At 47.8% G+C, this 57,671-nt stretch carries 44 protein-coding genes and 7 pseudogenes (1 of these 51 running past the window's edge); 12 read left to right on the top strand and 39 right to left on the bottom strand.

What is annotated here, in order from left to right:
• Positions 1-33 carry the 3' end of an aldo/keto reductase gene (locus DWZ60_RS19330; protein ID WP_330422121.1) on the top strand. The gene continues 186 nt to the left of window position 1, outside the view, so the window shows 33 of its 219 coding nt (coding positions 187-219); its start codon lies off the left edge, out of view; the stop codon is at positions 31-33.
• Positions 34-128: 95 nt separating this feature from the next.
• Here the strand turns inward: DWZ60_RS19330 and DWZ60_RS05320 are convergent, their stop codons facing one another.
• Positions 129-1,826, bottom strand: coding sequence for a carbon starvation CstA family protein (locus DWZ60_RS05320; RefSeq protein WP_119221358.1), 1,698 nt, complete (start codon positions 1,824-1,826; stop codon positions 129-131).
• Between the two features lie 599 nt (positions 1,827-2,425).
• Here DWZ60_RS05320 and DWZ60_RS05315 point away from each other — a divergent pair.
• The 4 genes from DWZ60_RS05315 to DWZ60_RS05295 all read left to right on the top strand — a co-directional run bounded on the left by DWZ60_RS05315 (position 2,426) and on the right by DWZ60_RS05295 (position 7,019).
• Positions 2,426-4,159 (top strand): glycoside hydrolase family 5 protein, encoded by a 1,734-nt coding sequence (locus DWZ60_RS05315; protein ID WP_158576319.1) that lies wholly within the window; start codon positions 2,426-2,428, stop codon positions 4,157-4,159.
• A 194-nt stretch (positions 4,160-4,353) separates the two neighbouring features.
• A complete protein-coding gene (locus DWZ60_RS05310) occupies positions 4,354-4,572 on the top strand; it encodes a cation transporter (protein ID WP_055266075.1) in 219 nt (72 codons plus the stop codon).
• A 186-nt stretch (positions 4,573-4,758) separates the two neighbouring features.
• Complete coding sequence (locus DWZ60_RS05300; RefSeq protein WP_119221356.1) at positions 4,759-6,627, top strand: heavy metal translocating P-type ATPase; 1,869 nt, start codon at positions 4,759-4,761, stop codon at positions 6,625-6,627.
• A 17-nt stretch (positions 6,628-6,644) separates the two neighbouring features.
• Complete coding sequence (locus DWZ60_RS05295; protein ID WP_055217845.1) at positions 6,645-7,019, top strand: ArsR/SmtB family transcription factor; 375 nt, start codon at positions 6,645-6,647, stop codon at positions 7,017-7,019.
• 193 nt (positions 7,020-7,212) lie between these two features.
• Here the strand turns inward: DWZ60_RS05295 and DWZ60_RS05290 are convergent, their stop codons facing one another.
• A complete protein-coding gene (locus tag DWZ60_RS05290) occupies positions 7,213-7,587 on the bottom strand; it encodes a LysM peptidoglycan-binding domain-containing protein (RefSeq protein ID WP_119221355.1) in 375 nt (124 codons plus the stop codon).
• Positions 7,588-7,840: 253 nt separating this feature from the next.
• Between DWZ60_RS05290 and lexA the strand changes: the two genes are divergently transcribed.
• Together lexA and DWZ60_RS05280 are read left to right on the top strand one after the other, a co-directional pair.
• Positions 7,841-8,509: a transcriptional repressor LexA gene (lexA, locus tag DWZ60_RS05285; protein WP_119221354.1), complete on the top strand. Its 669-nt coding sequence runs from the start codon at positions 7,841-7,843 to the stop codon at positions 8,507-8,509.
• A gap of 205 nt (positions 8,510-8,714) precedes the next feature.
• Positions 8,715-9,790: pseudogene (locus tag DWZ60_RS05280) on the top strand (tyrosine-type recombinase/integrase).
• A 98-nt stretch (positions 9,791-9,888) separates the two neighbouring features.
• Here the strand turns inward: DWZ60_RS05280 and rsmH are convergent.
• From rsmH to DWZ60_RS05115, 33 genes and pseudogenes are all read right to left on the bottom strand, one after another.
• Positions 9,889-10,938 (bottom strand): 16S rRNA (cytosine(1402)-N(4))-methyltransferase RsmH, encoded by a 1,050-nt coding sequence (gene rsmH / locus DWZ60_RS05275; RefSeq protein WP_055266069.1) that lies wholly within the window; start codon positions 10,936-10,938, stop codon positions 9,889-9,891.
• A gap of 29 nt (positions 10,939-10,967) precedes the next feature.
• Positions 10,968-11,915 carry an RluA family pseudouridine synthase gene (locus DWZ60_RS05270; protein WP_055217841.1) on the bottom strand — a complete coding sequence of 316 codons (948 nt, stop codon included), beginning with the start codon at positions 11,913-11,915 and terminating at the stop codon, positions 10,968-10,970.
• 108 nt (positions 11,916-12,023) lie between these two features.
• Entirely contained in the window at positions 12,024-12,464 is a 441-nt protein-coding gene (gene dtd / locus DWZ60_RS05265; RefSeq protein WP_022462865.1) for a D-aminoacyl-tRNA deacylase, read from the bottom strand.
• A gap of 75 nt (positions 12,465-12,539) precedes the next feature.
• Complete coding sequence (locus DWZ60_RS05260) at positions 12,540-13,178, bottom strand: cytidylate kinase-like family protein (RefSeq protein WP_117508930.1); 639 nt, start codon at positions 13,176-13,178, stop codon at positions 12,540-12,542.
• A gap of 173 nt (positions 13,179-13,351) precedes the next feature.
• The gene (locus tag DWZ60_RS05255; protein ID WP_117801150.1) at positions 13,352-14,281 is read right to left on the bottom strand and encodes an RluA family pseudouridine synthase; all 930 of its coding nucleotides are present in this window, start codon (positions 14,279-14,281) and stop codon (positions 13,352-13,354) included.
• Positions 14,274-14,810 (bottom strand): signal peptidase II, encoded by a 537-nt coding sequence (gene lspA, locus DWZ60_RS05250; RefSeq protein ID WP_022462862.1) that lies wholly within the window; start codon positions 14,808-14,810, stop codon positions 14,274-14,276. The genes DWZ60_RS05255 and lspA overlap by 8 nt, the downstream gene beginning before the upstream one ends.
• Complete coding sequence (aroB, locus tag DWZ60_RS05245; protein WP_055217839.1) at positions 14,800-15,912, bottom strand: 3-dehydroquinate synthase; 1,113 nt, start codon at positions 15,910-15,912, stop codon at positions 14,800-14,802. The genes lspA and aroB overlap by 11 nt, the downstream gene beginning before the upstream one ends.
• Positions 15,913-16,045: 133 nt before the next feature.
• A complete protein-coding gene (locus DWZ60_RS05240; protein ID WP_055217838.1) occupies positions 16,046-16,657 on the bottom strand; it encodes a cell division protein SepF in 612 nt (203 codons plus the stop codon).
• 89 nt (positions 16,658-16,746) lie between these two features.
• Positions 16,747-17,441, bottom strand: a pseudogene (locus tag DWZ60_RS05235) (YggS family pyridoxal phosphate-dependent enzyme).
• A gap of 20 nt (positions 17,442-17,461) precedes the next feature.
• The gene (locus tag DWZ60_RS05230) at positions 17,462-18,745 is read right to left on the bottom strand and encodes an HlyD family efflux transporter periplasmic adaptor subunit (RefSeq protein ID WP_147397723.1); all 1,284 of its coding nucleotides are present in this window, start codon (positions 18,743-18,745) and stop codon (positions 17,462-17,464) included.
• Between the two features lie 205 nt (positions 18,746-18,950).
• A pseudogene (locus tag DWZ60_RS05225) lies at positions 18,951-19,369 on the bottom strand (twitching motility protein PilT).
• A 221-nt stretch (positions 19,370-19,590) separates the two neighbouring features.
• Positions 19,591-20,676 (bottom strand): D-alanyl-D-alanine carboxypeptidase family protein, encoded by a 1,086-nt coding sequence (locus DWZ60_RS05220; protein ID WP_242998322.1) that lies wholly within the window; start codon positions 20,674-20,676, stop codon positions 19,591-19,593.
• Complete coding sequence (gene mgsA / locus DWZ60_RS05215) at positions 20,651-21,055, bottom strand: methylglyoxal synthase (RefSeq protein WP_022462855.1); 405 nt, start codon at positions 21,053-21,055, stop codon at positions 20,651-20,653. Before mgsA ends, DWZ60_RS05220 begins: the two co-directional genes overlap by 26 nt.
• On the bottom strand, positions 21,030-22,226 hold the full coding sequence (locus DWZ60_RS05210) for an FtsW/RodA/SpoVE family cell cycle protein (protein ID WP_022462854.1): 1,197 nt from the start codon (positions 22,224-22,226) through the stop codon (positions 21,030-21,032). The genes mgsA and DWZ60_RS05210 overlap by 26 nt, the downstream gene beginning before the upstream one ends.
• Positions 22,210-22,470 carry a cell division topological specificity factor MinE gene (locus tag DWZ60_RS05205; RefSeq protein WP_022462853.1) on the bottom strand — a complete coding sequence of 87 codons (261 nt, stop codon included), beginning with the start codon at positions 22,468-22,470 and terminating at the stop codon, positions 22,210-22,212. Before DWZ60_RS05205 ends, DWZ60_RS05210 begins: the two co-directional genes overlap by 17 nt.
• 12 nt (positions 22,471-22,482) lie before the next feature.
• Positions 22,483-23,261, bottom strand: a pseudogene (gene minD, locus DWZ60_RS05200) (septum site-determining protein MinD).
• Between the two features lie 129 nt (positions 23,262-23,390).
• Positions 23,391-26,375, bottom strand: a complete 2,985-nt coding sequence (locus DWZ60_RS05195) for a penicillin-binding transpeptidase domain-containing protein (RefSeq protein ID WP_117801154.1) — start codon at positions 26,373-26,375, stop codon at positions 23,391-23,393.
• Positions 26,360-26,887, bottom strand: a complete 528-nt coding sequence (gene mreD / locus DWZ60_RS05190) for a rod shape-determining protein MreD (protein WP_022462850.1) — start codon at positions 26,885-26,887, stop codon at positions 26,360-26,362. The genes DWZ60_RS05195 and mreD overlap by 16 nt, the downstream gene beginning before the upstream one ends.
• Positions 26,888-27,739 carry a rod shape-determining protein MreC gene (gene mreC / locus DWZ60_RS05185; RefSeq protein ID WP_117801156.1) on the bottom strand — a complete coding sequence of 284 codons (852 nt, stop codon included), beginning with the start codon at positions 27,737-27,739 and terminating at the stop codon, positions 26,888-26,890.
• A 21-nt stretch (positions 27,740-27,760) separates the two neighbouring features.
• Positions 27,761-28,774, bottom strand: a complete 1,014-nt coding sequence (locus tag DWZ60_RS05180) for a rod shape-determining protein (protein ID WP_055217830.1) — start codon at positions 28,772-28,774, stop codon at positions 27,761-27,763.
• Between the two features lie 56 nt (positions 28,775-28,830).
• On the bottom strand, positions 28,831-29,520 hold the full coding sequence (gene radC / locus DWZ60_RS05175) for a RadC family protein (RefSeq protein WP_022462847.1): 690 nt from the start codon (positions 29,518-29,520) through the stop codon (positions 28,831-28,833).
• A 94-nt stretch (positions 29,521-29,614) separates the two neighbouring features.
• Positions 29,615-31,228 carry an NAD(P)/FAD-dependent oxidoreductase gene (locus tag DWZ60_RS05170; RefSeq protein ID WP_055228138.1) on the bottom strand — a complete coding sequence of 538 codons (1,614 nt, stop codon included), beginning with the start codon at positions 31,226-31,228 and terminating at the stop codon, positions 29,615-29,617.
• Positions 31,225-32,412: an NAD(P)/FAD-dependent oxidoreductase gene (locus tag DWZ60_RS05165; protein ID WP_199607166.1), complete on the bottom strand. Its 1,188-nt coding sequence runs from the start codon at positions 32,410-32,412 to the stop codon at positions 31,225-31,227. Before DWZ60_RS05165 ends, DWZ60_RS05170 begins: the two co-directional genes overlap by 4 nt.
• On the bottom strand, positions 32,412-33,698 hold the full coding sequence (locus DWZ60_RS05160; RefSeq protein WP_055228136.1) for a methionine gamma-lyase family protein: 1,287 nt from the start codon (positions 33,696-33,698) through the stop codon (positions 32,412-32,414). Before DWZ60_RS05160 ends, DWZ60_RS05165 begins: the two co-directional genes overlap by 1 nt.
• Positions 33,692-34,668, bottom strand: a pseudogene (gene miaA, locus DWZ60_RS05155) (tRNA (adenosine(37)-N6)-dimethylallyltransferase MiaA). Before miaA ends, DWZ60_RS05160 begins: the two are co-directional and overlap by 7 nt.
• 5 nt (positions 34,669-34,673) lie before the next feature.
• Positions 34,674-36,707 (bottom strand): DNA mismatch repair endonuclease MutL, encoded by a 2,034-nt coding sequence (mutL, locus tag DWZ60_RS05150; RefSeq protein ID WP_119221352.1) that lies wholly within the window; start codon positions 36,705-36,707, stop codon positions 34,674-34,676.
• A 55-nt stretch (positions 36,708-36,762) separates the two neighbouring features.
• Positions 36,763-39,398: pseudogene (gene mutS, locus DWZ60_RS05145) on the bottom strand (DNA mismatch repair protein MutS).
• 280 nt (positions 39,399-39,678) lie between these two features.
• Positions 39,679-40,446 carry a hypothetical protein gene (locus DWZ60_RS05140; protein WP_117761510.1) on the bottom strand — a complete coding sequence of 256 codons (768 nt, stop codon included), beginning with the start codon at positions 40,444-40,446 and terminating at the stop codon, positions 39,679-39,681.
• An 18-nt stretch (positions 40,447-40,464) separates the two neighbouring features.
• Positions 40,465-41,130 carry a hypothetical protein gene (locus tag DWZ60_RS05135; protein ID WP_055228134.1) on the bottom strand — a complete coding sequence of 222 codons (666 nt, stop codon included), beginning with the start codon at positions 41,128-41,130 and terminating at the stop codon, positions 40,465-40,467.
• Positions 41,131-41,152: 22 nt separating this feature from the next.
• Positions 41,153-42,250, bottom strand: coding sequence for a hypothetical protein (locus tag DWZ60_RS05130; RefSeq protein WP_119221351.1), 1,098 nt, complete (start codon positions 42,248-42,250; stop codon positions 41,153-41,155).
• A gap of 188 nt (positions 42,251-42,438) precedes the next feature.
• The gene (locus tag DWZ60_RS05125) at positions 42,439-44,073 is read right to left on the bottom strand and encodes an ABC transporter ATP-binding protein (RefSeq protein ID WP_119221350.1); all 1,635 of its coding nucleotides are present in this window, start codon (positions 44,071-44,073) and stop codon (positions 42,439-42,441) included.
• Positions 44,073-45,803, bottom strand: a complete 1,731-nt coding sequence (locus tag DWZ60_RS05120) for an ABC transporter ATP-binding protein (protein ID WP_119221349.1) — start codon at positions 45,801-45,803, stop codon at positions 44,073-44,075. Before DWZ60_RS05120 ends, DWZ60_RS05125 begins: the two co-directional genes overlap by 1 nt.
• Complete coding sequence (locus DWZ60_RS05115) at positions 45,793-46,305, bottom strand: MarR family winged helix-turn-helix transcriptional regulator (RefSeq protein WP_022461532.1); 513 nt, start codon at positions 46,303-46,305, stop codon at positions 45,793-45,795. The genes DWZ60_RS05120 and DWZ60_RS05115 overlap by 11 nt, the downstream gene beginning before the upstream one ends.
• 190 nt (positions 46,306-46,495) lie before the next feature.
• Here DWZ60_RS05115 and DWZ60_RS05110 point away from each other — a divergent pair.
• Positions 46,496-47,895, top strand: a pseudogene (locus DWZ60_RS05110) (sodium-dependent transporter).
• Positions 47,896-48,098: 203 nt separating this feature from the next.
• Here DWZ60_RS05110 and DWZ60_RS05105 read toward each other — a convergent pair.
• Positions 48,099-49,853, bottom strand: a complete 1,755-nt coding sequence (locus DWZ60_RS05105) for a glycoside hydrolase family 13 protein (protein WP_119221348.1) — start codon at positions 49,851-49,853, stop codon at positions 48,099-48,101.
• Positions 49,854-50,267: 414 nt separating this feature from the next.
• On the opposite strand from DWZ60_RS05105, the gene DWZ60_RS05100 reads away from it, so the two are divergent.
• The gene (locus tag DWZ60_RS05100) at positions 50,268-51,269 is read left to right on the top strand and encodes a LacI family DNA-binding transcriptional regulator (protein ID WP_119221347.1); all 1,002 of its coding nucleotides are present in this window, start codon (positions 50,268-50,270) and stop codon (positions 51,267-51,269) included.
• Here the strand turns inward: DWZ60_RS05100 and DWZ60_RS05095 are convergent.
• Positions 51,264-52,031, bottom strand: a complete 768-nt coding sequence (locus DWZ60_RS05095; RefSeq protein ID WP_119221346.1) for a GNAT family N-acetyltransferase — start codon at positions 52,029-52,031, stop codon at positions 51,264-51,266. The two genes, DWZ60_RS05100 and DWZ60_RS05095, sit on opposite strands and share 6 nt — an antisense overlap.
• Before the next feature lie 96 nt (positions 52,032-52,127).
• Entirely contained in the window at positions 52,128-53,576 is a 1,449-nt protein-coding gene (gene pdxR, locus DWZ60_RS05090; RefSeq protein WP_119221345.1) for a MocR-like pyridoxine biosynthesis transcription factor PdxR, read from the bottom strand.
• Positions 53,577-53,720: 144 nt separating this feature from the next.
• Here pdxR and pdxS point away from each other — a divergent pair, with 144 nt between their 5' ends.
• Both pdxS and pdxT read left to right on the top strand, forming a co-directional pair.
• On the top strand, positions 53,721-54,602 hold the full coding sequence (pdxS, locus tag DWZ60_RS05085; RefSeq protein WP_117761520.1) for a pyridoxal 5'-phosphate synthase lyase subunit PdxS: 882 nt from the start codon (positions 53,721-53,723) through the stop codon (positions 54,600-54,602).
• On the top strand, positions 54,602-55,183 hold the full coding sequence (gene pdxT / locus DWZ60_RS05080) for a pyridoxal 5'-phosphate synthase glutaminase subunit PdxT (RefSeq protein WP_117761521.1): 582 nt from the start codon (positions 54,602-54,604) through the stop codon (positions 55,181-55,183). The genes pdxS and pdxT overlap by 1 nt, the downstream gene beginning before the upstream one ends.
• 344 nt (positions 55,184-55,527) lie before the next feature.
• On the opposite strand, the gene DWZ60_RS05070 is transcribed toward pdxT, so the two are convergent.
• Positions 55,528-56,652 (bottom strand): DUF362 domain-containing protein, encoded by a 1,125-nt coding sequence (locus DWZ60_RS05070; protein ID WP_117761523.1) that lies wholly within the window; start codon positions 56,650-56,652, stop codon positions 55,528-55,530.
• A gap of 180 nt (positions 56,653-56,832) precedes the next feature.
• On the opposite strand from DWZ60_RS05070, the gene DWZ60_RS05065 reads away from it, so the two are divergent.
• Positions 56,833-57,513: an HAD family hydrolase gene (locus DWZ60_RS05065; protein WP_117761524.1), complete on the top strand. Its 681-nt coding sequence runs from the start codon at positions 56,833-56,835 to the stop codon at positions 57,511-57,513.
• The last annotated feature ends 158 nt before the right edge of the window (positions 57,514-57,671 follow it).

Here is a 57,671-nt window from a genome sequence, read left to right as displayed (position 1 = left end):
GATGGGGTTATGCTGCTGGATGAAAAGAAATAATTGTTTCGTAAAAAACTATGGCATGTAAAACGCCGTCAGACTTGTTGTAGTCTGACGCGTTTTGCGTTAGGAAGCTCTTCGAAGAAACATCTATATTATTTCGTTTCCTGTCCCGCTTTCTTCCGGAACAGTTCTTTTCCACAGCTGATGACAATGATGACACCAAGAACCATCAGCAGAATGGCGATGATGAGCTGCAATCCCTCAACGAGGAAGACAGCGGTTCCTGCTCCATACGCTTTTACAAGTGCGATGACACGCTCTACCAGTGCGGTAAAGGTGACGCAGAGCATGATGATAAGCGGCGGGAACAGGGTTCTGTTTTCACGGCCGGTGACTTTCAGGAAGACACAGAGCGTGATCAGAACGAGTGCACTCAGCATCTGGTTTGCACTTCCGAACAGCGGCCAGATATTGGCATATCCGATCTGGGTCAGGATGTAGCCGCAGAGCAGAGTAACAATGGTAGAGAAATATTTATTGCAGAGCAGCTTTCTCAATCCGGCAGCATGTTCCATATCATCGACAGTGAACAGTTCCTGGAAGGACATACGGCCGATTCGTGCAACGGAGTCAAGACTGGTAAGTGCCAGCGCCGATACACACATAGTCATGAAGCACTGTGCTCCGTATACCGGGATGCCGAACATTTCCAGAAATCCGGCAACACCGGAAGAAAAGATCGCAAATGGCGTTCCGACAGCAGCCGTACCGTCTGCAGAAGCAGCAGCACCGGCAACGCAGAGGGCGAGGACGGCAAGCAGGCTCTCCAGAACCATAGCTCCGTATCCGACTTTCTGCATATCTTTTTCATTCGCAATGGTTTTCGAAGAGGTTCCAGACGATACCAGGCTGTGGAATCCGGAAACAGCACCACAGGCAACGGTGACAAACAGGATCGGGAACAGATCTCCGGATGCCGCATTGTGGAAACCGGTGTACATTGGAAGATTCATTTTCGGGTGTGCAACAACAAGTCCGACAACAGCGCCAAGGATCATGCCGGCAAACATAAAGGTTGTCATAAAGTCACGCGGCTGCATCAGAAGCCACATCGGAAGGACAGCGGCAAGAAAGATGTAGGCAAATACCAGATAAGTCCAGGTTGCTTTGCTTGTTACAAGCGGTACATTCATGCCGATTGCAAAGGCTGCAACAGTGCAGGCAAGGCCGAGTACCATTTCTTTCCAGCCTTTCCACTGCAGTTTTTTCTGGAGCAGTCCGAAGACAACAGCAAAAGCGATAAATAGCAGGGAGATGCTTCCGGCAGCGCCGTTTACAGTTGCCTGGGCAGAAAGCTTTGTGACGCCGTCAACCGTTTCGTAAGCATTAAATGTTCCGGCAACCATATCTGCAAAGGCGGCGATAACGATCAGTGTAAAGAGCCAGCAGAAGAGAAGAAACAGTTTTTTTCCTGTTTTGCCGATGTATTTCTCAATGAGAAGTCCCATGGATTTTCCTTCGTTTTTGACACTCGCATACAGCGCACCGAAATCGGTAACAGCACCAAAGAAGATACCGCCGATCAGGATCCATAAAAGGACGGGAACCCATCCAAAGACAGCGGCCTGAATGGCACCGGTGACAGGGCCTGCACCTGCGATTGAAGAAAACTGATGGGCGAATACGGTCCATCCATCGGTAGGGACGTAATCCTGACCGTCATTTTTTGCAACGGCAGGTGTTTTTGCTTTAGGATCGATGCCCCATTTCTTTGCCAGCCAGCTTCCGTAGAAGGTATAACCTGCTATCAGACATACGGCGGCGATCAGTACAATAACCAACGTGTTCATAATAAAATTCCTCCTCGTTCAAAAATGATATTTCCAGTTTACATGGATTCCAAATGGAAAAAGAAAAGGGAAAAGGCAATTGTGTTGGTATGCTTGGAAACAAAAAAAGCTTCGTCTCCCTGACTTATGCAAGAAGACGAAGCTTTCAAAAACGCTCCGCGTTACCACTTCTAATTATCGGCTGTTTCTTTTGGTCGATCACTCAGACAAGATCCCCGATGATACACTTTCCGGTGAATCTCTTCTCTGCTAACGGTGAGAGGCCGGTCCGGACTACTTTCCATTTCTGGTTTCGTCTGTACAGCTCACAGGGGATTGTTCTTTAGGATACCTGCCATCTCGCACCAGCCGATGGTTCTCTGCAAAGGTTCACCCGAAAAATGTTGTCCTGCTCATTGCTTTTTTCTGATCCCTTTTTTCTTTTGAACACTTTGCATTATAGACTCATTTTTCGGTTTGTCAAGCAATTTTTTAAAAAATATCATGTTTTTTCCCTGAAAAAAGTAAAAATCTATTTCTTGACACAAAAAACCAGAATTTTTATAATAGAAGAAAATGCGCAGAACCAGAAGGATTCTGCGGAAAGGTGGTATTTTTGTATGGGGTATTATGACAAAGAACGTGTAAGGGGATTTTTGCACAATCAGGACGGTATTATTGTGAATGATTTCGGAGAAGAGGTGATTCTCCGCGGCTGGGGCATGGGAAACTGGGATAATCCGGAAGGATTTATGCTCGGTACCCAGAGCGGCTTTGGACTGTTCGAGCCTGGAAAATATGCGCCGATGGGACGCATGGACCGTGGAAGAAGTATGGACCAGATTCTACGGGAGACCTGCGGAACGAAATATGCGGAGGAGTTCTGGAAACGCTGGAGACGGCTGTATCTGACGGAGGAGGATATTGCACTTCTCTCCAGACGCGGTTACAATTCCGTGCGTCTGCCGATCCGCGCAGGAAGCTTTCTGTATGAAGAGCCGGGGATTACGTATAATGAAGATTCCTTTGCCATGCTGAATGATGTTCTCGACTGGTGTGAGACGTATCAGGTTTATGCTGTCGTAGATTTCCATGCGGCAACGGCAGGCCAGTCCGGAATTCCGTGTGATGACGGCGTGGACAATGGACAGCATCTGTATGACGATGAAGAATCGATGGAGCGGATGTTTCTTCTGATGGAAGAGTTTATGAGAAGATACAAAGACCGCTGGATCATCGGCGCATATGACTGTATCAACGAGCCGATCTCCATGACGCCGCGCCGCGAGGAGCTGACACCGAAGCTGATCTATTTTTACGAGGAAATGATCCGTCGCTGCAGAAAGATCGACCAGAAACACTTATTTTTGCTGAATGGTACACAGTTTTCCTCTCTTACATATTTCTTTAATCATGAGTTTGACCCGGAATACCACAACTGGGGCATCAGTCTTCATGCGTATGAGATGGTTGTTCCGGAGGTAGCTTCTCTTGCCAGCGTTCTCCGTACCTGCCGGGAACAGAAGATCTGCCTGTGGATGGGCGAGACAGGAGGAAGAAATGAGCACGCATGGCAGACAACGATGTATGAGATTCTTGCCGAGTACCACGCCGGTTATAATCTGTGGTGCTGGAAAACGGTAGAGGGAGCAGGATGTGCTTCGATTCTGAACTTTAATGTTCCGGATGAATGGCATCTGATTACCGATTATGCAATTAATGGAGCTGCAAAACCGTCCTACGAGCATGCGCAGGCCATCTGGGACAGCTACCTGGAATGCCTGGCGGTCGATAAATGCAAAGAAAATACGCAGTATCATCCTTATCTGCTTCGAGAGGGCGATTTTGAGATCCCGGCGATCGGCTACAACGCGCTGCCGATGGATTCACACCGTGGTCTTAGTGATCTTCCGAATGCTGCCGGATATCGTCTGTATGACCGGTTTGAATTGGTTTATGAAAAAGGATATCATCCTGAACCGGCCGGGTTTGCCGCACCGGGTCCGATCAAACATCTGAGAGATCATGTACAGCTTCAGCTGGGAGCAGGAGAGTATGCTTCCTATACAATCCGTGAAAAAGAAACCTATACCGTTTCTGTAACTTACTGTGCAGACAAAGAGGTGAAGGTACAGGCAGCTATTCAGGGAGAGACTCTTTTTGAAGGGGTAATGCCTCCTGCCGGTGAGAAAGTAACTTCGGATGTTCATCCATATTTTGCATATGAAACAGCACCGAACACACTCGAACGGTTCACACTCGGTACCGTTACAGGAGAAGGCATTCTGAAAATAGAGGTTCTGGACGGATGTGCACGGTTCGGACAGATTGTGATTCGGAAAAGTGAAAAATAGCAGAACATAACGTTTCTTTATGAGAAATAAATAACAGATCTATCTGCCCGCAGGAATCAAAAAAATCCGACGGGCAGATTTTTTGATTTTTTTCAGTTTTCCATTGACAATTGCATCACTGGTGCTATAATAAAAACAAGCATATGAATAAATGTTCATATGAACAGTGAAAATGAAAAAGGAGATCAAAAGCGATGAAGAAAACGTATAAGATCGATGTTGACTGCGCAAACTGTGCAAACAAAATGGAAGAGGCTGCAAAAAACACAGCAGGTGTAAAGGATGCTACCGTAAACTTTATGATGCTCAAAATGATCGTTGAGTTCGAAGACGGACAGGATCCAAAGAGCGTTATGCAGGATGTTCTGAAAAACTGCAAAAAAGTTGAGGATGACTGCGAGATCTTCCTCTAAAATAAAAAACTTTCATCGGCGGATGGAAGAAAAAGCTGGAGCAGAATAGATTCTAAAACCTGTCTGCGGTTCAGCTCGAGAAAAATCCAGTATTTTCTCTCTGGAGCAGCGGATTTGGATCTGTAAATCTCTGGGATGAAATGCTGGATTTTTTCATCCGGCGGTAAGAACAAAGGAGGCATATGTATGAATAAGAAACAGAAAAAGGTTCTCATCCGCGTCATTGTTGCATCGGTTCTTCTGATTCTCTGCGCGGTACTGCCGACAACCGGCTATGTGCGATTTGCAACCTTTATGGTTCCTTATCTGGTCATCGGATACGATATCCTGAAAAAGGCCTGGAAGGGAATCCTGAACAAACAGGTATTTGATGAAAACTTTCTGATGGCTGTTGCAACGGTCGGTGCCATTCTGCTTGGCGAGTATCCGGAGGGCGTAGCCGTTATGCTGTTTTACCAGATCGGCGAACTGTTCCAGAGCTATGCTGTCGGAAAGAGCCGCCGGAACATCAGCGAACTGATGGATATCCGCCCGGATTATGCAAATATCGAGGTAGACGGAAAACTCGAGCAGGTTGATCCGGATGAAGTTGAGGTTGGCACAATCATCGTTGTACAGCCTGGTGAAAAGATTCCGATCGATGGTGTGATCGAAGAAGGAAACACCACACTGAATACCAGTGCCCTGACCGGAGAGAGTGTTCCGCGTGACGCCCGGGAGGGAGACGAAGTCATCAGCGGATGTATCAATATGTCCGGTCTGATTAAAGTAAAAACAACGAAAGAGTTTGGAGAGTCCACCGTATCCAAAATTCTGGACCTTGTGGAAAACTCCAGCTCCAAGAAATCAAGATCCGAGAACTTTATTTCCAAATTTGCGAAATACTATACACCGGCCGTCTGCTACGGTGCGCTGGCGCTGGCAATCCTGCCGCCGCTGGCACGGATGCTGTTTTTAAGTGCCGCTCCTGAGTGGAGCGTATGGATTTACCGTGCGCTGACCTTCCTAGTTATCAGCTGCCCTTGTGCACTGGTCATCAGTATTCCGCTCAGCTTCTTCGCCGGTATCGGCGGCGCAAGCCATGAAGGTGTCCTGGTGAAAGGTTCCAACTATCTGGAAACACTTTCCCAGACCAAATACGTTGTATTCGATAAAACCGGTACCATGACACAGGGTGTCTTTGAAGTAGCCGGTATTCACCACAATACGATCAGTCAGGAAGATGTTCTGGAATACGCAGCACTTGCTGAGTGTGCTTCGAGCCATCCGATCAGCAAGAGTCTGCAGAGAGCATATGGAAAACTGATCGACCGAAGCCGTGTCACGGACATCGAAGAGATCAGCGGAAACGGTGTAACAGCAAAGGTAGACGGTAAAAATGTCGCTGCCGGAAATGCAAAACTGATGGAGCGCCTTGGCGTTGATTATATCGACTGCCACAGCGTCGGCACCATCGTCCATGTTGCTGTAGACGGCAAGTATGCCGGACATATCCTGATCTGTGATATGATCAAACCGCATGCGAAAGAGGCGATTCAGGCGCTGCGGAAATCCGGTATTAAAAAGACGATTATGCTGACCGGAGACTCCAAGCGGATAGCCGATCAGGTAGCTGCAGATCTTGGAATTGATGAAGTTTACAGCGAACTGCTTCCTGGTGACAAAGTAAGTAAAGTGGAAGAGCTGCTTGCCGCAAAGACAGAAAAAGAAAAACTTGCCTTCGTAGGTGACGGCATCAACGATGCACCGGTACTGTCCCGTGCCGATATCGGTATTGCGATGGGAGCACTTGGTTCCGACGCAGCAATTGAAGCAGCTGATATCGTTCTGATGGACGACGATCCGCTCAAGATTTCCAAAGCAATTCACATTTCCAGAAAATGTATTCACATTGTTTATGAGAATATTTATTTTGCAATTGGTATCAAAGTATTGTTCCTGCTTCTGGGAGCCATCGGTATCGCTAACATGTGGATGGCAATTTTCGCAGATGTCGGAGTTATGATTCTGGCGGTTCTGAATGCAATTCGTGCTCTGTTTGTGAAAAATCTATAGAAAGACGAGGACACAAAATGGCAAAAATCAATCCGGAAGAAGCTGATCTGTGCTGTGACTCCTGTGAGGTTCATGAAAATCTGGTAAAGATTGTCAATGAGACCATGCCAGATGAAACAGAGCTTTACGATCTGGCAGAGCTTTTCAAGGTATTTGGTGATTCCACGCGGATCCAGATCCTGTTTGTCCTGTTTGAGGCAGAGGTATGCGTCTGCGACCTGGCAGAAGCACTGCACATGACACAGTCCGCAATTTCCCACCAGCTTCGCATTCTGAAGCAGAATAAGCTGGTAAAGAGCAGACGAGAAGGAAAATCGGTGTTCTACTCTCTTGCAGATGGTCATGTACGGACAATCATCGCACAGGGACAGGAGCATATTGAAGAGGATTAAAAAAAGCATAAGATAGCAGAAACGTCCCGCAGATGAGAAATTTCATTTGCGGGACGTTTCTGCTTTTCACATTCATTCTTTATTTGATAAACCATGCTTCCCGAACATGTTGTTTTAGAAGGTTCCGTGCATTTTGGAAGCTGTTTTTTTACTTTGTTTACATAACCGAATTATGTAAAGCATTTCTTGAATTTCATGATTTATACTCATCGGAGTAATACGGAATGCAGAGATACATACCGTCCGTGATCTGGTTGGAACTCAGGTGATTAATCTCACGGACCTCAGCAATGTAACTGGAAATATCGGAGTATTCTTCTGTACGGTATTCTTTGGCGATGTCCCACAGTGTATCGCTGGAAGAAACGCGGATACTGGTGTAGTATTTGTAGGTTGGAGCTTTCGGCTCACTGTCTGCCTGCGTATTCTGCGGCGTGAAGTGGAAGATTAAAAGAAATGTGACGGCAACCAGAGACAGGAGAGCGGCGGCTGCGCGGATCTGCAGTTTTCTTCTCTGGATTTTTCGTCTTTCTCTCAGTGATTTTCTTTTCTTTGCATTGGTACTCATGTAAAATTCCCCCTTGATTTGTGATAGAAGAGTAGTTGTGCTATGTGAACATTTGTTCTTTCGAATATATGTTCATTATAATAAAAGAACGTATGTTTGTCAATGCGAAATACGAACAAATTTTCGAAACTTTTGTTTGCGTTCCGGTGGGATTTATGGTAAAATTTATTTGGTATATTTTAAGCAAATATCGTATAGAAAGAGGGGACTACCCTAATTCATATAAAAAACGAAACGACAGGAGGAACATACGATGGCTGGAGACAAAAATAAACTGACAGAGAAACAGAGACAGATTCTCGAATATTTAAAACAGGAAATTTTGCAGAGAGGATTCCCGCCGTCTGTGCGTGAGATCTGCGAAGCGGTTTCCCTTCGTTCTACATCCTCGGTACATGCACATCTGGAAACACTGGAGCGGAAAGGCTATATCAAACGAGATGCAACAAAACCGAGAGCCATTGAAATCTGCGATGAAGGATTCCATACCAGCCGCCTTGGTGCAATCCAGGGAATTGCATCGGAAGACACCGCATCCCAGAGTGAGGTTGCACAGATTCCGCTGATCGGCAAAGTAGCTGCCGGAGAACCGATTCTTGCGGTAGAGAATATTGAAGGATATTTCCCAATGCCGGTAGACCGTCTGCCAAACGCAGAAACGTTCCTTTTAAAGGTACAGGGCGAAAGCATGGTAAATGCAGGTATTTTAGACGGTGACCTTGTTCTTGTGGAACAACAGGCAACTGCGGAAAATGGAGAAAAAATTGTCGCTCTGGTCAATGATTCCGCTACAGTAAAAACATTCTACAAGGAAGACGGTTATTTCCGCCTGCAGCCGGAAAACGATGAGATGGATCCGATCCTTGTGAATGATCTGCAGATCGTAGGAAAGGTAATCGGAGTATTAAGATTTTTATCCTGAAAAATAAAAGAAGAAAATAAAAAATGTTGTGAAAAAACGAACAAGAAATCGGCCTGTAAAATTCGGCGGTTTCAGAGGAAAAACCGGTGATTTCTGAAAGTAACTCTTCAACTATTCGAAAAACCTGCGTTTCCCGAATAGTTATATAGAAGAAATACTTCTTTCATTTTCCCGGTTTTCTGTTTAGAAAGGCTCATTTGCAGTTATGAAATCAAAAATTACGTATCACGAACAAACCGATATGGAAAATACACTGAAGCTCCGCGAGGTTCTGAAGACGCTTCCCTCTTTTACTTCCGAATTTTTCCGCGGCATCAGCACAACGACATCGACCAGCACACGGATCAAATATGCATATGACCTTCGGATCTTTTTTCAGTATCTGCAGAAAGAAAATCCGGAACTTGCCAAAATTCCCATGGATCAGATGTCCGTTGATGTGCTTGACCAGGTCACTGCACTTGATCTTGAGGAATACACAGAATATTTAAAGGCTTATATCGGTTCCCAGGAATCTTATACACCAACGGGGAAAAAGGCCTGAAACGAAAATTGTCGGCACTTCGGACGTTCTATTCCTATTATTTCAAAAAGGAACTGATTGAGACAAATCCTACGCTGCTTATCGATATGCCGAAGCTCCATGAAAAAGAAATTATCCGTCTGGAGCCAAATGAGGTTGCGGAGCTTCTCGATTTTATTGAATCCTGCGGCGACGGGCTGAGCAATCATCAGCGGGCCTACTATGAAAAAACAAAGGAACGTGATTTTGCAATCATTACTCTTCTGCTTGGCACGGGAATCCGTGTGTCGGAATGTGTCGGGTTAGATATTGAGGATGTCGATTTTAAAAACAATGGCATCAAAGTGCTTCGAAAAGGTGGAAATGAAATGTTTGTCTACTTTGGAGATGAAGTTGCCGAGGCACTGAAAAAGTATATCGAAGTCCGCGCAGGTATTACGCCTGTGGCAGGACACGAACACGCACTCTTCTATTCAGCGCAGAGAAAACGGATCAACGTCAAGACGGTGGAAAATCTGGTGAAGAAATATGCGTCCCAGGTGACGACAACGAAGAAAATTACGCCGCATAAACTGCGTAGTACGTACGGTACGACGCTGTATCAGGAAACAGGCGATATTTATCTTGTTGCGGATGTCCTCGGCCATAAGGATGTCAATACGACGAAGAAACATTATGCTGCCATGGACGATGCAAGGCGCCGTCAGGCTGCCACAGCGGTACGGCTGCGGGAGTCCATGCCGGAGCATGAGGAATAAAAATATATCAGAAACCCAAAGAGGAATCAACAGGGATTATATCCCATTCGTTGATTCCTCTTTTTTATGGAGACGACTTCTCTCCTGCTTTTTTTAAGTTACTCCGCCTTAATTGCCCAGCGCATTTTCGTTGAACTTGCACGGCTGTTGCGGATGCATTCTTCTTTGGAAGGACGAATGACTTCTTTTGAATATTCGGAATAAATACCGATCTGATACAGTCCCTTCATGGACTTTTTCACAAGCCGGTCTTCGCCGGAATGGAACGTCAGAATTGCCGCTCTGCCGCCCGGAGCAAGAGCATCCGGAAGTTTTTCCATGAATGCTTCCAGAACCTCATATTCGTTGTTTACATCGATCCGCAGTGCCTGGAAGGTGCGGGCGCAGGATTTTTTGATGGCTTCTTTTTTCTCGTCTTTCGGAAGAAAATCCAGTGCTTCAGCGATCAGATCACGCAGTGCAAACGTAGTGTCAATTTTCTTTCCTTTCCGAAGTGCCCGCGTAACAGCCTGGGAAATTTCTTTTGCATACGGTTCATCGGCGTTTTCAATGAGCATGCCTTCCAGTTCATCGCGTGCAACCGTGCGCAGACGCTCGGCCGCGGAAATTCCTGCCTCCGGATTCAGGCGAAGATCCAGCGGTCCATCATATTTGTAGGAAAAGCCGCGCTCCGGATTATCAATCTGCATGGAGGAAACACCAAGATCCGCCAGAATGAAGTCAAAGGGGCCGTATTCGGCAGCAACCTGATCAATATTGGCAAAATTCTGATGAAGAATCGTTAAAATCTCAGGGCCGTACCCCTGCGCGGCCAGTCGTTCTTTTGTTTTTGCCATCTCGATCGGATCGACATCCAGCGCACAGAGATGCCCTTTTCCCTGCAGGCATGCAAGCATACGGGAACTGTGGCCGCCGTATCCGAGTGTTGCATCAAGTCCGTTCTGTCCCGGCTCGATCTTGAGAAAATCGAGGATTTCATCTACGAGAATCGGGATATGCATGCCGGCCGGTGTGCTTCCCTTTTGGATCACATGCTCAATGGTCCCCTGATATTTCTCCGGATTCAGTTCTTTGTATTTCTCATTGTAATTCCGCGGATGTGTGCCTTTGTAGCGGACGCGGCGTTTGTGTTCTTTCTGTTCTTCCATAAAATGTTCTCCTTATACTTCAAATATATTTAATCGAACATGTGCGTTCGAATATTTTCCAGATCAATTGGTTCTCCTGTCATCGGCTGCAGAAAGTGCAGTTTCCAGGCATGGAGCGCGGCACGGGTACCGCCGTCGCGGACTCCGTAGAGCGGATCTCCGAAAAGTGGATGTCCAATAGATGCCATGTGAAGGCGGATCTGATGCGTGCGGCCGGTTTCCAGACGGCAGCACACGACGGCCCAGAAAGGATCCTGAAGGACAGCCTCGTAGTGTGTAGTAGCCCACAGGCCGTTCCCTTCTTTACAGATACGCATTTTAGTGATACGTTTCCCAGACGGATCGAAAGAATCAGGGTCATCTCCTGGAATTTGCTCCATGGAAAGACGAATGGTTTCTTTTTGCGTTTCTTCGGAAAAGGGATGGTGTACCAGAGCCAGGTATTCTTTTTTCAGCGCGCCGCTCTCCCGCTGCCGGGACAGTCTGGCAGCAGCCAGCTGATTCTTTGCAAATAGTACCAGACCCGATGTATCTTTGTCAAGACGGCCGATGCAGCGGAGTTCAGAAGGCGCTGTCGGTGTTTTTAACAGGGATGCGGCAGCATGTGTCAGGGAATCGGAATAATGGCCGTGGGAAGCGTGGCAGACCATACCGGATGGCTTGTCTGCGACACAGAGATCACTGTCCTCATAGAGAATCCGTACGCCGGCAGAATCACCTGATACCGGCAGAACCTGATCTTCGGAAAGGTGGGGACACTTCTGCTCATATCGAAAAGTGATCGTATCTCCAGTCTGGACGACTGCATTTGTGCGGCAGGAAACACCGTTTTTCTGAATTCCATCCGGAATATATTTGGCATGGCGGATTTCACGTGGTGTCAGGTGCAGAAAACGTTTTAGAATTGTTTCCACCGACAGTCCCCCCTGTTCCGGAAGGACAAAGTGACACAGCTGCTGATAGTCAAATTGCGGCATAAAAGATTTTCTCCTCTTCACAAGTTCACATAATCATTTTATGTAAACTGTATAAATACAAACAATTCAGCACGATGATGGTACACTATCTCTAGACAAAAACAGGTTTCACAGATCCTCTAAGATCACCGTAAACGGCCCATCATTCACCAGTGATACTTCCATCTCAGCCCCGAACACTCCCGTTTCGACAACAGGAACCTGTTCCCGTGCTTTCGCGACCATATATTCATACAGTTCTTCTGCTCTGTGCGGCTCGCCTGCTTCCGTGAAGCTTGGACGGTTTCCCTTTTTACAGTTGGCATACAGGGTAAACTGTGAAACCATCAGAAGCTGTCCATCCACATCTGCCAGGGACTTGTTCGTCTTTCCATTTTCATCTTCAAAAATACGCAGTCCCAGCAGTTTTTTCATATACTTGTCTGCTGTTGCTTCATCGTCCCCCTGGCCGACACCGATCAGAACCAGAAAACCTTTCTGAATCGATCCGACAACCTTCTCTTCCACCGAAACACTTGCTCTTTTTACACGTTGTATAACAATTCTCATCTTTAAAATCCTTTCATAAAATGACCCTCCTCTTATTTTTAAGAGGAGGGTCGTTTCTCCTATGTTCTGTTTTGATCAGGTGCTGAAAATCTTGCGGATTCCCGCTTCTTTAACTTCAATTGCCTGTTTGATCATATCTACGGTTCCATCGATACCGAATACACTGCTGTTCAGGCACAGGTCGTAGCTGTCTACCTCGCCCCAGCGTTTGCTGGTGTAGTAATTGTAGTAGCTTGCACGCTGTTTGTCGATCTTTGTGATCTTGTCTTTTGCTTTTGCATCGGAAAGATCATACAGCTTTGCGATACGGCGGATGCGATCCTGCATATCTGCTTTAATAAAGATGCTCAGCACGTTCGGATTTTCCTCCAGTGCATAATCTGCACAGCGGCCTACGATGACACACGGACCGTCCTGCGAAATCTTCTTGATGGCATCAAACTGTGCCAGAAATACCTTCTGGTTCAGCGGCATATCCATCATGGTAGATCCATAGCCGAAGGAGTAACTGTCCATAACCAGAGAGTATAAAAAGCTGTTGGTTGGTTTTTCATCGTGGTTTTCGAACAATTCCTGGCATAATCCGCTGTCCTTTGCTGCTCTCTCCAGCAGCTCTTTGTCATAGTACTTAATTCCCAGGTCATCCGCTAAAATCTTACCAATGGAATGTCCGGCGCTTCCGTACTGACGTCCAATCGTTATGATAGTTTTCATATAATCCGCTCCTTTCCATTCCGTCACAATAATCTGCTTTCACAGATGTAGTAACTCGCGTTTTTTCGTTACATCCAGTATACTACAGAATTCACAGAAAGTACAGAACATTTTGATAAAACTTATACAAATTAACTATATACTTTTTAAAATATCATTCTTTTTAAGCGGTTTCAGACATTTTTTCGAAACTGCAGCAACAGATTGGAAAAATATTCCGGAATCGGCGCCTCAAACTCCATATAGGCACCGGTCCGTGGATGGATAAATCCAAGTACCATCGCATGCAGCGTCTGTCCCTGCAGGTTTTTCACCGGGCATTTCTTCGGGCCATAAACCGCATCGCCAAGCAGCGGATGCCCGATACTTGCCATATGGACACGGATCTGATGCGTCCGGCCGGTTTCCAGCTGGCATTCAATATACGTATAATTTCCAAAGCGTTCCAGCACACGGTAATGTGTGACCGCCGGTTTTCCGTTCCGTTCATTAATCGCCATCTTTTTCCGGTCTGTCGGATGGCGGCCGATTGCACCGCGCACGGTTCCCTCGTCCTCTTTCAGATTCCCATGGACAATTGCCCGGTACTTTCGGGTAATGGAATGTACAGAGAGCTGTTCTGCGAGGCTCTGGTGGGCGAAATCGCTCTTACAGATAACCAGGGCACCCGTTGTGTCCATATCGATTCTGTGGACGATTCCGGGGCGCAGAACGCCGTTGATGCCGGAGAGATTTCCGCGGCAGTGATACAGAACCGCATTGACCAGTGTTCCGCTGCTGTGGCCTGCCGCCGGATGTACGACCATCCCCTTGGGCTTATTGACGACCAGAAGATCATCATCCTCGTACAGAATATCAAGCGGAATGTTTTCTGGCTCCACGTTCAGTTCTTCCGGTTCCGGCAGAAGCACCAGAACGGCATCACCGGCGGCAACCTTACTGCTTGCTTTCTGCGTTTTTCCGTTGATCGAAACCTTTCCGTCTTTTAAAAGCTTCTGCAGAAAAGAACGGGAACAGTCCGAAAAAGATGCGGCCAGGCACTGATCAATCCGTTTTCCGTCAAAATCCGGTGTAACTTCCAAAATCCGTTCTTCTTCAGCCATCGGACTCCTCCTTTTTGGCGTTTTTATGCAGAAATGCGAAGTCTTCGTCCTTGTAGTACAACAGATACAGCAGTAAAAAGACAGCGACCGATACGGTGACATAAATATCAGCTACGTTAAAAACCGGAAAGTTGATCAGCGAAACGTAGATGAAATCAACGACATAGTGATTCAGAAAACGATCGTAAAAATTTCCGACCGCACCAGCCGTCAGAACAGTCAGCACGGCAAAAAGCGGTAAAAAGCGGCGTGTCTTTGGAAGCTTGTAAAAGACGATCACCATGACGATCAGAAACAATACCGTCATCATAGCAAACAGCCAGTACTGATCCTGCAGAAGTCCGAATGCCATACCGCGGTTTTCCAGATAAAACAGCTCCAAAACCCCTGGAATGAGCTCGATCGACGGCTGGTCCTTCAGATACTGCACTGCCAGTGATTTTGTATACTGATCTGCTGCAAGCAGAAGGACAATCGCTGCCGCGCAAACCAGATAAACGGCCAGCGGAGAAAGTTTTTTACTCTTCATCGATCAGATCTCCATTAATAGAATTGATAGCTTCCAGCATTTCTTCATCTGTAACCGTGCGGTCCACCACAGCATGGCCGACAGACTCCAGAAGGATGAATTTGATCGTACCCTGTTCCATTTTCTTGTCCGATTTTGTTGCAGCCAGAATATCTTCCGATTTCAGGCCGTCCACGGTGATTGGCAGATAGAAACCGACGTTCATATCACGAATCTCGTAAAACTCTTCATCGGAGAGATAACTTCTCTTGTAGGAAATATAGGCAGCAGCAACGGTTCCAAGTGCAACGCACTGGCCATGGAGCAGTTCGAAGTTTTTGAGCTTTTCAATGGCATGACCGATCGTATGGCCAAGATTTAAAACGGCACGCTCTCCCTGTTCTGTTGGGTCATTTTCTACAACCTGGCGTTTGATATCGCAGCATTTCTGGATCATTTTCGTTAATACCGGCTCAATCCGCTCTTCGATCTCAGACATGTGATTGATGGTCCAGATGTAGAATTTTTCATCGCGGATCAGACCTGTTTTCAGGACTTCTCCCATACCGCAGGCAAACTGTTCTCCGTTCAGGGATTTTAAGGTTGCCATATTCATATAGACAAGACGTGGATGATGGAATGCACCGACCATATTTTTGTACTGGTCGAAATCGACGCCCGTTTTTCCTCCAACGCTGGAATCTACCTGTGCAAGCAGTGTCGTCGGAAGCTGGATGAAATCAATGCCGCGCAGATACGTTGCCGCCGCATAGCCGGTCAGATCCCCAACGACACCGCCGCCGAGTGCGAATAAAATGTCTTTTCTCTCAAAGTGGTTTTCAATCAGATGCGTGTACAGATCTTTGACGGTATCCAGATTTTTGCTTGCTTCACCAGCCGGGAAAACAAATGCGGTTACGGTCTCAAACAGCGGGGACAGTACATTTTTTACCTCTTCCAGATACAGTTCTGAAACCGTGCTGTCTGTGACAATGCAGGCCTTTTTTGCAGGGAGTTTTAAGTTCTCCACACAGCCGGCGAGGCGTTCGTAGCTGCCGTCCCAGACAATTTCATAAGAAAATTCAGTAGATGTGCCTTCTCTTTTAACGGTAAGTGTTTTCATAAATTATGCCTCCTGTATGTTCTTTCATGAAAAAAGCATCAGAATCCTGCATCTGATGCTTTTCCTTTGTTACTAAGCAAATCAATAATTGATCCAGTGGATCCATTTTAATTTACTGCAAAGATAATTTTCTTTAATAATCGGTACGGATATTTGGAAGATCAAAAGCTCCGCTTAAGATATCCTGGATGTCACCGGAAATTTCTACGCTGGACGGTGTCAGGATGAAAATATAGCTGGAAACTTTCTGCAGACTTCCGCTCATGCAGTAGCATGCACCACAGCAGAAATCAATGATTCTCTGGGCAATATCCACATCAATGCCTTCTAAGTTAAGGACAACGGTACATCCGGCCAGAAGCGTATCCGCGATTTCACGGGTATCCTCCATGGAAGCCGGTTTGATGACGCATACTTCCATATTTAATGCACCTGCTTTCTTTCTCATTGGAGTAACTTTCGAGGAAACCGGAGCAGCTGGCTTTGGAGCTCGTGCAGCAGCAGCCTGGCTTGAAGCGGTGGTCTTTGGCGCCGGCTGTTTACGCGGTGCAGTGTGAACCGGTTTCGCCTGCGGCTCTTCCTCTTCGTCCTCATCCTCGTTCTCCAGTTTACGGAAGAAACGTTTCTTTGGTTTTTCTTCTATATCATCGTCTTCTTCATCGAAGAAGCTATCCGAATCAGCATCCTCTTCCTCGTAATCGTCGTTCAGCCGGATGGCATCCAGAAATTTGTCTAAAACACTCATTCTTATACTCTCCTATTTTTAGTCCTGTGGCATTTGGCCAGACAGCCGTGCAGAATGCGCGGGGTCACTCTTCTTGGAAAGGCTTCCTGTTATCTTTTACTGTAATCCCGTTCGCCAAAGACTCCGGTTCCAACCCGTACTAAAGTGGCGCCTTCTTCTACTGCTACTTCGTAATCGCCGGTCATGCCCATGCTCAAAATGGCCATACGTACATTATTAATGTTTTGGCGGCAATGTCAACACTTAATTCCTTTAATTTGCGAAAAACCGGACGATTTTCTTCTGGATCTTCCACATACGGTGCAATGGTCATAAGTCCCTCCACATGAATTGCCGGAAGTTTTGCGATTTCTTCAATCAATGGAAGGGTTTCCTCTACGGAGACACCAAACTTGCTTTCCTCGCCGGCAACGTTTACCTCGATCAGGATCGGGATTTCGCAGTTGTGCTTTACCGCTTCCTCACTGATCGTTTTTGCCAGACGAAGAGAATCGACAGAATGAATCAGGGCAACTTTTCCTGCAATGTATTTTACTTTATTCCGCTGCAGATGACCGATCATGTGCCAGTGGATATCCTTTGGCAGCACTTCCTCTTTTTCTGTCAGCTCCTGCACTTTGTTTTCACCGAAATTGCGTTCGCCAAGATCATAGATTTCGGAAAGCATTTCGACCGGTTTTGTCTTGCTGACCGCAATCAGGGTAACTTCCTCCCGGTTCCGTCCGGCTCTTTTGCAGGCTTCTGTAATTTTCTTCTGGACTTCTTCATAGTTCTCTTTCAGCATATCTTTCTAACCTCCAGTATTTAATGCACAATATCTTCTTCACTGACGGTGGATGCATTTTCCACAATATAATCATACTGCGAAATGCCGTATTGCGTTTGTTTTTTTATGATAGAATACTCCGCATTCTGATCGACGATCTGAATTTTGCGGAATACAGCATATCCTTTGTTGATGCAGTAAACACCCTGCAGCGGAACCGTTTCTCCAATCTGATACGTTGTGGCGGAATCCTGTGCACGAAGTATATCTCCATCATTAAAAGCGGCCATGTCGACGTAATATTCGACCGGATTATCATTTTCATCATTGACCTGCTCATAGATCGTGGCGTTTACAAATTCTGTCACCGGCTGTCCGTTATCATCCAGCATGACATTTCCTTTTTTATCGGTCTTTTCCCGCAGGAAACCGGAAGAATTGCTGTCTCCGCCCTGTACGAGCATCTGCGCCGGGATTTTATAGAAATCTTTTTCCGTGATGGCAGTATTTGGAATTTTCAGTCCGCTTCCAGTGTTTGTGACCAGCTCTATTGAAAGAAAACGGTCTTCCGCATAACGGATCATCCCGCTTGTAAACGAAATGACAGCATAGTTCTGATCGTTAATGGACTTTAGATTCAGCGTTCCCGTCTGTGTTTTTCCGTCTTTCAGAAATTTAACTTTTATCGTACTGAAATTGGAAAGTGTAACGACCTGCTTATTCGTCACCGGAACGGCAATTTCCCACTGCTCATCTGTCACCAGACGGTATACTGCATTTCCAGGCTCCGTCTGCGCGCCGGAATCAAAGGAAACCACAGAGGCTTTCGTAGAGAAAAGCTCCGGCGTAAGGCTGTCCTCCGTATAGCTTTCATATCCATCACTGCCGTAGACGACAACACCGTCCTGATCTGCATAAAATATCGTCTGTGATGAGGAATCTCCGTTTTCAGCGGCAGCGGCAAGCAGCTTTGCGGAAAGTTCTGTTTTCAGCTGATAAATGCCGGAAAAGGAACTGGAATCATAATCAGAAGAAAAACGTGCGAGCGAGGAACGAAGCGACGTTCTCGTTGCCGCATCTGCCGCAATACCAGAGGTATCGGCATTTTCTGTTGCGGAAATCCCATAAACAGCGCTTCCGCGGCTGATTTTCGATGCATTTGGGGTATAGAACTGAACATATCCGCTGCCGGAGGAAAGCTGCACACTCTCTGTCCGCATGGCGAATGCGGTATAGGTATCATTCCGGGATAAAGTTCCCTGCACAACCTGAAAAGATTTGATATGATCGGCGGTCAGGTAAAAGAAAAGTGAAACTGCCATATAGAAAAAAAGGGCTCCAAAGATGATATTTCCAATATTCAACGCTGGAAAAGGGAAACGGATTCTCGAATGCCGGCGGCTGTTCTTTTTCTGCTTAGACAAAATGTATGCTCCTTTTATTGTTTAATCCATGCGCTAAAAGGACGGTGCCGTAAGCGCCGTCCTTTGGTTTTGTCGCTATGCAATTATTATAATACAGTTTTGGTTACAGTGCAACGATAATCTTATCCTGCATGCCTTCCGGAAGCTCTTCTTTATCCATGGAGACACTTAATACGAGGTAATGTTATACTGCTTGCCAATGCCTTCCAGCTGTTCAACACAATCTGTGATGTCCTCTCCTTCCAGTTTTGCTACTTTCAGGAAGCTGTCGAGATAAACGCTTGCGAGATCGTGGTCCTGAGAAACGATACCGCAGATAAATCCGATAAATTCATCACTGTTTTTCAGAGGATAGTCGGTTGCGGAAATCAGACGTACTTTGTTGTTTAATTCAAACATGTGCTTTGTGCTCTTGTCAATATACACGATATTTCCGTTTGCGGTTTTTACCTCTGCATTTACTTTGTCTAACAGCTGTTTTGTTTTGCCTTTTCCCTTCTTGCCTACAATTAATTGAACCATAGCAGTTTCCTCCTTAGATTAGAATAAGATATTTTCACCAAAAACCTTTAAGTTCATGGTTTAATTATAGTACAATTCACTAACGTTTTCAATGGTAAAATGAAAAAATTCTGAAAAATCTTCTAATTCGCAGGGAAAGGAGCTCTGTTTTTCTGAACGGATACGACAATCTCCCGGATAGGCAGAAAAAACGCCGTCCGGGGGATTGCAAAAAGATTACGTCAGGAGTTGATATTGGAAAGAAGAGTGTTCATGTCCTCGTACAGTTCCACTTTTGTTGATGCATGAAGAATGACAGAGATAAACGGTTCTCCGTATGCATTCTGGGATACCAGTGCCAGGCAGGAACCGGCCTCATCGGTCGTTCCGGTTTTTCCGCCGAGCACCGTCACATTTTCCGGTGCGTTTTTCTCTCCGGTCAGATATTTGTCCGTGGAGCTTAAATAGATCGTTCCCGCCGTACCGTCCGCATGCGTCATGTTCAGCGTGTAGGAAGACATTGACATCGTATTCTGGAATTCCGTATGCTGATAGGCAGCATACAGCATCAGATAAACATCATATGCAGTAGTGTAATGATTCTCATTGTGAAGACCGTGCGGGTTTGCAAAATGCGTACCGGTCATGGCAAGGGAAGCTGCCTTATCGTTCATCATCTGAACGAAATTCTCTACACTTCCGCCTACCTGGCGGGCAATCGCCATAGCAGCATCGTTGGCAGAATAAATCAACAATGCATGGAAAAGCTGATCCATCGTTACCGTATCGCCCACGGCCAGTCCACTCATCTGGGATCCATCTTCCAGCGCAAGATCCTCTTCTGTGATCGTTACCTGCGTATCCGGCTGGTTGTATTCCATGGCAAGGAGAGCCGTCATGATCTTCGTGATGCTGGCTGGGTAGACCTGATCATACATATTCTGCGCGAACAATACTTTTTTGTGATCCAGATCAAACAGTCCGGCCTTTACCTGTGAAGAAAACGAGATATCATTCAGCGGTACGCTCGTCTCACCGACACAGAGATCGGCAGAGAGCGTTTCAGCCTGAAACCGTTTTTCTGCCGAAAGCGGATCGGAGGCGAGCACCATACTTCGCGCAAACGGCTCTGTAATGTCCATCTGGCGGTCCTGACGGTACAGTTTCACACCGATCAGAACCGCAATAACAGCAACACAGACACCCGCGCCGATGATCAGGCGGTTTAAAATATGTTCGGTTTTTTCCGGAGCAGTCCCGTTTTTCTCCGTTACAGGCAGTTTCTGTTCTTTTTCTGTAGTATTAGTCGTTTCTCCGGTAGATTTCACGCCAGTCCATTTCTCCTCTGTCTAATGATTTGATCAGCATTTCTGCCGTTGCAAGATTGGTGGCAAGCGGAATGCTGTGTACGTCGCAGAGACGGATAATCCGATGGACATCCGGCTCATGCTGTTTCGGCTGTTCCGGATCCCGCAGGAAAATCACAAGATCCAGATCATTCTGTTCAATCTGAGAACCCATCTGCTGAACGCCTCCAACGTGTCCAGCCAGATATTTGCGGACGTTAAGTCCGGTTGCCTCTTCTACCAGACGGCCGGAAGTTCCGGTTGCGTAAAGAGTATGCTTGGCAAGTACCGAGCGGTAGGCGATACACAAGTTCTGAAGCAGCGTTTTTTTTGCATCATGCGCGATCAATCCGATGTTCATTGATGGTTTTCCTCCTTAGTAATTCATAGTTTCTGGTTACAAAATCCCGGTTCTGCAGTCCGACATTCAGGACAAGCCCCATTCCGATGTAAAGTGTTACAAGGGAGGTCAGTCCATAGCTGACGAACGGAAGCGGTGTACCGGTGTTCGGCAGGATTCCGGTTGCAACACTGATATTCAGAAAGCTCTGAAAGGCAATTAGTCCTGCCATACCGCAGCAGATCAACGTTCCTGACAGATCTTTTGCTTTCCGGGAAGTCCGGATGCATTCGACGAGAATCAGGAACAGGAGCAGGATGATTCCGCAGCATCCAAAGAAACCAAGTTCCTCTCCTGCCACTGCAAAAATAAAGTCATTATGGTTCTGGGAAACGAAATTTCCCTTATTTGCGGAAGAAACTTTATTGTTGTTGAGTCCTTTTCCGGTCAGCTTTCCGGAACCGATGGCTGTAATGGAATTCTGCTGCTGGAGACGGCCGTCGGCGTTGTCGGCATCATCGCTTAACCAGTCCTGAATCCGCCCAAGCTGATAGCCAATCGTCTTGTCAAGAGCCGCCGGAAGCTGGAAATTCACCTGCGTAATGACAAGCAGGAGCGCAAGTACCAGTGCTGAACCGGAAACCAGAACAACGGCGATAACTTTGTAGCTTAAGCCCGCCACATACATCATAAAGCAGAACAGAACCATGACCGTAATCGTATTTTTTAAATCCGGCTGACGGTAAATCATAACGAGCGGCGGAATCAGAAGCCCGATCGCGGTAAAAATGGTTTTCGCCGTATTCAGATCTTCTTCATGCTTCATCAGAAACATCGCAAAAAACATGATCAGAAAGATTTTTGACAGCTCGGTCGGCTGAAACTGAAAGCTTCCGATCTGAATCCAACGGGTCGCACCAAACGTGTTTTTTGCGGTAGAACCTCCGAGATAAAGAACGCCAAGCATCATCAGATTTCCGATGTAAAGAACCCAGTAAAAATTCAGAAGCCAGCTATAGTCAAGCAAAGAGACAATAATCATGATGACTACGCCTAATACGACTCCGATGGCCTGTTTTTTCTGATCTGCACTGTCTGCACTTCCGATCAGAAGCACACCAATGATGCTGATGGCAATCAGAAGAATGACCAGTCGGAAATTATAATTTTTCAGCTTATATCGTCTTAACATGATACTCCTCGTTTCTTTTCAATGGTATTTTCGCTGTCAGTATAACAGGGGTTGTTTGTGTAATGGTGACGGAAATTTCATCCGCCTCAACGGTAAGGTATTTTCCTGCAGCAGCAGAAAGATCATTTTTCAGCATCTGAAGCGATGCCGGAGAACAGTTCAGACGTTCTGCCATTAAAAGATTGGACAGACGTTCTTTTGCAACGAGGCCGGAGTGCGGCTTTCTGCCTGAAAATAAACCCATACCAGTTCCCTCCTATCGCCCGAATACGCGGCGGAAAAATCCCTTTTTGCTGTCAAGATCCAGGTAGGGAACACTCTCCCCGAGGATCCTGTGGCTGATATTCGTAAAGGCCTCTCCTGCCTTGGAACCGCTTCCAGCGATCGCTTCGCCCTGGTTGGTGGCGATTACTACCTGCTCATCATCGGGCAGAATGCCGAGCAGCGGGACAGCAAGAATTTCCTGTACATCATCCACCGACATCATTTCACCGCGTTTTACCATATCCGGCCGGATACGGTTGATGACAAGAGAGATATCCCTCAGATCCTGCGCCTCCAGAAGGCCGATGATTCGATCCGCGTCCCGGATGGCCGAAACCTCCGGCGTAGTCACAACAATTGCCTTATTGGCACCGGCAACTGCATTTGCAAATCCCTGCTCAATGCCTGCCGGACAGTCAAGAAGAACAAAATCAAAGCTCTGTTTTATTCATCGCAGAGTTTTTTCATCTGCTCGGGCGTTACGCTTGTCTTGTCCCTCGTCTGGGCAGACGGGAGAAGGTAGAGCTGCTCGTACCGTTTGTCGCGGATTAGCGCCTGCTTCATCCGGCAGTTGCCCTCCACAACATCCACAAGATTGTAGACAATCCGGTTTTCAAGGCCGAGCACGACATCCAGGTTTCGAAGACCGATGTCGGTATCTACCATCACAACTTTCTTTCCAAGCTGTGCCAGCCCGATTCCGATATTTGCTGCGGTTGTCGTCTTTCCGACGCCGCCTTTTCCTGATGTAATTACAATGACTTCACTCATCTGGAACCTCCTTGTTGAAAACTGTTCTGCATTTTCATGCCGCAGGATGCGTCCAAACCTTTGTTTAAAAACGCATCCTTTCTCTTTTGCAGCTTTCTTCCCAGGCTTCGTTTCTGCCGGAAAAATTCCTTAGTCTGCTCTCACGCTTGCAACACCGTTGGAGTTTGCCTGACCGGACAGAATATCGTCTGAGAGGCCATAGTAATAATCTAAGATATCCTTAGCTACCAACTCTGCGTTCATAGAAGAATATCCAAACGGAATGCGGACGGCAAGAGCAATATCGTCTCTGCTCTCATAGTGAGAGAAGCCGATAAACAGTCCATGGTTTGCACGTGTACGGTCTTCCTGCGCGGTACCGGTTTTTCCGGAAAGCTCTACCGGCCAGGATTCCGGGAAAATGGCCGCATTGGATACGCTGATTACTTTTCGCATGCCTTCGTGTACCAGATCCCAGATGTTGGAATCAACATCCATTTCTGAATTTACCGTCGGGCCGAAATCTGCACCCATATCGATGTCATTGCCATCCGAATCCGTTGCTTTCTGCAGAAGGGAAAGATTATAAACCGTACCGGAATTTGCAATCGTTGTGACATAGCGTGCAAGCTGTGTCGTCGTATAGTTGTTGGTACCCTGACCAATCGAGGAAGGGATCGGGAGGGAATCGGTTACATTCGGATCGGTTTCCGAAATTTCGATTCCAGTCTTTTCATCCAGCTTAAACATATCGGCATATTTCTGGATCATTTCCAGAGAGCGCTTCTGTTTAAAGGTGCCGTTCTCATCGAGTCCCAGACGATATCCAAGCGTACAGAAGAACACGTTGCAGGAGTTCTGGATGGCACCGACAATGTTCAGATCTCCGTGGCCGCTCAACTGATGGCAGTGGACATAGTCAGATTCGTTGACAAGTCCTTCCCCGAACAGACCGTTGCAGTTGATGGTACTGGTCGGAGTAATTATGCCTTCGCTTAATCCGGCAACCGCCATCAGCGGTTTAAAGGTGGAACCAGGAGCCGTCTTCTGCTGGGTTGCTTTGTTGTACAGCGGGCTGGATTCATCGGTATTCAATTTTGCCCAGTATGCGGTATCCATCTGGTTTGCCAGGCGGTTGTTGTCGTAGCCAGGATAGGAAACACAGGCTAAAATAGCACCGGTATTCGGGTCCGTAATGACAGCAGAACCGGAACACGGATCGAGTGCAAGCTGTGCCGGGGTGATTTCCAGTTTGGCGATTTTATCGGACAGAAGCTGGAACGGTGTCATATTTCCTGCAACATAAGCGGCATAATCGTCATCCTCTTTCGTCAGAAGGTTCTGATCATACATCAGATTGCAGATATCATAGCCATCGAGCATATCCTGCAGCAGCATATAGTGATACATCTTTTTTGCAAATGTTGTATTGTTTGCCAGACGGTCCAGAATAACCTCCGTCAGCTTCTGATAAACCTCCTGAGAATCCAGGTAGGCATCATCCTGCGTCAGTGCTGAGACATCAATCCAGTTCTGGCTTGCCGCATACGTCAGATAATCACGAAGAGAAATCGTTCCGTCATTCCATGCCTGATAGGTGGCGTCTTTCTCATCAATTGCTGTTGAAGAAAGAATACCCATCGTACTGGAAAGCAGCTTATCCACGATGAAGGTCTCATATTCCTGCATTTCATCGCTGAGGTCGTTGTAAACGGTTGCTGTTTCAACGGTCAGTTCCTGCGTAATCTCGGCAAGCACCTGCTGGAGCTTCTGCTGGAACAGTGCATAGATCCGCTGCTCACGCTCCGTGGCATCCGCCGCCGAGAAATGGGAAATATCAATCGTGCTGTTTTCGATCAGTGCATTGTATACATCGTAAATTGGAATCGGAACGGCATCCGTATTGGCAAGTGTTGAGGTATCAACGGATTTTACATCACTCAGATACTGTTTCAGAATGCCGGCAATTCTCTGTTCCAGAATTTTATATACCGCAATCTGCAGGTCATAATCAATCGAAAGATAGACGTTATTTCCCTGTTTTGGCTCAACCAGGGATCCTTCTACCGTTTCCAGCTCTTTTCCGACGTTATTAACGATAATCTCTTCTGATCCGTCGGTTCCCTGAAGGATTGTCTCCATATACTGTTCCAGACCAGATTTTCCGACGATGGATTCCGTGGAATACGTTTCTTCTTTTCCCTGGCTCTTCAGCTCTTCATTCAGTTCTGTCAGCTCGTCTGAGGACGCCTGGCCCGTATAACCGATCAGAGAGGAAAAATACTTTCCGTCATAATATACACGCTCGGAATCTTCCGAAATGCTGACACCCTGCAGAACATCTTCATTCTCTGCAATCGATGCAGTTGTATTGCTGCTGACGCCGGAAGCAACTGTCACGCGGACATACTTCTGATAATTCGTCTGTTTCATCTTATAGCGGATCACCAGAATTTCCAGACGCTCCTGATTGGAAAGAGAAAGGACCGCATTTCCGGATTCGTCTGTCTGGTATGGAAGACCATACTCTTCAAAATCTTTGGCAGAATATGCGTATTTTTCATCGTCAGAATAGGCATCCAGGCCAAAGCCGTCCGGTCCGGCAAGAAATGTCATCAGCGTTTCGGCACTGGAACTCTTCTGTTCTGCCGTCATATCGTCGATTTTCTTCTGTCCATAAATGTCTGCACGGAAACGGTCGCGGGTCGTTCCCTCTTCACCTGTAAAAACAAACGCACCGTTCTCATCCACTTCAATCGGGAAGGTGCTGGTGTCAATCGAGTCTCCGTTTGCACGAATCAGCTTACAGAGACGATAGAGTTCTGCGTTCAGAGAGAGAATACGTTCTTTTGTCGTGTTGTACGTTCCGTTATCCTCGATGGTTACGGAGTAGGAAACCTTATTTCCAGCGATCAGTTTTCCGTTCCGGTCATAAATATTTCCTCTTGTACTATCAAGGGTTCTGGTTTTTGTGATTTGCAGTTCAAAATTATCCGCATACTCTTCTCCATGCACCACCTGCAGGATAAAAAGTCTTCCGATCAGGACGGCAAACATAGCAAGGAAAACCACACCAAGCAATAGGGTGCGGTTTTCACCGAGTCTGCGGAAAAGTTTTCTTATCTTCTTAGCCATGGCGACTGTTGTCCTTCCATTTCATTTTCGGTCAGTTTACGGTTGATGATAAATAAAAGCCGGTAAAGCAGAATGGAGAGCACTACCGTGTATACCATTTCCGGCAGAATAATATGCGCCAGATAATCGAAAAAGTGCAGGCGCACGCGCAGCAGGAACTGCAGCACATACATCAGCAGACTGTAGACAAGATCGCTGGCAGCGACCAGTACAATGTGTACCTTAATATCATCGTCATAGAAGACTTTGCAGAAAAAGCCATTCAGATAACCGATATACATGTAGAGCAGTGCGTAAAATCCAAACAGGCTGCCGTAGAACAGATCAATCATCAGACCGCTGAAAAATCCGACCATCAGTCCCTCTTTTTTTCCGCGCATCAGCCCAAAGGCGGACGTCAGAATCAGAAGAAGGTTCGGCGTTACGGACGCGATCTGAAAATACTGAAATACAGTTGTCTGTAACAGGAAAGCTGCCAGAATCAGAAAGGCAAGCGTGATTTTTCTGCGCATTTACTCTCCTCCCTGCTGTTTTAATTCTTTGATCACGAGAACTTCCTGAATATGTTGAAAATCCACAACAGGAATGATGTATCCCTTTTTCGTCAGGTGATTGGAGTCCTCGGTGATTTCACTGACATAGCCGATCAGAATACCGCGGAGGTATTTATCACTGATGTTCGATGTCACAATCTTTTCGCCCTCAGCTACCGTGTCGGTTGTATTCAGCTGGGAAAAGGCAAGCTTTCCGTTGCTGATCAGGCGCAGATCACCCGATACAATACACGTATCCGAGGTAGATGCTGTCATGGCGCTCACGGAACTGGAGTCATCAATGATAGAGCGGACAGTAGCGGAATTGGAACTTACCTCCTCAACAAGTCCAACAAGGCCGCCGTCTGCAATAACGTTCATATCTTTCTGAATCCCGTCATTTGATCCTTTGTTGATGACAAAGGTATCATACCAGTTGCCCGGATCCTTTGAGATGACCTGTGCTGCTACTTTTTCATATTCCGAGTAGGACTGGTCCAGCTGATACAGCTCCTGAAGACGCTGCAGCTCCTGCTGCTCCTGTACAAGCTGATTGTTTTCCTCAGTCAGATCCGTGACCTTCTGTTCAAGCTCCTCTTTCTCGGCAGACAGTTTTTTGACGTTCTGGAAACCGGTCAGACAGTCTGTCAAATACGCACCGATCTGGTTAATTCCGTTCTGAAACGGGATGATCACAAAGCCTGCGGCTTCCCGGATCGGCGTGACCGGCATTTTGTCTGCTGCACTGCCTAAAATGCCGGAGAGACACAGGAACGTCATGATGAAAAGTAAATGTTTGCTTTTTAGCTGAAATTTTTTCTTCTTATTCATAGCGGGTCCTTTTTGATAGATTTACTTCTTTTTATTTACCGTGTAAGCCCAGCGATGCAGCGCATCGTGCGTGATCAGTTCCTTGAGCCCACAGATGGTACAGAGGTCATAATACTGGGAAAGCTGCACCGGACAGCCGAGCTGTCTCGAAAGATAGCGGTCAATGTTCGGAATCCTTGTGCTTCCGCCGGTGATGTAAATACCCTCTTTCTGGATATGATCGTGGATCTGCGGCGGTGTACGCTCCAGCGCATGCTTGATTTCCTCGCCGATCTCATTAACACCGGAAAGGAGTGCTTCGTTTACGAGGGAAGAAGTAATGATCCCTTCCATTGGAAGACCGGATGCACCATCTACGCCGCGCACCTTCCGCGCCTCTTTTTTGTCTGTTCCAAGATCCGCCAGCGCAATCTTGACACGTTTGGCTGTTTTGGAGCCAATCTGGAAATTGTTTTTGCGGCGGTTCAGATTGCATATCGATTCGTTGAACTGTTTTCCGCCTACCGGGATGATTCTGGAAAAAATAACCCTCGCGTTGGCGATAACAGAAATCTCTGTGCTCTGCGCTCCGATGTTGACAATCATGGAACCCTTCGTGCGGTTGATCGGAATGCCAAGTGCCAGCGCATCCGCGATTGGTTTATCCACAAGATACATGCGGCAGTTTTTTAAGGCTCCCTTATGTGCAATCGTATAATAAGAACGCCGTTCAATCTCTGTCATATCGCAGGGAACTGAAAAATACAGCTCCGGGCGGTATCCCATGTGGCGCGTACAGCGGTGGAGAAGCGTGTGCAAAACGGCTTCTACCATCAATACATTCGCAATGCGTCCGTTGCTCATGGGGGTAATTACCTCGATATTGGAAGGCGTTCTCTCGTGCATTTCATATGCGTAATTTCCAACGGCAATCACCTGTTCGCGGTTGCGTATGGCAATCATATTTTTTTCTTTTGTGATTGTGTCTTTCTTCAGGTCATAGATTTTGACGGTACTGGTGCCAAGGTCTATGCCGTATACATTTCGAATCTGCATCGTGCTCCTTTAACTTGTTCCCTTCCTTTGGGCATTTCTGCCTCGGATTTTCGGGATCAGATTCCCTGTTCCAGCATACTGGTATAACAGTGATCCCCGATAATAATGTGATCCAGCAGGGTAATGCCGAGCATTTCGCCCGCCCGCCGGATCTGCCGTGTCACGGTAATATCGTCACCGCTTGGTTCCGGGATTCCGCTTGGATGGTTGTGAACCAGCAGAATATGAACCGCACGGAACTGCAGTGCCGCAAGAAAAAGCTCCCGCGGCGAAATCATCGTCGCATTGACCGTTCCTCTTGTGATTTCCTTTTCTCCGAGAAGCTGATTTTTTGTGTCCAGCATCATGCAGAGAAGAACCTCCTGATCCTCGTGGCGGAGACGTTCCATGTAATAATCCGCAATGGAAGCCGGATCATGAAAGCAGAGACCTTTTCTTGCTCCGGCCGCGGCCATTCGTTTGGAAAGCTCACCGATGCACTGGAGCTGGATCGCTTTTACTTCCCCGACTCCGCGGATCTGCAGAAGTTCCTGTCTTGTACAGTGATAGAGTCCTAACAGGCCCTCCTCTTTTCCGGGAAGGGAAAGAATTTCTCTTGCGAGCTCCAGGGATGTTTTTCCCCTTGCCCCACATCGTAAAATGACAGCCAGAAGCTCCGCGTCGGAAAGGCTTTCCGGGCCGTTTTCCAGGCATTTTTCATATGGCTGTTCCATCGTCGGCAGGTTTCGTAATCCATTTTTTCTCATGTATTCCTCCCACCACTCTTCCGGGAATTTTCATGGAATACATTGGTTTGAATCACCCATCATTCTAGCACAACTTTCCGCAGATGTATAGGAATTATGAAAAATTCATATATTTTTTTGCAATTTCCTCTGCCGTTTTTAATCCGTCCATGGCTGCGGAAGTGATGCCTCCCGCATAGCCTGCGCCCTCTCCGCACGGGTAAAGACCGGTAAGCGACGGACTTTCGAGCGTTTCATTTCTTACAATGCGGACCGGTGACGAGGTACGCGCTTCCACGCCGGAAAGAACGGCGTCCGGACGGGAAAAGCCGTGGATTTTCCGCTCAGATGCACGAATGCCTTCCACAAGGGAGTCTCCGATAAACGTCGGAAGAACTTCCCGCAGATTGGCGAAAGTCCATTCTCCGCAGATGGAAGGGGTTACCTCTCCAAGTGCTGTAGAAACTCTGTTTTCACAGAAATCACCAAAAAGCTGCACCGGAACTTTGCCTTTTCCGGCTTCCCACGCAGCGTGTTCAAGCGCTCTCTGGAATGCCACACCATCGAGTACGTCCGGCGTTCCCTCTACATGGTACGGGCGGTAGTCTTCCGGTGTTACGGTGACAATCATAGCGCTGTTCGCATTTTTACCTTCCCGGTCAGAATAACTCATACCGTTGACGCAGGTGCGTTCCGCTTCCGAGGATGCGTTGACAACATAGCCGCCGGGACACATGCAGAATGAGTACACACCTCTTCCGTTTTCACACTGATTGGTGAGCTTATACGGTGCTGCCCCAAGGAAATCCGGTGCCTCCGGTCCGTACTGATCCTCCGTGATCATCTTCTGCGGATGCTCAATGCGGACGCCGACAGCGAAGGATTTTGCTTCCATGGAGATCTTATTTTCGCAGAGTTTAAAGAAGGTATCGCGTGCAGAGTGGCCGATCGCAAGGACTGCAGTCTCCGCGGCAATCTTCTCGGTTTCATTGACGGTTACAGAAGTGAGTCTGCCGTTTTCAATCCCAAAGTCCGTCACTTTTGCTCCGAAACGGACTTCTCCGCCCCATGCCTCGATCTTTTTCCGCATTGTTGTCACAATTCCGATGAGCTGATCGGTGCCAAGGTGCGGTTTCTGATCGTACAGAATTTCTTCCGGTGCCCCGCATTCCGTGAAGATCCGGAGTACCTCACGGTTTCTGCCGGATGGATCCTTCACCGAAGTGTTTAATTTTCCATCCGAAAACGTACCGGCGCCGCCCTCTCCGAACTGTACGTTCGATTCCGGGTTCAGAACGCCGGTTTTCCAGAACGCATCGACACTTTTCTTTCTCTGTTCTGCAGATTCGCCGCGCTCCAGAACGAGCGGACGGTAGCCATGCTTTGCGAGAACATAGGCACAAAAAAGCCCTGCCGGACCGCTTCCGATAATAACCGGCCGGTGAACAAGAGTCTGTTCTCCGGATTTTGGGAACACATATGGCTTTTTCTCCGCTTTTACGATCTGGTTATTTTTCGCCTTCCGCAGTACGGCGTTCTCATCTTTTACTTTTACATCAAGCTGATAAACGTATTTTAATTCGGATTTCTTTCTGGCATCAATTGAGCGGCGTAAGAGCTCAATTTCCTGCAGATCGTGTTTTCCGATTTTCAGTGTTTTTCTTATTTTCTGTTCCAGTTCCTCCTGTGTGTGGGTGACTGGAAGCTTTAATTGCTGTATCCGAATCATGCATGTTCTCCTGCTGCAGCTCTTCCGGCTGCACTTCCGCTGGACCAGGCCCACTGGAGATTGTAGCCGCCGCAGACGCCGTCGACGTCCAGGGCTTCTCCCGCAAAGAAAATACCAGGGTGCTGTACCGATTCCAGAGAATCCGTAAGCTGGTCGAGCGTGATGCCGCCCGCACACACCTGGGCTTTTCCAAAGTCGGTCTGGCCGGTGATCTGTAAACGATATGATTTGATGGCGCCTGCCATTTCTTCCGGAATCTTTTTCTTTCCGATCAGAACCGGAATGAGTTTTTCCGGAAGAAGGCCGATCAGAAGCTCTTTTGGCGCTTTATACGGGCAGATTTCCTGCCGTCTGACAAATTCTGCAGTAAGCTCCGATTCCGTCAGTTCCGGAAAGAAGTCTACGAGAAGTTCAGCGCGTTTTTTCTGCATGCAGGCGCGCACAGCGAACCGGGAAATCTGGAATACCGGGATGCCGGAGACACCGTAGTCGGTAAGCTGCAGCTCTCCCTGTTCCGTCAGAATCTCCTGATTTTCAACCAGAAGCGTAATCTTCGCGCGCACCCGAACACCCGCCCAGGAGGAAAACTGGTTTCCTTTGCAGCGGAGCGGGCAGAGGGCCGGGAAAAACGGAATCGAAGCGAGCTGAAGCTGATCGGCAAATCGAAGTGTATCTCCGTCGGAACCGGCGATCTGGGAAGCACAGCTTCCGCAGCAGATGATGACGCTGTCAGCCGGGTACTGCCATCCTTCGGTGCGCACCAGATAACCATTTTCGGCTTTTTCCACTGCAACAGCCGTTTCCCGTGTCTTGATTTTTACCTTTCGGAATCTGGCTTCCAAAATCAGCAGCTCAAGAACGGACTGTGCCTGCTCGCTGGCCGGATAAAGCCAGCCTTCACGGCTCCGGATGCGGATGCCGAGCTGTTCAAAAAACTGTTCGGTGTCCTGTTCGGTAAACTGTTCGAGAACCCGTGATGCACGCTCCTGATTTCCCGTGCGGTAGCACGATGCATCCTGATAACGATTGGTAAAATTACACCGTCCGTTTCCGGTCGCAAGAAGCTTTCTGCCCGGTTTATCGTTCTTTTCCAGAACGGTGACCGCGGCACCGAGACGTGAGGCCCAAATTGCCGCCATCAGTCCGCTCGCGCCGCCGCCGATAATTACCACATTTTTTGCCATTATAATGTCACCATACCGGCATCGACGAGTTTCTGAAGACTCATCAGAATACCGAATTTTGCGTGCTGCCACGTAAGCCCACCCTGAAAATAGACAGCGTACGGCGGTTTGATCGGGCCATCGGCAGAAAGTTCAATGGAAGAGCCCTGCACGAAAGCGCCAGCTGCCATGATAACTGGGCTGTCGTAACCTGGCATATCCCAAGGTTCCGGGGAAACGAAGCTGTCGACCGGGGCAGCTGCCTGGATACCCTGGCAGAATGCGATGACGCCTTCCGGTTTTCCAAAGGTTACCGCCTGAATGATGTCGTGACGGCTCTCGGTTCCGTTTGGAACAACGGCAAATCCCAGTTTCTCATAAACATTTGCAGCAAAGACAGCACCTTTTAATGCCGCTGCGGTAACGGTCGGTGCCAGGAAGAATCCCTGGTAGAAGGAACCGTTCACACCGAGTGTTGCGCCAACCTCTTTTCCAAGTCCCGGGGAGAGCAGACGGTATGCTGCATTTTCCACGTACTTTTTCTTTCCAACAATGTAACCGCCGGCCGGAGCCAGTCCGCCGCCCGGGTTTTTGATCAGGGATCCGACCATCAGATCTGCACCGACATTGGTCGGTTCGATCGTCTCCACGAACTCGCCGTAGCAGTTATCGACCATACAGATGACATCTGGTTTGATATTTTTAATAAATGCAATCAGTTCACCGATGCGGGTAACAGAAAGCGTCGGTCTGGTCTGATATCCTTTCGACCTCTGAATCGTCACCATCTTTGTCTTTTTGTTGATGGCATTTTTGATTCCTTCGTAATCGAAAGAGCCGTCCTCTTTTAAATCTACCTGGCGGTAAGTTACGCCATATTCCGCAAGAGATCCGACGGACGGGCGGATGCCGATCACTTCCTCAAGGGTGTCGTACGGTTTTCCAACAGGAGAAAGCAGTTCGTCGCCCGGGCGGAGATTTCCGGAAAGCGCCGTTGCAAGCGCATGGGTTCCGCAGGCGATCTGCGGGCGTACCAGTGCATCCTCAGTGCCGAAGCACGTTGCATAGACCTGCTCCAGCGTATCACGTCCCAGGTCATTGTATCCGTATCCTGTGGTTCCATATAAGCATGCCTCGCTGACCTTGCTTGCCTGCATGGCGTGGATGACCTTTAACTGGTTGTATTCTGCGATTTCATCAATTTTTGCAAAACGCTCTTTTAATTCTTCCTCAATTTTCGTTCCAAATGCGAAAACCTCTTTGGAAATGCCAAGTGTGCTGTACATAGCAGCTTTTTCTGTCAACATGATTGTTCTCCTTCTTCCTTTGCATCGGCCGAAACGATTTCGTTCCAGCGATCCAGCATATATGATAATATTTTTTCTTCGTCGTAGTCAAAATCCGGCTTGTTCAGCCAGATCACATCCTTTTCCCGTCGGAACCAGGTCAGCTGCCGTTTGGCAAAATGACGGGTGTCCCGCTTGATGATATAGACGGCCTCCTCCAGCGTGCATTCGCCCGCAAGATACGGGAACAGTTCTTTGTAGCCCAGTCCCTGCATGGAGACAAGATCTCTTGTGTATCCCATTTTTTCAAACGGAAAACTTCATCAACCAGTCCGTCGCGGATCATCTGATCGACGCGCTTGTCAATGCGGTCATACAGAATCGAACGTTCGTCGTTCAGCACAAAATAAGCAGAACAGTACGGAGATTCCTTCTGCTTCTGCTCCTCGTTGTGCTCCGAAATCTTCTGTCCTGTCTCGTGATAATATTCCAGCGCCCGGATTACACGTTTTACATTATTCGGGTGAATCGTCTCCGCGGAAGCAGGATCAACCTCGGAAAGTTCCCGGTACAGTTCTGCCGCGCCTTCCTCCGTTGCTGCTTTTTCTTCCAGCTGTTTCCGGATCGGCAGTTCACCGTGCGATTCCGTAAAATCAACTTCTTTTAAAAGCGCCTGGATATAAAAGCCGGTGCCGCCCGTCACGATCGGAATCTGTCCGGCGGCGTATATTTTTTCCATCGCTTCATGCGCCAGTTCCACAAACTTCACGACGTGAAACTCTTCGGAAGGATCGAGCACATCGATCAGATAATGCGGAACGCCGCACATCTCCTCCGGGCGGATTTTGGCAGATCCGATATCCATATGGCGGTAGACCTGCATGGAATCCGCGGAGATAATGGCCCCATTCACCGCTTTGGCAAGCGAAATCGACAGCTTCGTCTTGCCGACAGCGGTCGGACCGGTCAGGATAATCAAAGGTTTTTTCAAAAAAATCACCTACACAATTCTCTTAAATTTCTTTTCCAGTTCCCGTTTCGAGAGGGAAATGATCGTCGCCGGCCGTGCGGGCAGTGATACGGATCTTCGAGCGTCAAAAGCTCGGCAATGAGCTGCTCCGCCTCTGCATAGGAAAGATGATTGTTGCCCTTTACGGCGGCCTTGCACGACATCGTCGCCAGACGGTCTTTTAAAATCTCCAGCGGCTTTTCGCGGACCTCCTCAAGATTGTCGAGAATCTCGATAAACAGCTCCTCCGTCGCAATACCGTACAGGTTGTGCGGCACGGCGTTGATCGCATAGTCTTTTCCGCCGAACGGGGAAATTTCGTAGCCGAAGGACTGGAAAACGTCCATGTAACGGGTCACAAGATCTGCTTCCTGCGGCGTTAAGGAGACGATCAGCGGAGGACTCACCATCTGGGAGGTGACGTTCTTTTCCCGGTAATTTTTCATCATCCGCTCGAACAGTACCTTTTCGTGCGCGGCATGCTGATCGATGATGTAGAGATTCTCGCCGTACTGAATCAGCCAGTACGTATCGAAAACCTGGCCGATGATGCGGTGCGATTTCTCTGCCTCCGGGGTAAGAAACTGCTCATCAAAGAGCTGCATCTGGCCTTCTGGCTCAGGCGAAGCAGATGCAGATGAGGATTCTTCCAGCATGGAAGATACCGTTGGAGCTGCATCTGGCTCCTGCTGATGCTGTATTGTGTCCGCGTTTGAGAGGTCTGCCGTCTTTGGTACGTTTCCTGCACCCGGCTCAAACAGTTCTTCCTCTTCCCGCGTCATTCCCGTCATCTGCTGAACCGGCACATACGTTTTCGCTGCGCGGTATCCATTTCGTTCCACCTCCGGGAAAATTGGCATTCTTCTGCTCTGGCTGGAAACCGGCTCCACCGGAAGGGACTGCCGTGCAAAGCCTTCTTTTACCTGCCGTTTCTGCTCGAACGGTTCCGGAACAACAATCTGTTCTTTCCGTGCCGCTTTTTCCTCTGCTTTCCGTTCCCTGTCGGAAGAAAGCGAAACCTTCACAATCTGCTCCCTGTGATTCAGCGCACCTGAGATCATATCGCGCATCTGGCGGTAAATCTCCTCCTGATGAGAAAAACGAAGTTCCATCTTCGTCGGATGCACATTGACATCCACCGCCTCTCCATCCATCTGTACATAGAACAGCGTAAACGGATATTTATGCTGCATCATCGATGTCTGATATCCGTCCTCAATCGCACGGGCGAGCAGCTTGCTCCGCACATACCGTCCATTCACGTAATAATTTTCAAAATTCCGGTTTCCCCTCGAGATCACCGGTTTTCCAATAAAACCATCAATCGTCATCAGCGGGCTTTCCGAGTGAATCTCGATCAGCTCCCGCGCGATGTCGCGGCCGTAAATATTATAGACCAGTTCTTTTAAATTCCGGTTGCCGCTCGTATGGAGCTTCACCTGTGAATTCACCATATATTTAAACGAAATCCCCGGATGCGACAGAGCGAGCTGCTCCACCACAGAAGTCACCGCATTTGCCTCCGTAACCGGCGTTTTTAAGAATTTCTGACGAGCCGGCGTGTTGTAAAAAAGATTCCGGACCAGAAAGGTTGTTCCGGTCGGGGCACCGACCTCCTCATTGGCCTTCTCCGCGCCGCCCTCAATCACATACCGCGTTCCCGTCAGCGCATCCGGCGTTTTCGTAATCATCTCGATCTGCGCAACCGCCGAGATACTCGAGAGCGCCTCGCCGCGGAAGCCAAGAGATGCAATCTGCACGAGTTCTTCCACGGAACGGATCTTGCTCGTCGCGTGGCGCAGAAAAGCGAGCGGCACCTGTTCGGCCGGAATGCCGCTTCCATTGTCCGTGATCCGCACCAGCGAGATACCGCCGTCGCGGATTTCCACGGTGATCGCCGTCGCACCGGCGTCCATTGCATTTTCCACCAGCTCCTTTACCACGGAAGCCGGCCGTTCCACGACCTCACCGGCCGCAATTTTATCGATCGTATTCTGATCCAGTACTGCTATGGTAGCCATGTTGTTCCTTTCTGTTTCGGATTGATTCTAACTTATGTTCTGATCCAGCATTCCCCTATTTCCAGCGGTTTTTCACCTTTCCCTGGAAACGGTACAGGGTATTTAAAGCATCCATCGGTGTCATATTCGAGATATCAAGCTCCGAGAGCTCTTTGATGATATCATCGTCCTGCACCGTATCGAACAGCGACATCTGTGCCATATCGACCTCGTCGTAGTGAACAGGCTTTGCCTTCGGTTTCTTCTGCATGGTCAGATCCTTGACCGCAGCAGTGATATCGGCATCGCTCAACTGCTCCACCAGCTCCTGCGCCCGGGAGAGCACTGACTCCGGCACTCCCGCAAGACGCGCTACCTGGATACCGTAGCTCTTATCTGCGCCGCCCTGTACAATTTTACGCAGGAATACGATATCGTCGCCCTTTTCCTTAACGGCAATACAGTAGTTGTGCACGCCCGGAAGCTTTCCTTCAAGCTCAGTCAGCTCATGGTAATGCGTAGCGAACAGTGTCTTTGCGCCGAGCAGCTTCGGATTCGCCACATGCTCAATCACCGCCCAGGCGATCGAAAGACCGTCGAACGTACTCGTTCCTCTTCCGATCTCATCGAGAATCAGCAGACTGTTCGAGGTTGCATTCCGAAGAATATTCGCCACCTCCGTCATCTCAACCATAAACGTACTCTGGCCGCTTGCCAGGTCATCGGATGCGCCGACACGGGTAAAGATCCGGTCCACAATACCGATGTTTGCCTTCGAAGCCGGAACAAACGAACCGATCTGTGCCATCAGCACAATGAGGGCCGTCTGGCGCATATACGTCGATTTACCGGCCATGTTCGGTCCGGTGATGACGGAAACGCGGTGGTCACCGTTGTCAAGCATGGTATCGTTTGCGATAAACATATCGTTTGGAATCATCTTCTCGACCACTGGGTGACGGCCGTCCTTGATATCAATCTTTCCGCGGCTGTTCAGCTTCGGACGCACATAGTGGTTGTGCTCGGCAACGTAGGAAAGCGATGCATACACATCGAGCCGTGCCAGAGCCTGCGCCGTGCGCTGAATCCGCTCCGCCTCACCGGCAACCGTATCGCGCACCGTACAGAAAAGATCGTATTCCAACGCATACAGTTTATCCTCCGCACCGAGAATCGTATCCTCGAGTTCCTTCAGACGCGGGGTAATGTAGCGCTCCGCATTCGTCAACGTCTGTTTTCTCGTATAGTAATCCGGGACAAGATCTTTAAACGAGTTCGTGACCTCCAGATAATAGCCGAATACCTTGTTGTATTTGACCTTCATATTTTTGATGCCGGTTTTCTCGCGCTCACTTGCCTCAAGCTCACTCAGCCACTGTTTGCCCTCGGTCTTGGCGTGACGGTAATTATCGACCATCTCGTTGTAGCCATCCTTGATCATACCGCCGTCGCGCATCAGATACGGCGGATCATCGACGATTGCCGCATCGACAAGCTGATAGAGGTCTTCCAGAGGGTCGAGATCCTCCTGAATCTGCGCCAAAGCGCCGCCGTCAAACGAGTTTAAGAGCTGCTTGATGTAAGGCAGCATCTGCAGCGACGATTTAAAGGCGATCAGGTCACGCGGATTCGCGGACTGGTAGCTGATTCTTCCGACGAGACGCTCAAGGTCATAAACCGGACGGAGGTATTCACGGATTTCCTCGCGGATCATCGCCTGCCCCGTTAGAGCCTCTACAGCATCGAGTCTTGCATTGATTTCATCCTCGTCGATCAATGGCTGCTCCACGTAGCTTCGCAGAAGACGCGCGCCCATCGCCGTGCGGGTTTTGTCGAGAACCCAGAGGAGGGAGCCGCGTTTCTGCTTCTCCCGCAGCGTTTCCACCAGTTCCAGATTCCGGCGGCTGGAGCTGTCGATCAGCATATATTTGTCCGTCACATACGGTGTAATCGAGTTCATGTGAGACAGATCCGATTTCTGTGTCTCGTGCAGATACTGGAACAGCGCACCGGCTGCAATTGTTCCGCAGTTGTAATCGGCGATGCCAAGGCCTTCCATCGTAGCAGCATGGAACTGTTCCTGCAGCGTACGGCGCAGATATCATCGTCGAAATACCAGTCTTCCAATGCATTCACGCAGATATGAAGGCGGGTCCGGAGATCCTCCACATCGATCCCGCAGAGCAGGAACGACTGATTGCAGATGATTTCCGCCGGCATAAACTTCGTGATCTCATCCACCAGGCGGCGCGGCTTGTCCATTTCCGTGACGAGGCACTGGCCGGTCGAGATATCTGCTGTAGAGATACCGAAGCATCCCTCCATGCAGACGATCGACATGATGTAGTTGTTCTTCGTCTCATCAAGTCCCTGCGGGATCAGCGTCGTACCCGGTGTGACAACGCGGATGACTTCGCGCTTTACCATGCCCTTTGCCTGTTTCGGGTCCTCCATCTGCTCGCAGATCGCAACCTTATGGCCGTTCTCTACAAGACGGTTGATATACCCTTCTGCAGCGTGATACGGGATACCGCACATCGGAGCGCGCTCCTCCATGCCGCAGTCCTTTCCGGTCAGCGTAAGCTCAAGTTCTTTGGATACCAGGGTGGCATCCTCGAAGAACATTTCGTAGAAATCACCTAAGCGGTAAAACAAAATGGTATTAGCTGGGTCAGTCAAGCCCGTCTTCGTCTGGCAATAATGTACCATCATAGGCGAAAGCTTCTCACACTGATCCAGCGCATCCTGTGCTGTCACAGGCCGCGTGGACATCAGTGCCGGCGCTTTTACCGCTGTGTTTTTTGTTTCTGTATCGTTCATTTGTATTTCATACCTTTTCTCAAGAATAAATATAAGAAGTATAACAAACGTCATACCTGCACAATTTTAGCATGAAACCAGAAATTGTGCAAGATTCACAAGCGTATAAAATGCCCCCTTCCTGTCAGTGGTTTTTTCTCAAAACCAGCCGTCCAGGAAGCGAGCATTCCCTTTAATTTTTCTTTTTTTGTCTCCATTTTGAGAAAGACGAACCAATCAACAGGATCAGCACAAAAACAACGGCAACCGTTTCATAAATCTGCACGCCGGTGTTGACAGGATTGTCGTCAATTGAGCGGTAATCGCGCTCCAGACGCCACAGCATCGCCATCCGGTCCATGAAATCAATCTGCCGCGCGCCGTCCGTCTCGGTCTTAAAGACGGCACAGTAAAGATTCGTGTACCACTGATCAAGAAGACTGACCCCGGATCGCCCGATCTTTCCGCTGCCGATCTCCTCGTCATTTTCATCATACAGAATCCTGCCGCTTCTCGAACTCTGGTAATCGAGCGGCGTTTCATCTACATCAAGGAAAATCAGTCTTGTATCTTTTCCATAGGAGGTATCCACATACTGCTCCTGCGCATAGCCAAGACACGTACCGGATGCGTCGTAATAGCCGTACGTCGTGCCGGAGCCTTCTCTGTCATTGATGGGCTCATCCTCCACATAGTCAATCGAAAACCACTCCTCATCGTTGATATAGACCGTATTCTTCTGAAGATAGCCCGCCACTTTTCCGTCTGCCACAATCTTCGTCTTTCGTTTACTTCCATACAGGTCAAAGTAGATTTCTATGGTTTCTGCCGATGTAAGCGCCTCTTTTGCCTCATCCGCAGTTGCAAACTCAGATTCCGGCACTTTTTCTTTTCCGCAGCCGCCAAGCACCAGAGCGGCGGCAAGAAAAAGACCAGCGGCTGTATATATTCTCTTTTTCAACTGCCTTTTTCCTCCGCCTTACTTGTTATCTTTGTAATACTCATTTGCCTCATCGTACATCATATCGAGCAAGGCGTATTTATCCTGGAAATCCATCACCTGCGTACCGTTATCCTCCAGGTTCACATAGAGATTGCACTGTGAACCGGACCAGTCCATCTCTTTTTTCGCAGAACCGATCACCGTTCCGCCCTCTGTATAAATGGTATGTCCATCCTCTGATGCGTAATATGGTTTTTCGTTCAGATCTGCATCGAGAAAAATAATGTAATACGCTTCCGGCATCTGATCCGGTGTCGTCACGCGCTCCTGTGCATAGCCAAGCAGGTTGTTGTCCGGATCATAGAATGCATAGGTAGTAGCGGATTTTGTCATCTTATTGATTTCTTCGTCCGTCACAATTTTCATATGGAACCATTCTTCGCCGGAAATAGAGATCGTCCAGGTCTGATCAAAGAGACCGCTGTTTTTCATATACGCGGCAGCCTTTTCATCCGCATAAATGTTTCCCGAAGCGTCAACGTTATCCAGATCACAGCGCATGCGGACGGACGAAGCCGATGCAAGGGCTTCTTTTGCCACATCCGCGTTTTCATACCCTAACTTTTCTTCTGCCGCCGAGCAGCCGCACAGAAGCAGAAGTCCTGCTGTAAAACCCAAAAACAATTTTGTCGTTTTTCTCATAGATTCCCCTCTCTTTCTTTTGTCAGGACCGATTGGAAAGACCGCCGTCCTTGTCGCGTGCCAGTTCTCTTGCCGCCATCACAGCGAGTGCGGTCAGCTGCGGCAGATATTTTGCATCGTAGACAATCAGAAACGCATTGTCGAACATGATGTTTCCGACGGTAAGATCCATATTGTCGACGATGGCGCCGATCATAGTTCCGTTCAGTTTTACCGAGTAATTATGGCCAATGGAGCCGGCATATTCCCGGAGTTCCAGTTTTCCCTCCGGCAGTTCCATCGAGAACTGATCCCGTACGAGTGCAAACTGCTTTTTCAACACACCATACGGCTCGCCGTACAGATAAAAGCGGTACGTCGGCAGTGCGTGGAGCAGTTCCTTCGTCATACGGAAGATTTCGGTGTGCATCGCATCGTAGATATAAAATGTTTTCAGCGGCACGGTGCTGTCGATCTCGTAAACCAGGTTTCCGTCTGTATCCTCCAGATCGAAATGCTGGCCCGTCAGGCGGTAATCCTCCGTGAAGGTGTAAATCTGGGACACCGAAATCTTCTGAAACGGCTGTACCGTTCCGGTTTTGACGAAATGCTCCAGATTCGCTTTTAATTCGCTCTGGAACATCATCAGATCGGAATGGTAGCTTAGATGGTCTGCGAGGTTCTCTGCAACATCTTCATGAATCGGATACACGGGTGTGGTGAGTTTCTTTTTGATAAAGCCTTCGATGAAGGAATATCCCAAATAACCGACATGACCGTCTTTGGTCAGCCAGAAGTAGAGATATTCTCCCTTGGCGTCCGGTCCGAAAACGAGTGCTTTCTGCCGCATCGTGTAGAATTTTGCAAGCCATGCAGAACCGAACGGTGTATCGACGTTCTTGTAAGCCTCATAAAATTCTTCGATTTTCCGCGGCTTCTCCATGGAGATCATGGCAATCATATCCGTCATGGAATTGTAGCTCTCCGGGGTTGCCATGGACCAGATGGCAATGCCGAAAATCAGGACAACCGTGGCGATGGTGAGTGTGATCGTCTCTCCGTAGCCGACCGCCATCAGATAGATGCCCAGCAGCGTGACAGCGCCGCCTACGATGCGGAATTTCCATTTTCTCTTTTTCAACTGAATACCGCCTCCTCTCTTTTCGTTACTTTTATTGTACTTGCTCCCCTTTTTTGTGTCAATTGAAACTCGCTCCTCCGCTCTATTTTGTTCTGCCTGGCGGGACAAAGAAAGCGTGTCGGCGCATCTTTTTTTGTCAGAATGCATCCGGCACGCTTTGTTTCAAAAATTTAATGAACGAAAAGAAATTATGAAATTAGAATCACGCGTCCCGTTTCTGCCATAGTTCGGTGGGAAATGGAAATTACGGTACGGTTTTTGGAAACCCTTTGCAATGCATTTAATACCATTTTTTCCGTCTCTGCATCAAGGTTTGCGGTAATCTCATCGAGGAGCAGAATTTCAGGCTCCGCTGCGGCTGCACGTGCAATCGAGAGAAGCTGCCACTGACCCTGTGAGAAGAGATCCTGTGTACAGATCGTATCATATTGGTACGGAAGCGCCTCGATGGTCTTTGCAAGTCCGGTCAGTTCTGCCGCTTTTTTTACATCCGCATTCGAAATCTTCGAATCATACAGTGTAATCTGGTCTTTTACCGATCCCGGCACCATGTGGAACGACTGCTCCACATAGCCGAAAACCTTTCGTTTCTTTGCATCCGGCAGATCGACAGATGGAACACCCCAAATCAGAACCATTCCTTTCTGTGGTTCATATAAACCGAGCAGCAGTTTGAAAATAGTACTCTTTCCGGCACCCGTTCGTCCCAAAAGTGTTACCTGCTCGCCTTTTTTGATCTGCAGACTTACATCGTTTAAGATGACCTGGCTTTCGTCATATCCAAACGTCACATTTTTTAGCTCAGCCGCTATGCCGTAATCTGTATTTTCAGTCAGCGCAGCCGGCTCTTTCTTCTCTTCCAGGCTGTAAAATTCATTGATTCTTTCCATACCGGCAAACGCAGACTGAATTGTCTGGATTTCCATACCAAGGCTTTCGACCGGAGCAAAGATCTGGGAAATATAGTTTATAACAGCAACGGCGGTTCCGGCGGACATGCCGAACAGTTTTAAAACGGTCGAATTGCCGGAGGCCGAAAGCAGCATGACAACAGCAACAACAATGGCATTTAAAATCAGGATGACTGGAGAATAGACGGCATCGTAAAAATTGGTCTTCTCCATTGCGCTGTAGCTGTCATCAATATAGTGCGCATACTGCTGCTCCATATACGTCTCTTTCTGCAGACAGTGGATGGTACGGATGTTGTGCAGCGTCTCTGGAACGTGACCCGAAGCACGGCTGACTGCACGGCGGTTGGCAATCTGGGAGGCCAGCGTGTTTTTCTGGACGTAACGGGTAAAGAGGAACAGAACAGGGAGTAAAATAATCAGAACAATCGTAAGTCCACGATTAGTCACCCAGATGACGGCAAGAATGCTTAAGATTTTGCACGCATCGGCAAACATACTGATGATCCCGGAGGTAAACAGGTTTTCCACTGTGTCGACGTCACCGACAAATCTTGATACGAGAGCGCCCGGCTCCTGGCGGTTCAGCTCGTTGGCGGATAGGCGTCCGAACTTTTCCATCAGACTGCTTCGGAGTGCATGTGTAATTTTCTGGCCGAATACCGTCAGAAGACTCTCTCGTGCCGACTCCAGAAGACCCGTCAGGGCAAGAAGTCCGAAATACAGCAGAATTCCTTCCATCCAGAGGGTATGCTTCTTTGTCAAAAGGTCAATCAGCTGTGCCAGCACAAGAGGCGGGAGCAGTGCGAAAATAACCGCACCGCAGACGACTCCCAAAAGTGCGGCTGATAAAACACCGTGTTTTCGAACGGTTTCTTTGATTACCCGCAATACAGATTCTTTTTTTTGCATCAAAAGCTGCCTCCCTTCGTCTGATTGCTGCAGAGCTCTGCGTAGGACGGAACCGTTGCAAGGAGTTCCTCATGTGTGCCGACCTTCGTATGGCACTCATCCATCCAGATGACCTGATCCATCTGGTCGAACAGATAGAGGCGATGGGAAATGAGGATTATAATAGAGTCTTTTGCCAGCTCCTTTAAATTTAAAAAAATTTGTACTTCCGTCTCTTTGTCGAGTGCCGAAAACGGATCGTCGAGAACCAGAACCGGCCGTTTGTGGTACAGGGTTCGCGCAAGGGCAAGGCGCTGCGCCTGACCACCAGAGAGGCGGACACCGCCCGTTCCGACCAGGGTATGGATTCCGTTTTCCATTGCTTTCACTTCATCTTCCAGGCAGACGACTCGGATCATCTCCTCTGCGCCCTCTTTTCCCCCGAGACGGATATTCTCTTCCACGCTTCCATGGAACAGCTCCGGGTCATGGCCAAGATAACCGACCATGCGGTTCCGGTCTGCTTTTTCCATTTTTCCAAGTTCTTTTCCGCCGAAGGTGATGCTTCCCTCATACGGCGACTCGCAGAGAAAAGTCTTTCCAAGCGTTGACTTTCCGCATGCGACAGGTCCCGTCACACCGATGATCTGGCCAGGAGACGCTTGAAACGACAGGTCATGGATGATCTCTTTTCCGTTTGGATAGGCAAAATGCAGGTGATCGACGTTAAGCTCTGCAGGCGCTGCGGCTGGAAGCTCCGGTTCTGTTTTGGAATTCTGCAGCAAAGGTTTGATTCGTTTCCAGGAAACCTGCGCTTTATGTACCGCATTAAAAAGCTTCGCAGCGCTCGATGATTTGGTGGCAAGCTTTGTGTAGCAGGACAAAAACGTGGTAAATACGGCGATGTTCCACGGTGTCCATCCCTCCTGCAGGACGTTTCTGCCTCCAAAATACAGGATAAACAGAATGCTCGTCATCGAGATCATACGGTAAATCGGCGGCATAGCTGTGTTCCAGATATTGGCGCGCACAGCGGCAGATTCGTAAGCCGAAAGATTCTCCTCATAAGCGGCCTTTCTGTCCTCCTCACAGCCAAAGACACGATACGTGATGGCATTTGTCGCACGGTCCAGGGTTGCAGCACTTAATGCACCCGACTGTACCTTATAGGCAGCGCCCGTTTTCTGTACCATGACCTTCATCTTTTCGGCAATCACGTAGGAAATGGGTGGGAAAATCATGCAGAGAAGAGCCAGGCGCCAGTCGTACCAGAGCAGCATACACGCATAGGCGAGAAGAGCAACACCGGTATCAAAGATTTCCGTTGTAAATTTCCGCATTCCTTCTACGCAATCGTCTACATCGAGAATGGCCTTCGTCAGTATATTTCCGGTACCTTCCGCTTCCAGCTCCAAACGGCTTTTGCGAACCAGCGTTCCGTAAAGAATCTGCTTCATATGCCGGTTGACGTTGTTGGCAAATCTTCTGACATAGAACCGTTTGAAATAGCGGGAAACCTGCACAATGCCAATACTCACGACATAGGCCGTGACCAGCATCAGCATCTGGTGGAAGGTTCCTGTGCCGCCGAGGAGATCAACCAGCTTTCCTGTCATTTTTCCCTCAAACCAGGGGCCTGCAAGAAGTCCCAGATTATAGATGAGACCGGAAACCGTAACAAAAAAGAGAATTTTCCATTCTTCCTGAAAGTAAGAGAGCATCCGGTTCGGGCGAAAGGTTTCATCCTTCATCGCTGCTGCCTCCTTCTGCTGTTGCTTTTATTGTTTTATCTGCTTTTTCACTTAAAATTTTTGAAAGTTCCGCAAAATGATTCTGCCGTTCTCTCTTCGATTTCCAGTACAGCTTGTCCAGTGTTTCGCAGAAGCTTTCTGCCTCCTTTTCCGGAAGCTCCAAAAGCAGCCATTCATAAAAAACCGTTTCAATTTCTGCTTTGGAATTTTTCAAAGTTTCTGCTTTTTCCGTAGCATACAGAAGCTGGCTTCTGCCGTCCCACGGATTCGGTTTCCGGATCAGATATCCCTTTGCCTCAAGGCTTGCAGCGCGTCTTGCAGCGGCTCCTTTATCAATCTTTAACTGTTCGCGCACTTCCGTCTGCGTGATGCCCGGATGATGGCGCACCAGATGGATAAAGTCAAATTCTGCTGTGCCGATGCCCTCTTCTTTCATTGCCTGAACCGTAAATTTCCCGGCTTCCCGCGCTATTTTTGTTATTTTCCGTTCTGTTGGATCCATTTTTCTGTTCCTCCTGTCCATTCTCAATCTGTTTCAAATAGATGCATATACAACTAATTAGATGATAGTACAACTAATCGAAATTGTCAATCTATAGATCTTCTGGTTGACGAAGTATCGTCCGAACTTTATAATAGAAGTATTCGGCTGTTAAAAACAGTCAGTCTATCAATAAGGAGATGTATCTTATATGGAAAAGAAACATACGCGCGGCAGCTTTACCGGATCGATCGGCTTCGTGCTTGCTGCCGCAGGAAGCGCGGTTGGACTGGGAAATATCTGGCGTTTCCCTTATCTTGCCGCAAAAGACGGAGGCGGAACCTTTATTTTAGTTTATATCGTACTGGCTCTGACCTTTGGATTTACCCTGCTGACAACTGATATTGCCATCGGAAGAAAAACCGGACAAAGTCCGCTTGTCGCTTACGGTAAAATTCACCCGGGCTGGAACGGTCTTGGCCTTCTCGCCAGTATCGTGCCGGTTGTCATCCTGCCTTACTACTGCTCCATTGGCGGCTGGGTATTAAAATACCTGTCTGTGTTTCTCACCGGACATGGCACTGCTGCTGCCGAGGATGGTTACTTTACCGGCTATATTACCGGTACATGGCAGCCGATTATGTGGTTGGGAATCTATCTTTTTCTTACCGCATTCGTTGTATATCGTGGTGTCAATAAGGGAATTGAAAACTACAGCAAAATTCTGATGCCGATCCTTCTGATTTTAATCATCGGAATTTCTGTTTTTTCGCTGACACTGACCCATACCGATGCAGACGGTGTAGTCCGTACGGGACTGCAGGGTATGAAAATTTATCTCGTTCCGAATTTTAAAGGAATGACGCCGCAGAAATTTTTCACCGTCTTTGTCGATGCACTCGGACAGCTTTTCTTTTCGATCAGCGTTGCGATGGGTATCATGGTTGCCTACGGTTCCTACGTAAAAAAAGAAACAAACCTGATGAAATCGATCAACCAGATCGAAATTTTCGACACCATTGTTGCGCTGCTCGCCGGTTTGATGATCGTTCCTGCCGTATTTACCTTTATGGGGACAGAGGGTATGTCTGCCGGCCCTGGTCTGATGTTTGTCTCCCTGCCGAGGTCTTTCAGTCCATGGGAGCAGCAGGCGGCGTAATCGGAACCATTTTCTTTCTTATGGTCTCCTTTGCAGCCATTACATCTTCCGTATCGGTCATGGAATCCATTGTTTCCTGTATGATCGACAAATTTCACATCAGCAGAAAGAAAAGCACGGTTATTGTAACCGTTTATGCATGTCTCGTCGGTATCATCGTATGCCTCGGCTACAATGCGCTTTATTTTGAACTGAAGCTTCCAAATGGCGCAACGGCTCAGATCCTGGATGTCATGGATTTCATCAGCAATAACCTTCTGATGCCGCTTGTCGCACTTCTCTCCTGTATTCTGATCGGATGGGTTGTAAAGCCGCAGGTCATCATCGATGAGGTGACGCTGGGAGGATATAAGTTCGGTCGAAAGAGGCTGTATATCGTCATGGTGAAGTTTATTGCACCCGTGCTCCTTGCCGCACTGCTGCTGCAGTCGTTCGGTATTTTAAACGTCTGATCACTGCGATACCAGATTGCTATGTGCTTTGCACTCACGCAATCTTCAAAACATTCGTAATCCGCTCATTTTCCTTCGAAAAATGGCTCCTTACTTATGTTTTTGGCGAGGCAAGAGATCAAAAAAGCATGTTTTCCGGTGGCTTTTCCAGAAAACATGCTTTTTTTGTGCCTGTCTGCACATATTTCTAACAGGTGAAACCCTTACATCCTGCGAATTAACGTTCCATTTACACCAAGTATCTCTCCATCAAATTCCCGGGCAAAAAGTACTTCCCCGTCTCCTTTTACTTTTATCTCCTCATCCGATGCGTTGAGCAGAACTTCGATTTTATTTCCCTCTTCGTCTAGTTTAATATACTCTACACACCGATCATTTTCATAACCATTCGGAAAATGGAAATGCAGGCTTCTGCACACTTTTTCATTTCTTCGAAGCATGATCAGTTTCCGCATCGTTGCAATTTTTTTCTGATTCTCTTCGCTTTCAATTTCACTCCAAGGCATACATCTTCTGCAGTCCGGATCATGAGCGCCTTCCATTGCGATCTCCGTTCCATAATAAATACAGGGGCTTCCCGGAAGCGTAAAAAGGATTGCAAGCTGCTGGTAGAACTTGTCCAGATCGTGAAAACGGTTCATCAGCCTCTCGGTATCGTGGGAATCCAGGAGATTAAAAAGTACATCGTTATTCTGCTGCATATACATGGTATAGCAACGGTTTACCATATATTCAAATTCTTCTTTTTTCATTGTTTTATCAAGAAAGAAATCATGGATTCCACTCAGCAGCGGGTAGTTCATGACAGAATCATATTCATCTCCCTGCAGCCACTGGCTTGCATCATGCCAGATTTCCCCCAGAAGATAAATATCCGGCTTTATCGTTTTTAAATGCTCTCTTATCCGCTTTAAGAACCTGTGCGCCACTTCGTTTCCTACATCGAAACGAATTCCGTCGATATCAAACTCCCGTACCCAGTCCTCACAGATTTTACAGAAATACTGTATCACCTCTTCGTTGTTTGTGTTCAGCTTTGGCATCCCGTCTGTAAATGCAAAGGAATAGAACCGTCGGTCTCTGGTGTCTCCCCTTTTTTGAACCTGTTCCCAGTCCTCTACCATAAACCAGTCCGCATAACGAGACTCTTTTCCATGCTCCAGGATATCTATCCACGGCTCAAATTTTCTTCCACTATGATTAAACACTGCATCTACCATAATGCGGATTCCTTTTTCATGTGCTTCTTTGCAAAGCACTTTCATTGTATCCGCATCGCCAAAAAACGGATCTATTTTTGTATAATCGGTCGTGTCATATTTGTGGTTGGACTCTGCTTTCATGATCGGATTCAGATAAATACCGGTAATCCCAAGTTCCTGCAGATACGATAATCTCTGACGGATCCCTTCCAGATTTCCTCCGAATTTTTCTTCGTTTGTTACGGTTCCGTGATTTCTCCAGGGTGTGATATCATCTCCGTTTTTTTCCGGTGTCCCGTTGCAGAACCGATCCGGGAAAATCTGATACCAGATCGTTTCGTTTACCCATGCCGGTGTGCGATTGATATCTGCCGGGTTCATCCAGGGTACAATAAAGCACTGCTGCATACGGCCATCCATCCGGAGCTGTTCTTCTGTCAGAAAACCATCCTCAAAATAATACCAGACTTCCTTTTCCGTCCGCAGCTCGAAATAATATTTGCATCTTTTGTATTCCGGAAGAAGCGTTGTTGTCCACCAGATCTGATAAGGCAGACGTTTTTTATATATCATTTCCTCTCTTTTTCCGATCCACTTTTCTTTTCCGCCCAAAATTCCGGCTTCATAAGGATCTCCGTAATGGATAAAAACCTGTTTTACATCATATCCTGTCTTGATATTGACAATCAGTCTGTCCTCATCCAGGGCATAACTCATCTGTTCTGAAGTTTTATGGTATACACCGCTAAATTCCATCTCATTTTCCTCCCGTATAGCTCTAAAGCTGTTTTTTTGCATCCTTGTAAGAAACACGATCACTTTTTGTTTCGTATTGTTTCGTAACTTTACTATAAGCCTTTTTTATTTCTTCGTCAATCAATTTCCATTTTTCCCTGCGCTTTCGTAAAATTCAGATAATTTTCAGGATGATTTTTGTGCAGGATGCTTTCTTTTTTCGAAACTTAGCGAAACATTTCTTTTTCACGGTATGGATTGCTTTTTATCTTATGTTTTTATATAATGATACGGGGGCAAAAGGTTTTTTGACCCCTTTGATACCAGATTGCTACGTGCTTTGCACTCCCGCAATCTTCATATAATAGCGTTAAAAGAACTCCATCATGATAGCTGGGAGTTTACATTTTTTGTTTTGTGAAAGGATTGCCGATTATGACTACCATTCAGGATATTGCTGATAAAATGGGAGTTTCCAAGAGCACGGTATCCAAAGCGCTCAATGACGCGCCTGATATCAGCGATGCTTTACGGAAACAGGTTTTGGAAACTGCCGTAGCTCTGGGTTATACGAAGCTGCGGCGTTATAAGAAACCGACGAAAAAAGTCTGTATTATAATAGAAAAAGAGAATATGCGGTATCAGGAACCGCATCATTTTGCCTATGATATCCTGGTGGGTTTTCGTCAGATGGCAGAACCGGCCGGATTTGATGTTGAAATTGTGCCTGTTGATATTAAGGCACAAAGAAACCGGCATTATGATGTTTTTATGCTGGAGCATGATTATATAGGAGCTTTTGTGGTCGGCTTTTCCCTGAGCGATCCCTGGATTCAGGACTTTAAAATCAGCCGCACACCGGCTGTTCTTTTCGACAACTATATAGTAGGGAATCCTTCCACCGCTTATGTAGGTATTGATAATGAGGAGGGAATGGAGCTTGCCGTCTCTTATCTTGCCGGACTTGGACACCGGAAGATCGCCTATCTGAGCAGCTCCCTCGGTGCCCGGGTTCTCCAGGCACGCCATGCTGCCTTTCTCCGTTCCATGCACCAGCATGGACTGAAGACTTCTCCTGCTGCGATCGGCTGTTCTTATTATCTGTCAGAATGTATGGAAAAGCATCTTCCCCGTTTTCTGGAAAACGGAATCACTGCTATTATTTGCAACCAGGATACCCTTGCTAGTGCAACGCTCACGCAATGTCAGCAGCTGGGATTCCAGATTCCTGATGATATCAGCATTATCGGATTTGATGATCTGCCGATTGCTGCTTGTACGTCACCGCCCCTTACGACCATCAGACAAGACCGGCTGGAGCTCGGAAAAAGTGGATTTTTTGCATTGTCAAGTCTTCTCAATCACATCCCGATCAGTACATATTTGTTGCATGCACAGCTGATTCAGCGGGAATCGACAGGAAAGGTTCCTTCATAAATTCATCTCATCAACAATATTTGCCGGTTTTGCAGTCATTTCTACCCATGCCGGAATAAAACCGCTTTTAACAGCGTTTCTTACAGATCTGACATTAGACCAGGCGGTACAGTAAAACGGTACTTTACCCCTGTTTATGATCTCTTTTGTAAGTCTGCTTGTCAGTGCAGAGGCAATCCCCTGTCGTCTGTATTCCGGAAAAACATCCACACCGATCTGCCACATATCGTCGCAATCGGCAGAGCAGGCGGCAAGTCCCACCAGCGTGCTTCCGTCATATGCGCCGACGCCAAGTACATCCAGATTCTTCCGATCTTCGCAAAGCGCATTGCTCCATTCCGGCAGATACAAATCCGCAAAATCTTCCTGCGTCAATACTCGTGTCACATAGGCGCAGGAAAGAGTCGGTATCCGGCTGATGTCCGGCAGATAGTATTCTGCCATGAAACATATTTTGTGCCCTTTTTCAACTAAACGTTCATTCAGCCAATGCATGTTTGGTGTTTCAAAGCAGTGATAAAATTCGAATTTGTCTACATACGCAGATACCAGATCCATAGTCTCCGGTATGGAAGCCGCCATGATATTACTTCCATAGGAAACCAGATTGCAGGTAATAGGCTCTTTCAAATATTTGCGGGCCTTCTTTCCTAAATTTATGGGAACAACAACATTTTTGTCCGCCTTGAGATCTTCCACACGGCACCCCATATCTTCCGCAGACTGCCTCATGGCAATCTCCATCATTTCACGATTCGTCATATGCTTTTCCCCTTTATGAGTTTGTAATAGAAACTGCTGGGCATCAGAGAAGCTCATTCCCTGCAGTTATTTCTGTGGATCAATTTATGATTATTCCTAGCTCTTTTTCATCTCTGCCTCAAATGTGTTTTCCGTCATATGCGCCCGCAGAATATGAAGCAGCACTCCCGCCGCCCGCTCCATTGCAGCCGGATCGATAGAGGAATAGTTCATGACATACGTATTTTCCTGCTTTATTGCCTCCGCCGCATCCGCGTAATAGCCGGAGAGCGGCTTTAATTTCACACCACGGGATTTCGCCTGCGTGACAATCGACTCTTCTTTCAAATCCGTGCGAAGATGCATCAGAAAATGAACGCCTGCTTCTTCCTCCTCGATGGTCACGTAATCACCGAGCGGCTTCTTTTCGAGTTCCTGTAAAATCAGATCTCGTTTGTTCTGATAATAGTTTCGCAGCCGGTTGATATGTTTTTCGAAACTGCCATTCTCAATAAACTCTGCCAGTGTGTACTGCTCAAAGTTGGAGACGGTGCAGGAATAAAACGACAGCTCGCGATAAAATTTCTCCGCTAATGTCTGCGGAAGCACCATATAGCTGATCCGTACCGTGGAGGCAAGTGTTTTCGTAAACGTATTCATATAGATGACCTTGTCCGAAACGTCGATACTCTGCAGTGTCGGAAACGGCTTTCCGCCGAGACGCAGCTCACTGTCATAATCGTCCTCAATGATATAGTGATGATCTGATTTTGCTGCCCAGCCGAGCAGTTCATAACGGCGGCTGACCGGCATGACTGTCCCGGTTGGAAAGTGATGGGACGGGGAGGTATGAATAATATCAACCGATCTTTTTTCCAGCTCCTGCACCGAAACACCGTCCTGGTCGAGCGGCACTGGCTCGTACCGCACCTTCATACTCTCATAAATCCGCGCAATTTTGTGATACCCGGGATCCTCTACTCCATAAACAAGATCGTTTCCGAGAAGCTGAATCAGAAGGTTATGCAGATACTCCGTTCCTGCGCCGACAATAATCTGCTCCGGCAGCACCTGCATTCCACGAAACTCTCGCAGATATTTTGCAATCGCACTGCGCAGCTTTAAAATCCCGGCGCACGGGGAATTGATCATGAGCTGGATCCGGTTGTCATTCAGGACAGCACGCACCGTCCGCGTCCAGATTGTAAACGGAAAAATCTCGCTGTCCGTCTGGTTACTGGAAAAATCCGCAAAATAGGAAGTCTCCCCGTTTGCTACCTGCAGGATCTCTTTTGGCACCGCATCCCGCATGGAATCCTCAATTTCCAGATCAGCCGCATAGAATCCGCGCTTTGGCATGGAATACAGATAGCCTTCCGCAACAAGCTGCGCATAGGCATTCTCGACGGTAATGACGCTGATACCCAGATTTTTCGCGAACGTCCGTTTCGACGGCAGCTTCTCTCCAGGGCGGATATTTCCCAGCAATATGTCATTTTTGATACATTTATATAAATATTCATACAGGGAATCTGACCCTATATTGGAAAAATTATACGTCAGCATCCGACCGCTCTCCTCTCATCTGACCTTACTGAATATATTTGTTTTGGCAATTTTTTTATAGTCACTTTACCAGTATACTGTGAGGCAGAGCAAAAGTAAAGCCAAAACAGAAACTAAAATTTTTCAGACACGGAGGAACTTATTATGACAGCAGCAAATGAGAGATACAAACTGAACAAAGAACTGGCACAGATGTTAAAGGGTGGCGTGATCATGGACGTTACCACTCCGGAGCAGGCGCATATTGCCGAGGAAGCTGGTGCCTGTGCCGTTATGGCACTGGAGCGGATTCCTGCAGACATCCGTGCAGCCGGCGGCGTTTCCCGTATGAGTGATCCGAAGATGATCAGCGGCATTCAGGAAGCCGTTTCCATTCCGGTTATGGCAAAATGCCGCATCGGCCACTTTGTAGAGGCACAGGTTCTTGAAGCCATCGAAATCGACTACATCGACGAGAGTGAGGTTCTCTCCCCGGCGGATGATGTCTACCATATTAACAAACGAAATTTCAAAGTACCGTTTGTCTGCGGTGCAAAGGATCTCGGCGAGGCACTCCGCCGGATCAACGAGGGAGCGTCTATGATCCGTACCAAAGGTGAGCCGGGAACCGGCGATATCGTACAGGCGGTCCGCCATATGAGAAAAATGAACAGCGAAATTCAGAAACTGACCTCAATGCGTGAGGATGAGCTGTTTGAGGCAGCCAAGGTCCTGCAGGTTCCATACGATCTTGTTCAGTATGTTCATGATAACGGCCGTCTCCCGGTTGTCAACTTTGCAGCCGGCGGTGTGGCAACGCCTGCCGATGCAGCGCTGATGATGCAGCTCGGAGCAGAAGGCGTCTTCGTCGGATCCGGTATCTTCAAATCCGGCAACCCGGCAAAACGTGCCGCTTCCATCGTAAAAGCTGTTACCAACTACACCGATGCCAAACGGATCGCAGAACTCTCCGCTGATCTCGGCGAGGCTATGGTCGGCATCAACGAGCAGGAAATCGCCTTACTGATGGCAGAAAGAGGAAAATAATGAAAATTGGAGTGCTTGCATTGCAGGGCGCATTTGCAGAACATGAAAAAGTATTAGAACAGCTTGGCGCCGAATGCATCGAACTGCGGCAGGCCCGCGATCTTGCCGAGCCTTACGATGCACTTGTACTGCCGGGCGGCGAGAGTACCGTTCAGGGAAAGCTTTTAAAAGAGCTTAGCATGTTCGATATCATGAAAAGCCAGATTGAAAACGGCATGCCGGTCCTCGCAACCTGTGCCGGTGCAATTCTTCTGGCAGAAACGATCGACGGACAGATGAAGGGACAGCCAGAGCAGTATTTCGGCACGATTCCCATGTGCATCAAGCGGAACGCCTACGGCCGACAGTTAGGCAGCTTCCACACAGAAGCACCGGTTGTGGGCATTGGAACAGTGCCGATGACGTTTATCCGTGCGCCGTATATCGCATCTGTGGGGAACGGCGTGGAAGTGCTCGCGGTTGTGGAAGAGCGGATTGTCGGTGTAAAATATAAAAACCAGATGGCCTTCTCCTTCCACCCGGAGCTCGACCCGGATATGAGGATTCATAAGACATTTCTTTCGATGATCAGCAACGTATAAAGCAAAAGACTGTGCAAATCATAAATTCATTTGCACAGTCTTTTGCTCTGTTTTCATACCGCAATGCAGTCCCATGGAATAATTTGAATCTTTTCCGGAGAAACACCATCTATTTTTAGGGTTCCCCTGTCACCGATTCGAATCCGGTCTTTTTCCCGGCTTACGTTCTCCCGTGTGACAAGATTTTCCGTGAAACCATTATCCATATAATGGATGAAAAAAACGTTGTTATCTCTGAAGAAAATAAAATCTGATCGCAAAAAGCTCCAGCTTCTCGTTGATTTTTCATCCGAGAAGCTGGAGCTTTCCACGTTGTTTACCTGCCATAAAGCATTTTTGAATTATTATTTGATACGTTTCAGTTCATACTGTCTCGTACCAAGACCAATTTTCTCTGCCTGGTCAAGGGTTGCCTGCCATTCAATATTCGGATTGGAATCCTTGAAATGATCGTGGTGGCAATGCCATCCCGGCTCTGCAAGATGCTCGCCAAGCTGACTGTTTTCGATCGGAGTTGCCTTCAGGCAGGCATCGGCACACGCCTGATCAAGAGCAACCGGGTCGAAGCTTGCAAACATTCCGATATCCGGCAGGATCGGAGCATCGTTCTCACCATGGCAGTCACAGTTCGGGCTGATATCCTGTACCAGAGAAATATGGAAGCACGGACGTCCATGACAGACAGCCTGTGCATACTCCGCCATTTTCCGGTCGAGAAGCTCGTTTGCACTGCTGTTTGGATTGTAAACCGCATCAAAACTGCAGGCACCGATGCAGCGGCCGCATCCTTTGCATTTGTCATAGTCAATGACTGCTTTTTTATCCACATAGGAAATTGCATCGCTTCCGCATTCTTTTGCACAGCGGTGGCAGCCACGACAGACATCCGTATTGATCGCCGGTTTTCCACTGGCATGCTGCTGCATCTTTCCGGCGCGGCTTCCGCATCCCATACCGATATTTTTCAGTGCACCGCCAAAGCCCGTTGCTTCATGGCCTTTGAAATGGCTCAGACTGATAAAAATATCTGCGTCCATGATTGCATGGCCAATCAATGCTGTTTTGCAATATTCTCCGTTGACAACCGGAACTTCGATTTCATCGGTTCCTCGCACTCCATCTCCGATGATAATCTGGCATCCTGTGGTAATGGTATTGAATCCATTCAGATTCGCACAGTCAAGATGCTCCAGGGCATTTTTTCTGCTGCCCGGATATAACGTATTGCAGTCTGTCAGAAACGGAAGGCCTCCCTGCTCTTTACAGAGATCTGCAACCACTTTCGCATAATTCGGACGAAGAAACGCCATGTTTCCCAGTTCGCCAAAATGCATTTTGATTGCGACGAATTTGCCTTCCATATCAATGTCTTTGATGCCAGCAGCAATACAGAGCTTTTTCAGCTTGTCAAGCTGACTCGTTCCAACCGGACATCGAAAGTCGGTAAAATAAACCGTTGACTTTTCCATTTTGTCATTCCTCCTGATTTGTCATTTTTTGACAGCATATCACTTCAAGCTAGGTTGAAGTCAAGTATAATTTGTGGTCTTCTGTTTGTCTCATGGGCTTGTCTTTTTTCTGGATTTTTCGTATACTGAACATAGTTTTTAAGCAACTGAAAATACAGAAGTGCTTTGGAGGTCATGTTTATGATAAAGGCAGTATTATTCGATATGGATGGTATCCTGTTTGACACCGAGATTGTAATGAAAGAGGGCTGGCAAAAAGCTGCCCGGGAGCTGAATTTTACGCTCACGGAGGAACATCTTTCGCAGATGCGCGGCAGTGCGCTTCCGCGGAGCAGAAAGCTGTTTGAGGAGTGGTTTCACGGACAGGTGACATACGATGAAGGACGCGCAATCCGCACGGCGTATCTAAACGATTATATTCGACGCAACGGTGTCCCGGAAAAACCAGGGCTTCATGAGTTTCTTTCCTGGCTCAAAGAGCATTCGATCAAAGTTGCCGTTGCTACTTCTACAACGCGGCGCATTGCGGAAGACTATTGGAAACAGTCTGGCATTGACCAGTATATCGATGCTTCAGTCTGCGGGGATGAGGTAATCAACAGCAAGCCGGATCCGGAAATTTTCTTAAAAGCAGCGTCTCTTCTGAAAGTTCCGATTGCTGCATGCATAGTAGCCGAAGACAGCATCAATGGTCTGAAGGCCGCGCGTGCAGCTGGTGCCATCTCCTGCATGATCCCGGATCTGACACCGTATACAAAAGAGCTTTTTCCATTTTGTGATTATGTGAGTCCTTCTCTTTTGGCCTGTAAAGAAATTCTGCTGCAGACTCCAGAAGCGGACAAACTGAAAAGCTGGAAGTAAAAAATCATACATAAAGTGAACCTCACATGACTAAAGTCACGTGCTTCAGACCGCTTTAGGCGGCAGACAAAATATCGGCGGATACGCCTGTTTCTTAGATCTTGCGCGGATACGCGCTTCTTCCATGCCGGATACGGCAGGTCTCCACATAACAGGTA

The sequence above is a fragment of the Blautia sp. AF34-10 genome (assembly GCF_003477865.1).
Classification (GTDB): domain Bacteria; phylum Bacillota; class Clostridia; order Lachnospirales; family Lachnospiraceae; genus Fusicatenibacter; species Fusicatenibacter saccharivorans.
Note: the sequence above shows the minus strand (reverse complement) of the source record. Positions and strands in the feature narration are given on the sequence as shown.

What these genes read in the sequence shown, in the direction of transcription:
- DWZ60_RS05320 (WP_119221358.1), bottom strand. Translation starts at nt 1,826, where the DNA reads ATGAACACGTTGGTTATTGTACTGATCGCCGCCGTATGTCTGATAGCA.
- DWZ60_RS05315 (WP_158576319.1), top strand. Translation starts at nt 2,426, where the DNA reads ATGGGGTATTATGACAAAGAACGTGTAAGGGGATTTTTGCACAATCAG.
- DWZ60_RS05310 (WP_055266075.1), top strand. Translation starts at nt 4,354, where the DNA reads ATGAAGAAAACGTATAAGATCGATGTTGACTGCGCAAACTGTGCAAAC.
- DWZ60_RS05300 (WP_119221356.1), top strand. Translation starts at nt 4,759, where the DNA reads ATGAATAAGAAACAGAAAAAGGTTCTCATCCGCGTCATTGTTGCATCG.
- DWZ60_RS05295 (WP_055217845.1), top strand. Translation starts at nt 6,645, where the DNA reads ATGGCAAAAATCAATCCGGAAGAAGCTGATCTGTGCTGTGACTCCTGT.
- DWZ60_RS05290 (WP_119221355.1), bottom strand. Translation starts at nt 7,587, where the DNA reads ATGAGTACCAATGCAAAGAAAAGAAAATCACTGAGAGAAAGACGAAAA.
- lexA (WP_119221354.1), top strand. Translation starts at nt 7,841, where the DNA reads ATGGCTGGAGACAAAAATAAACTGACAGAGAAACAGAGACAGATTCTC.
- rsmH (WP_055266069.1), bottom strand. Translation starts at nt 10,938, where the DNA reads ATGGAAGAACAGAAAGAACACAAACGCCGCGTCCGCTACAAAGGCACA.
- DWZ60_RS05270 (WP_055217841.1), bottom strand. Translation starts at nt 11,915, where the DNA reads ATGCCGCAATTTGACTATCAGCAGCTGTGTCACTTTGTCCTTCCGGAA.
- dtd (WP_022462865.1), bottom strand. Translation starts at nt 12,464, where the DNA reads ATGAGAATTGTTATACAACGTGTAAAAAGAGCAAGTGTTTCGGTGGAA.
- DWZ60_RS05260 (WP_117508930.1), bottom strand. Translation starts at nt 13,178, where the DNA reads ATGAAAACTATCATAACGATTGGACGTCAGTACGGAAGCGCCGGACAT.
- DWZ60_RS05255 (WP_117801150.1), bottom strand. Translation starts at nt 14,281, where the DNA reads ATGGCTGAAGAAGAACGGATTTTGGAAGTTACACCGGATTTTGACGGA.
- lspA (WP_022462862.1), bottom strand. Translation starts at nt 14,810, where the DNA reads ATGAAGAGTAAAAAACTTTCTCCGCTGGCCGTTTATCTGGTTTGCGCG.
- aroB (WP_055217839.1), bottom strand. Translation starts at nt 15,912, where the DNA reads ATGAAAACACTTACCGTTAAAAGAGAAGGCACATCTACTGAATTTTCT.
- DWZ60_RS05240 (WP_055217838.1), bottom strand. Translation starts at nt 16,657, where the DNA reads ATGAGTGTTTTAGACAAATTTCTGGATGCCATCCGGCTGAACGACGAT.
- DWZ60_RS05230 (WP_147397723.1), bottom strand. Translation starts at nt 18,745, where the DNA reads ATGGCAGTTTCACTTTTCTTTTACCTGACCGCCGATCATATCAAATCT.
- mgsA (WP_022462855.1), bottom strand. Translation starts at nt 21,055, where the DNA reads ATGAACATCGGATTGATCGCGCATGATGCAAAAAAAACGCTGCTTCAG.
- DWZ60_RS05210 (WP_022462854.1), bottom strand. Translation starts at nt 22,226, where the DNA reads ATGTTAAGACGATATAAGCTGAAAAATTATAATTTCCGACTGGTCATT.
- DWZ60_RS05205 (WP_022462853.1), bottom strand. Translation starts at nt 22,470, where the DNA reads ATGGGTTTATTTTCAGGCAGAAAGCCGCACTCCGGCCTCGTTGCAAAA.
- DWZ60_RS05195 (WP_117801154.1), bottom strand. Translation starts at nt 26,375, where the DNA reads ATGGCTAAGAAGATAAGAAAACTTTTCCGCAGACTCGGTGAAAACCGC.
- mreD (WP_022462850.1), bottom strand. Translation starts at nt 26,887, where the DNA reads ATGCGCAGAAAAATCACGCTTGCCTTTCTGATTCTGGCAGCTTTCCTG.
- mreC (WP_117801156.1), bottom strand. Translation starts at nt 27,739, where the DNA reads ATGAATAAGAAGAAAAAATTTCAGCTAAAAAGCAAACATTTACTTTTC.
- DWZ60_RS05180 (WP_055217830.1), bottom strand. Translation starts at nt 28,774, where the DNA reads ATGCAGATTCGAAATGTATACGGCATAGACCTTGGCACCAGTACCGTC.
- radC (WP_022462847.1), bottom strand. Translation starts at nt 29,520, where the DNA reads ATGAGAAAAAATGGATTACGAAACCTGCCGACGATGGAACAGCCATAT.
- DWZ60_RS05170 (WP_055228138.1), bottom strand. Translation starts at nt 31,228, where the DNA reads ATGATTCGGATACAGCAATTAAAGCTTCCAGTCACCCACACACAGGAG.
- DWZ60_RS05165 (WP_199607166.1), bottom strand. Translation starts at nt 32,412, where the DNA reads ATGGCAAAAAATGTGGTAATTATCGGCGGCGGCGCGAGCGGACTGATG.
- DWZ60_RS05160 (WP_055228136.1), bottom strand. Translation starts at nt 33,698, where the DNA reads ATGTTGACAGAAAAAGCTGCTATGTACAGCACACTTGGCATTTCCAAA.
- mutL (WP_119221352.1), bottom strand. Translation starts at nt 36,707, where the DNA reads ATGGCTACCATAGCAGTACTGGATCAGAATACGATCGATAAAATTGCG.
- DWZ60_RS05135 (WP_055228134.1), bottom strand. Translation starts at nt 41,130, where the DNA reads ATGAGAAAAACGACAAAATTGTTTTTGGGTTTTACAGCAGGACTTCTG.
- DWZ60_RS05125 (WP_119221350.1), bottom strand. Translation starts at nt 44,073, where the DNA reads ATGCAAAAAAAAGAATCTGTATTGCGGGTAATCAAAGAAACCGTTCGA.
- DWZ60_RS05120 (WP_119221349.1), bottom strand. Translation starts at nt 45,803, where the DNA reads ATGAAGGATGAAACCTTTCGCCCGAACCGGATGCTCTCTTACTTTCAG.
- DWZ60_RS05115 (WP_022461532.1), bottom strand. Translation starts at nt 46,305, where the DNA reads ATGGATCCAACAGAACGGAAAATAACAAAAATAGCGCGGGAAGCCGGG.
- DWZ60_RS05105 (WP_119221348.1), bottom strand. Translation starts at nt 49,853, where the DNA reads ATGGAATTTAGCGGTGTATACCATAAAACTTCAGAACAGATGAGTTAT.
- DWZ60_RS05100 (WP_119221347.1), top strand. Translation starts at nt 50,268, where the DNA reads ATGACTACCATTCAGGATATTGCTGATAAAATGGGAGTTTCCAAGAGC.
- DWZ60_RS05095 (WP_119221346.1), bottom strand. Translation starts at nt 52,031, where the DNA reads ATGACGAATCGTGAAATGATGGAGATTGCCATGAGGCAGTCTGCGGAA.
- pdxR (WP_119221345.1), bottom strand. Translation starts at nt 53,576, where the DNA reads ATGCTGACGTATAATTTTTCCAATATAGGGTCAGATTCCCTGTATGAA.
- pdxS (WP_117761520.1), top strand. Translation starts at nt 53,721, where the DNA reads ATGACAGCAGCAAATGAGAGATACAAACTGAACAAAGAACTGGCACAG.
- pdxT (WP_117761521.1), top strand. Translation starts at nt 54,602, where the DNA reads ATGAAAATTGGAGTGCTTGCATTGCAGGGCGCATTTGCAGAACATGAA.
- DWZ60_RS05070 (WP_117761523.1), bottom strand. Translation starts at nt 56,652, where the DNA reads ATGGAAAAGTCAACGGTTTATTTTACCGACTTTCGATGTCCGGTTGGA.
- DWZ60_RS05065 (WP_117761524.1), top strand. Translation starts at nt 56,833, where the DNA reads ATGATAAAGGCAGTATTATTCGATATGGATGGTATCCTGTTTGACACC.